The following is a 55,844-nucleotide window of genomic DNA, read 5'->3' on the forward strand; positions in this document are numbered from 1 at the left end:
TGCCGGGCAGGTAACCCATTTGCGCCGCCAGGACCGGGCCAACCAAAGGCCCCGCACCGGCGATGGCCGCGAAGTGGTGTCCGAAGAGAATGTGTTTGTTGGTTGGAACGTAGTCCAGACCATCGTTGTTGAGCACGGCGGGGGTGGCCCGTCGCGGGTCGAGCTGCATCACATTGTTAGCGATGAACAGGCTGTAGTAACGGTACGCGACCAGATAAATGGCCACGGCAGCGACCACGATCCACAAGGCGTTGATCGCCTCACCTCGGCGCAATGCCACTACACCCAGGGCGCACGCTCCAACGATTGCCAGCACCAGCCAGGGTATGTGGCGTAGCGGGCTATTATTATTTTTCATTTTATTATTCCAGCCAGAGTGGACAGAAAGACAGCCAACCGAGTTTAGCTCTCCTGACGGCAAAGGCCATACCCCAACGTTGGTCTAGAGCGCTGTCCTGGCTGGCAGGTTCTAACAATGCGGGTCTATAGTCAGCGAACATCTAGAGGATAGCGCCATGAGCGAACACCCTGCCGATCGCCGCCGCTTCAAACGTATTGCGTTCGATGCCAAAACCGAGCTGAGCCAGGGAGAGTACATCTGGCCGGTGAAGCTGATCGATCTGTCGCTCAAGGGCTTGCTGATCGAGCGCCCTGAGCCGTGGCTGGGCAATCCACAAGAGGATTTTTTTGTCGACATTCACCTGAGCGAAGACATCGACATCGAAATGGATGTGCAATTGACCCATGAAGATAACGGTCAGCTCGGGTTTGTCTGCCGGCACATCAGCCTGGAGTCGATTGAGCGCCTGCGCCGGCTGATTGAATTCAATCTGGGTGATCCGCAGGAGCTTGAGCGGGAGTTGGGTGCGCTGATCGAAGTCTGACGACCTGATATCAATCTCAATGTGGGAGCGAGCCTGCTCGCGAAAGCGGTGTTGCAGCCAACATCAATGTTGAATGTCAGGCCGCCTTCGCGAGCAGGCTCGCTCCCACAGGGTCCGTGTTTCTTCAGTCACTACTCGAACAATGCGTCCAAGGCCTGCTCCAGGCGGGTGACAGCAATGATCTGCAGCCCCGGCGGCGCTTCCTTCGGCGCATTGCCTTTCGGCACGATGGCTCGCTTGAAGCCATGCTTGGCCGCTTCTTTCAATCGCTCCTGACCGCTTGGCACCGGGCGCACCTCACCGGACAAACCGACTTCACCGAATACCAGCAGATCATGGGGCAACGGCCGGTTGCGCAAACTGGACATGACCGCCGCCATCAAGGCCAGATCAGAGGCCGTTTCCAGCACTTTTACGCCGCCGACCACGTTGAGAAACACATCCTGATCGTGGGTCGGAATACCGCCGTGACGGTGCAACACCGCCAGCAACATGGCCAGGCGGTTCTGGTCCAGACCCAGCGTCACCCGGCGCGGGTTGGCCAGATGGCTGTCATCCACCAGCGCCTGCACTTCCACCAGCATCGGTCGGGTGCCTTCCCACGTCGCCATGACCACACTGCCCGGGACTTCTTCCTGGGCACGTGTAAGGAAAATCGCAGAAGGATTGGAGACCTCTTTCAGTCCCTTGTCGGTCATGCCGAACACGCCCAGTTCGTTGACCGCACCGAAACGGTTTTTCACCGCCCGCAGCAAACGCAGGCGCCCATCGGACTCGCCTTCGAAATACAGAACTGTATCGACCATGTGTTCCAGCACGCGGGGGCCGGCCAGCGCGCCTTCCTTGGTTACATGGCCGACCAGGAAAATCGCCGTACCGCTCTGCTTGGCATAGCGCACCAGCAATGCCGCACTCTCGCGCACCTGGGAAACACCACCCGGCGCCGATTGCAGCTGCTCGGTGAAAATGGTCTGGATCGAATCGATCACCATGACCTTGGGTTTTTCCTGCCGGGCCGTGGCGATGATGGTCTCGATGCAGGTTTCGGTCATGACCCGCAGCTGATCCTGAGGCAAGCCCAGGCGCCGGGCGCGCATGGCCACTTGCTGCTGGGACTCCTCACCCGTGACGTACAGGGCCGGCATGGTCTTGGCGAGATTGCACAAGGTTTGCAACAAAATGGTCGATTTGCCGATGCCGGGATCGCCGCCGATCAGCACCACCGATCCGTCGACAAGGCCGCCCCCCAGTACCCGATCCAGCTCGCTGGAGGCGGTGGAAAAGCGCGGGATCTCTTCGACGCTGACTTCGGCCAGGGTCTTGATCTGCGCCTGTTGTCCGGCCCAACCGGTGCGCCCGGTGGGTGCCGCGGCCCCGCCGCTTTCCACCATGGTTTCGGTCAACGTGTTCCAGGCGCCGCATTCGCCGCACTGGCCGGCCCATTTCGGGAAGGTTGAGCCGCACTCGGTGCAGCCATACATGCGCTTGGCCTTGGCCATCTGAACCCCCGGCAAAAACCGCGATGATAGCTCAGACAGCCCGGATCAGCGCGGCACCGCGTTGCGGATTTCACTTTTCGCGAGGCCGCAGATGGCTTGCCTGATAGTTCACGGCCGTGCTGCTGGCACCACTGTTCAAGACACTCTCTTGATTACCGTTATTCACGGCAACTTTTGGCGCATTGATTGGAAGCTGCAGTGCATTGGCCCCGAAGCGATACATCTGAGTATCGGTGTATGAAAACACTGGCCTTTACAACAAACGATCCCGATTACCTGGAACACATTGGCTGGATTTCGGCTCAACACTATTTGTCCAACTTTTCGCCCCAAAATACACAGCAGATCTTTGTTACATCTAATGGAATCGAAATAAAACTTGTACAAATCTTGAAGACCTAGAATCTGAATGTACAAATCCCACTTAGGGAAGCCACCATTATTAATATGCCTCACCAAGTCATTAGTCATATGACTGTAGTCTTGACCCTGAACTCTAGCGACACCTTTTGGATCGAGGTTTTTGACTCCTGGCAAACTTTTCCAGTGAAGCTTCACCTAATTAACATTGGCCTTGGCATTGACCAACTTGTAAGCGTGAACACCATTGCCATCTCCTGATAGCTGGTTGGCGTTCCGGAGTTGAAATACAGCTCGATCAGTGTCCGGGTCGCTTCCGGCACGCGGGAGAAGAAATCGAATCGACGGAAGTCGTCGTCAAGGTTGGTGCACGGGTCAGACCTGAACACATGAACCAAAACGGCCAAGGTGCGGCGCAGGGGAAAGGCCCCCGAGACCTGAGGGAGTTGCCGCAGGATTGTCCTCTGATTTTACAAAGCGCATCCAGGTGCGCCCGACAGCGGCTAGAGAATGGCAACCCGAAATCCAAATGAAAATGCTAAACGGGGACGATCGGCAAAAATGCTGTAATGCCTGATCCAGAGCAGTCAAAGCACAAACGGATCATCGCCATTTGTAATTTTTCCGCCAGTGAACACTCCAGGCGACAGGCAGGCCATCTCTGCAGTTGTACCGAGCAGAATGCGTGTTGCTGACTTACACTGCCTTCACAATCTCATCTGTAACAAGGAAATAACCTATGGGCGTGCTTAACGAGTTCAAGGCCTTCGCGGTCAAAGGCAATGTGGTCGACATGGCCGTCGGTATCATTATCGGCGCCGCTTTCGGCAAGATCGTTACATCGTTCGTTGGTGACGTGGTCATGCCTCCGATCGGGCTGTTGATCGGTGGGGTGGACTTCAGTGACCTGGCCATTACGCTGAAAGCCGCACAGGGCGAGGCCCCGGCGGTGGTGCTGGCGTACGGTAAGTTCATCCAGAGCATGATCGACTTCGTGATCGTTGCCTTCGCCATCTTCATGGGCGTCAAGGCCATCAACCGCCTGAAGCGCGAAGAGGCTGCCGCCCCTACCCTGCCACCGGTTCCAACCAAGGAAGAAGAGTTGCTGGGTGAGATCCGCGATCTGCTCAAGGCCCAGAACAATCGGCCTTGAACCTATAGGAGCGAGCTTGCTCGCTCCTGCCTGACGCCGTTTTCACCAGAAGTTTTCCACCGCCACCTGACCGGGTCGACGGCTCAGGCTCAAGTGCATGTCACGCTGCTTAAGCAATTTTCGCGTGTCATCGATCATTTGCGGGTTGCCGCACAACATCACTCGCGAATGCTCGGGTGTCAGCGGCACTCCGGCCGCCTGTTCCAATTCGCCATTTTCGATCAGCGTGGTAATCCGTCCGCTCAGGGCGCCGGGATGCTCTTCGCGCGTCACGGTGTTGATCAACTGCAACTTGTGCGCGAATTCCACCAGATAATCGCGCTGTGTCAGCCCCGCTATCAGCTCTTGATAGGCCAGCTCCCGGGATTCGCGCACGCTGTAGACCAGGATGATTCGCTCGAACTTCTCCCAGACCTCGAAGTCCTGAAGAATCGACAAAAACGGCGCCAGGCCCGTGCCGGTGGATAACAACCATAGATCACGCCCGTCTACAAATCGATCGAGCGTCAGATAACCGAACGCCTGGCGGTCGACCAATAAGGTATCGCCTACACCCAACCGGCTCAGTTCGCTGGTGAACTCGCCTCCCGGCACAACGATGGAAAAGAACTCTAGAAACTCGTCAAAGGGAGACGAAACCATGGAATAGGCACGCCAGACGGTGCTGCCATCCGCCTTGAGCACACCCAACCGAGCAAATTGACCGGCACGGAATCGAAAGCCCGGGTCCCTGGTGGCGCGCAAGGTGAACAGGCTCGGGGTCAAAGGCTGGACATCGAGCAACGTCTGGCGAGTAAATTTCTCTTCACTGGCAGTCATGGTGGGCTCCATTCACAGATAGCTTCAGTGTCTCGCAAAGCGGGCAGCATAAACACCGACGCTTTGTAGTGTCTTTGACAAACAATCTAATTCTCATTGACCTTAATCAACATTAACTACCCAGTTAAAAACAACACAACCCTATTGGATTAACAGTGACATTTAATTCGGGCAGTTTTGTTATGCACTACTGTTAGAACCACAAACTTTCCCAACAGCTTTTAGTAAATCTAAAAATTCTCAACGCATGCATAAGAAACATCCTACAATCCACCTCGCGCAGATCCTCTGGATCCAAGATGCAACATCAAGCTATCAGGACTGTGGAGCCTCATGATGGAAAGGTGGAAGGAGTTACAACTACAACAATTATCATTAACTACCGAACCAGAGACCGCCTATCAAATGTCGCTGCGATTCGCGAATAATATCGGGTTTAAATTTTTCGCTTTTTCAACAACTTGCCCAACAAAAACCGAAAACTTTCACACTGTTCGTTTCAACAATTATCCAAAAGACTGGAACACCGAATACGAAAAAAAGCGGTTTGGTTTCATTGATCCAGTAGTAGCACATTGCAATCAATCCAGGCTGCCTATTCTTTGGAGCGAAGAACTTTTCTGCAATGTCCCATGGATATGGGAGTCCCTTGAGCAGCAAGGATTGCAACATGGATGGTCACAAGCCGTTCATGACGAGCAAAGCGGTTTCTGCAGCATCCTGAGTCTGGCCAGAAGCCATTGCCCAGTCAGTGCATGGGAGCTGTATGAATATTTCGGCTTCGCCCTGTTCATCGGGCATCACCTGCACAATCTGGTCATTCGGACTTTGCCCAAGGAACCGGTCAAATTGTCTGCCACACATTTATCGCCACGGGAAATCGACGTGCTGAAGCTGGCTGCAGCCGGCAAAACCGCCTACGAGAGCGCCCGGATTCTCAATCTCAGTGCCCGCACTATCAATTTCCATGTTCAAGAAGCCATCCGCAAACTTGGAGTCAATAACAAGGTTTCGGCTGGCATTGCCGCCGTGAAGGCCGGCTATCTCAATAGCGACACAGTGCGCTGAGCCAAAAAACCTGCGAGTAATCCGGCACAAAAAAACGTACCATTCGCGGTCCCTCCTGAGTGATGACGTGTGAGTTTTCCACGACGCAGTCCACTCGGACGGCCCACGCCCGCCAAGTTGTGCCTGGGCGCGATCCCCGTTGATTACCCAGAGCCCCGCCCCATGCCTTTGCTCGAAACACCTTTCGCCAGCCTCGACCTGATCCGCCAACCCGAACAGCAGAACGAACCGCTGCAAGCTTTTGATGCGGCGGACGAGTACCTGCTCAACCATCTGGCCGAGCAGCAACCGACGGTCGACACGCGGATATTGGTGCTGAACGACAGTTTCGGCGCGTTGGCTGCCAGTCTGGCAGGCAAGGTCAAGGTGACCAGCAGTGGCGATTCGTTCCTGGCGTTTCAGGGGCTGGAAAAAAACCTGGCGCGTAATGGGCAGCCGTTTGACTCAGTGCCGACCGTTCCGGCCAGTGAAACCGCGCCAGGCCCGTTTGACCGGGTGCTGATACGGGTGCCCAAGACACTGGCGCTGCTGGAAGAACAACTGATCCGCTTGCAAGGCCAATTGGCTCCCGGCGCCCAAGTGATCGCCGGTGCGATGATCAAACATTTGCCACGGGCCGCGGGTGATCTGCTGGAGCGCTACATTGGCCCGGTACAAGCGTCGCTGGCGGTGAAAAAGGCCCGCTTGCTGATTGCCACCGCTGAAGCCAAAGCGCCGGTCACCTCGCCCTACCCGACGCGTTATCGACTCGATACCCCGGCCATCGAATTGCTCAACCACGCCAACGTCTTCTGCCGAGAAGGCCTGGACATCGGCACTCGGGCGTTTTTGCCGCACCTGCCGAAAAACCTGGGCACGGCACGGGTTGCCGATCTCGGATGCGGCAACGGCGTGCTGGCCATCGCCAGCGCCCTGCAAAACCCTGATGCCCATTACACGTTAGTGGACGAATCGTTCATGGCGGTGCAATCGGCCGGCGAGAACTGGCGTGCAGCGCTGGGCGAGCGTGAGGTCATCGTGCGGGCCGGTGATGGCCTGGCCGGACAGGAACCCCAGTCGCTGGACGTCGTGCTCTGCAACCCACCGTTTCACCAGCAACAGGTCGTCGGCGACTTCCTGGCCTGGCGGATGTTCCAGCAAGCCCGGGAAGCACTGGTGGTGGGCGGTGCGTTGTACATTGTCGGCAACCGACACCTGGGTTATCACAGCAAACTGGCGCGTTTGTTCCGCGGTGTCGAGCAAGTTGCGGCCACGCCGAAATTCGTGATTCTCAAGGCCCGTAAATAACAGGGCAAAAAAAAACCTCCACGGGGAGGGTCATAAGTCCGCGCCCGAAGGCGACAGAATGGGGTATCCGGTTTCAGTGGGTGCTCAGGCCCGCGGCGCTCATGAACATACGCATCAGGCTGGCCACGATGAACAGTGCACCGACGCTGCCAACCCAGATCAAGGCCAACCAGCCAAGCCGCTGCCACAGCGGCTTTTTTTCGGCTTCTTGAATGTCGTGCAGGGAATGTTTGTTGGTCATTGCTTGATACTCCGAGAAAGATGGCGCCTGTGTAGACGCCATCGCGAGCAAGCTCGCTCCCACATGGATTTGCGACGCAGACTAGTGATAACCGTCTTCGTGGGTAACCTTGCCGCGGAACACGTAGTAGCTCCAGAAGGTGTAGCCCAGGATGAACGGGATGATGAACAGCGTGCCCACCAGCATGAAGCCCTGGCTCTGCGGCGGTGCGGCAGCGTCCCAGATCGAGATCGACGGCGGCACGATGTTCGGCCACAAGCTGATCCCCAAGCCGCTGTAACCCAGGAAAATCAGCACCAGCGTCAGCAGGAATGGCGTGTAGTGCGCATTGCGCGCCACCGCGCGGATCAGACCGTATAGGGTCACCAGCACCAGAATCGGCACGGGCAGGAACCAGAACAGGTTGGGCAAGGTGAACCAGCGTGCGGCGATTTCGGCGTGGGCCAGCGGCGTCCAGATACTGACAATACCGATCACCGCCAACAGCACGAATGCCAATGGTCGCGCCAGGTCATGCATCTGTTCCTGCAACTTGCCTTCGGTTTTCATGATCAGCCAGGTGCAACCCAGCAACGCATAGGCCACCACCAACGCGGCACCGCAGAACATCGTGAAGGGCGTCAGCCAATCCAGTGAGCCACCCGCGAACTGACGATCGACCACCGGCAGGCCATCGATGAATGCGCCAAGCGCCACGCCCTGGAAGAACGTTGCCGTGATGGACCCGCCAATGAATGCCTTGTCCCAGAGGTGACGCTTGTTGTCCCTGGCTTTGAACCGGAACTCGAACGCCACGCCGCGGAAAATCAATCCGATCAGCATCAGGATCAACGGCAGGTACAGCGCCGAGAGCACCACCGAATAGGCCAAAGGGAAGGCGCCAAACAATGCCGCGCCGCCCAGGACCAGCCAGGTTTCGTTGCCGTCCCAGACCGGGGCCACCGTGTTCATCATCACATCGCGATCGCTCTTGCCGGGAATGAACGGGAAGAGGATGCCAATACCGAGGTCGAAACCATCCATGACCACGTACATCATGATGCCGAAGATGATGATCACGGCCCAGATCAGCGGAAGATCAATACCCATGATTCAAATCTCCTTGGTCAGGCTGACGTCAGCCTCAGCGTGCGCGTCATCGGCTGCGGACAGCGGACGTGCCGGCGTGCGTTTCTGGCCGGGTCCTCCGTCGTTGGTTTCCTTGCCTTCGTCGATCTTCGGCCCCTTGCGCACCAGGCGCATCATGTAGCCCAGGCCGGCGCCGAACAGCGCGAAATACACCACGACAAACAGGATCAGGGTGATGCTCATCTGCATGACACTGTGGTTGGAGGACGCATCCGCCGTGCGCATCAGACCGTAAACCACCCACGGCTGGCGGCCGATTTCAGTGGTGAACCAGCCGGCAAGGATCGCGATCAAACCGGACGGCCCCATCCACAAGGCCAGGTACAGGAACGGACGCGATGTGTAGAGGGTGTCGCGCTTGCGCAGCCACAGGCTCCACAGACCCGTGAAGATCATCAGGAAGCCCAGGCCGACCATGATCCGGAACGACCAGAACACGATGGTCGAATTCGGCCGATCCTCAGGCGGGAACTCCTTGAGCGCCGGCACCTGCTTGTCCAGGGAGTGGGTCAGGATCAGGCTGCCCAGGTAGGGAATCTCGACCGCGAATTTAGTTTTTTCCTCTTTCATGTCCGGCCAGCCGAACAGGATCAGCGGAGTCGCCTCATTACCGTGGTTTTCCCAGTGGCCTTCAATGGCGGCGATTTTCGCCGGCTGATGTTCCAGCGTGTTGAGGCCGTGGAAGTCGCCGATGACTGCCTGAATCGGCGCCACGATCAATGCCATCCACATCGCCATCGAGAGCATCTTGCGGATGGCCGGGTTGTCCTTGCCGCGCAGCAAGTGCCAGGCCGCGGAGGAGCCGACGAAGAACGCCGTCGCAACGAATGCCGCCGTGGCCATGTGCATCAGCCGGTAGGGGAACGAAGGGTTGAAGATCACCGCCAGCCAGTCGGTCGGAATCACCTGGCCGTTGACGATCTCAAAGCCCTGTGGCGTCTGCATCCAGCTATTGGAGGCGAGAATCCAGAAGGTCGAGATCAGGGTGCCGATGGCCACCATGACCGTGGCGAAGAAGTGCAGGCCACGTCCGACCTTGTTCCAGCCAAACAGCATGACGCCGAGGAAACCGGCTTCAAGGAAGAACGCCGTCAGCACTTCATACGTGAGCAACGGCCCCGTGACCGATCCGGCGAAGTCAGAGAAACGACTCCAGTTGGTACCGAACTGATAAGCCATGACCAGCCCCGACACCACGCCCATGCCGAAGTTGACGGCAAAGATCTTCGACCAGAAGTGGTAGAGGTCACGGTAGGTATCGTTGTGGGTTTTCAGCCACAAGCCTTCGAGTACCGCCAGGTAGCTCGCCAGACCGATGGTGATGGCAGGGAACAGGATGTGGAACGAGATGGTGAACGCGAACTGAATTCGGGCGAGATCAAGTGCCTCTAAACCGAACATAAGTCTTCCTCTGTCAGGTAATACGGCTGCGGGCTGGAAGCCTGCACCCACGGCCCCCACGGGTATGGAGTGTGGCGAATCTCTATTTGTTCTTTTTTTACACGCATCGCGACGCAGGGAGTCTGGCCTTGCGGCCGTCGGATCAGTTCCCCTGAGGGTTTTGATCTGGATCAAGCAACGTTGAAAGAGTAGTCCCATTTGCGGGGTTGAACCGCGTGGTCTTTTGCCGCGTGACAAGTTGCCTCATGGGTGGGGTAACAGGCAGAAACATATCTCCTTGTGGGAGCGAGCCTGCTCGCGAAGGCGGTGGATCAGTCAACATCACTGTGAATGTCAGTCCGCTTTCGCGAGCAGGCTCGCTCCCACGGGATTTGTCACGGTACGGGGATCGATGTCTTGCTAATTAATTTTTTGCACCTGCAACTTCCTGTTACAGGTTGATGATAATCTCGCCCTTCCCCTCCTCCAGATTTGCCTTCAAATGCCCAGCCAAGAGCCTTTGCTGTTACGTCACCACCGTCCTTTCCTTGCGTTTTGGCTGGCGCGGGTTTTTACCGCCAGCGGCTTCCAGATGCTCACCGTGGCCATTGGCTGGAACCTCTATCAATTGACCGGCAACGTGCTCGATCTTGGCCTGGTCGGTTTGGTGGAGTTCGCCCCGCGTGTGCTGTTCATGTTGCACACCGGGCACGTGGCAGACCGCTATGACCGGCGCAAGGTCGCGGCAATCTGTCAGTCTTTGCAAGCGTTGATCGCCCTGTCGCTGGCCATTGGCAGCGCGACCGACCATGTCACCCGGGAGATGATTTTCATACTCGCCTTCCTGCTCGGTGCCGCCCGCTCTTTCGAGATGCCAACCACCCAGGCCTTGCTGCCAAGCATCGTGCCAAGCGGTCTGTTTCCCCGGGCTGTGGCGGCTGCGCAATCGGCCCAGCAATCGGCGACCATTGTCGCCCCGGCACTCGGCGGACTGCTCTATGCATTCGGCAGCGTGTGGGTCTATGGCCCGACGGTCATCCTCTACATCATCGCCTGCACGCTGATGCTCAATCTGCCCGCTCGGCAAACGCCGCTGAACAAAGGCAAGGCCACCCTGGATTCATTGTTGGCGGGCATCCGCTTCATCCGCAGTCGCCCGGACATTCTCGGGGCGATTTCCCTGGACCTGTTCGCGGTCCTGCTCGGCGGCGCGACAGCGCTGTTGCCGGTGTTCGCCAAGGACATTCTGCTCACCGGTCCGTGGGGCCTGGGCCTGCTGCGCTCGGCACCGGCGGTGGGTGCATTGCTGATGTCACTGTTCCTGGCGAGGTTTGCCGTGGAGCGCAATGTGGGACGGGTGATGTTCACCGCCGTAGGCGTGTTTGGTGTGGCGACCATCGCCTTCGGCCTGTCGACCTCGTTCTGGTTCTCACTGGCGGTGCTGGTGGTGCTGGGCGCGGCAGACATGATCAGCATGGTGATCCGCGCCTCTTTCGTGCAGCTGGAAACCCCGGACGAAATGCGTGGCCGTGTCAGCGCGGTGAACGGCCTGTTCATCGGCGCCTCGAACCAGTTGGGCGAATTCGAATCCGGCCTGACCGCTCACTGGTTCGGCACCGTGCCGGCGGTGGTCATGGGCGGTATCGGTACGCTCGTGGTGACCGGGACCTGGATCAAACTGTTCCCGACCCTGGCCCAACGCGATCGGATGCATGTGCCGGTCGAAGAAGAGGCGAAGGTCTGAAGAAGCTAGACAACCAACTCCCCCGCCACCGCCGCCCGCGTAGCCTTGCCGCACAGCTGTTCCACCAGCGCCAGGGCAAATGCCAGTGCGGCGCCCGAGCCTTGGGCGGTGATGCAGTTACCGTCGACTACAACCGGTTGATCGATAAAGTTGCAGCCTGACAGTTGATGACTGGCAGAAGGCAGGCAGGTCATGCGCCGCTGACGCAGCACCCCGAAGGTTTGCAGCGCCAGCGCCGGGGCCTCGGCGATACCTGCAAACAGGCGACCGGCTGTGGCCTGGTCCTTGATCAGTTGTTGCAAGGGTTGATGGGCCGCCAGATGCTGCGCCCCCACGGCACCGCCGGGCAGGGCGATCAGATCGAAGGGCTGGGCCAGCAAGTCCACCAGCATCGCATCGGAGGTCAGGCGAGTACCGCGGGCGCAGGTGAGCATGCGCCGACCTTCGATGCTGGCCACCACCACTTCCACCTTGGCGCGGCGCAACACATCGATCAGGGTGACGGCTTGCAGGTCATCAATGCCCTCGGCGAGGGTAATCAAAGCTCTAAAGGTCATGGGTGTAATCCACGGAATGATCCTTAAAGCGTAGTCAGCTTTCCTTACCCTTGTTCGAGGGCCATCTTTACTTGATGTAAAGCTGAGTCGACATCGTATTGCCCGGTGCATTGATGGAGGTGTTGCTGAAGGTGAACGTGCCTTCCTGTTTGCCGGCCAGATCGAAAACGTACAAATTGCCGACGGTTTTTCGACCGGCGGCGCAATCGGTCAGGTTACCGTTATCGTAGGCGCAGACCGGCGTGCGGGTTCCGTTGACGTCGAAGCCATCGAGCGCGACATGGGGCTGGCTACGTCCGTAACCCACTTCGAGTACGTAGATCCTGATGTTCGGGCCACTGTGATTGCAGCGCGTCTGCGCCTGTCCTTCGTCAATCGTCTCAAAACCGCAGCCCGGCGACTCGACCTTGAGCACTTTCACCTGGGTCAATGGCGGTGCCGAGGCCGCCGAGGCGGTTTGTGCGCCCAGAAGCATGGCCATCAAGATCAACAAACACTTTTTCATGCACCCTCCACCCAAAACGAATCACCCCGAAAACCAGCGCGCAGTATGGCGGGTTCGGGCTGAACGCAAAACATCGACGACGATCACCGCCATAAGCAGCCATAACCCTGTGCTGCTGGTATGATGCGCGGCTTTTTCCGACCACAGAAAATTCCCAGGCGCCTGCAGCGGTCTGTGCTTTGCTGTTGAGGTCGATACATTCACGGCGCCGGGCGCGCCACGGGGAGCAGACATGCTGGAAAGGCTGTTTCAACTCAAGGCACACAACACTAACGTACGCACCGAGATTCTGGCGGGCGTTACGACCTTTTTGGCCATGGCCTACATTCTGTTCGTCAACCCGAGCATCCTCGGCGAGACTGGCATGGACAAGGGCGCGGTGTTTGTCGCTACCTGTCTGGCAGCCGCGATCGGCTCCACGACCATGGGCCTGATCGCCAACTATCCGATCGCCCTCGCACCGGGCATGGGTCTGAACGCCTTCTTTACCTACACCGTGGTCCTGCACATGGGCCACACCTGGCAAGTGGCACTGGGGGCGGTGTTCATTTCGGCCGTGTGCTTCTTCCTGCTGTCGATCTTCCGCATCCGTGAATGGATCATCAACAGCATCCCGCTACCGTTGCGCTCGGCAATTGCCGCCGGCATCGGCCTGTTCCTGGCGCTGATTGCCCTGCACAACGCAGGTATCGTGGTCAGCAACCCGGCGACCATGGTCGGACTCGGTGACCTGAAACAACCGGCACCGATCCTCGCCACCCTCGGCTTTGCCCTGATCGTTGCCCTGGAAGCGCTCGCCGTGCGCGGCGCGGTGCTGATCGGCATTCTGGTGGTCACCATCGTTTCGATCGTGATGGGCTTCACCCCGTTCGGCGGCGTGATGTCGATGCCACCGTCGCTGGCGCCAACCTTCCTGCAACTGGATATCAAGGGCGCGCTGGACATCGGTCTGGTCAGCGTGATTTTCGCCTTCCTGTTCGTCGATCTGTTCGACAACTCCGGCACCCTGATCGGCGTCGCCAAGCGTGCCGGCCTGATGGGCAAGGACGGCCACATGCCGAAAATGGGCCGCGCCCTGATCGCCGACAGTACCGCCGCGATGGCCGGTTCCCTGCTGGGCACCTCGACCACCACCAGCTACATCGAATCCGCTGCCGGCGTGAGTGCCGGTGGCCGTACCGGCCTGACGGCCATTGTCGTGGCGATCCTGTTCCTGCTGGCGCTGTTCTTCTCGCCACTGGCCGCCAGCGTTCCAGCCTTCGCCACCGCGCCGGCACTGCTGTTCGTCGCCGTGCTGATGACTTCCGGCCTGGCCGAAATAGACTGGGACGACATTACGGTTGCCGCGCCGGTGGTGATCACCGCCCTGGCCATGCCATTCACCTATTCCATCGCCAACGGCATCGCTTTCGGTTTCATTGCCTGGACCGCCATCAAGTTGATGTCCGGTCGCGGCCGTGAGCTGAATCCGGCGCTGGTGATTCTGTCGATTCTGTTCGTGATCAAGCTGGGTTGGTTCAACGCATGACATTTGATTCCCAGGCCTACGCCGTTCAGCTCGAAGACAAGGTCACGCGTCTGCGTGACCTGTTGGCGCCGTTCGATGCCCCGGAGCCGGCTGTCTTCGACTCGCCGCTGCAGAATTTCCGCCTGCGCGCCGAATTCCGCCTGTGGCGTGAAGCCGGCGAGCGCCACTACGCAATGTTTTCCCAGGAAGACAAACGCACGCCGATCCTGATCGAAGAATTCCCGATTGCCAGCCTGCGCATCAACCAGTTGATGCCGCAGCTCAAAGCGGCGTGGCAAGCCAGTTCGGCCCTGAGCCACAAGTTGTTTCAGGTGGAGTTCCTGACCACCCTGGCCGGCGATGCAATGATCACGCTGTGCTATCACCGCCCGCTGGACGAGCACTGGCACGCGGCGGCCACGAAACTGGCCGCCGATTTGAACGTCAGCATCATCGGCCGCTCCAAAGGCAAGCGCGAAGTCATCGGTCACGATTACGTGGTCGAGAAGCTTGACGTCGGCGGTCGGACCTTCAGCTACCGCCAGCCCGAAGGCGCGTTCACCCAGCCCAACGGCACCGTGAACCAGAAGATGCTCAACTGGGCGTACGACGCACTGGGCGATCGTTCCGACGACTTGCTGGAGCTGTATTGCGGCAACGGCAACTTCACCCTGCCGCTCGCTACCCGCGTGCGCAAGGTATTGGCCACCGAAATCAGCAAGACCTCGGTCAACGCAGCGTTGAGCAACCTCAGCGAAAACGCCGTGGATAACGTCACCCTGGTGCGCCTGTCCGCCGAGGAGCTGACCGAAGCCCTGAACGAAGTGCGGCCGTTCCGTCGCCTGCACGGCATCGACCTGAAAAGCTACGAGTTCGGTAGCGTCTTCGTCGACCCGCCGCGCGCCGGCATGGACCCGGACACCTGCGAACTGACCCGCCGCTTCGACAACATCCTCTACATCTCCTGCAACCCGGAGACCCTGGCGGCTAACATCGCCCAACTGCGCGACACGCACCGCATTACCCAATGCGCGATGTTCGACCAGTTCCCGTGGACGCATCATATGGAGTCCGGGGTGTTGTTGACCCGGCGTTGATTGCACATGTCAGCCACAAAAAAAGCCGTCGTTTAGACGGCTTTTTTGTTTTCGGCCAATCACCCTGGCTGATTTTTCCGAAACTCAGTCGTGGTAATGCCCTTATACCCCCAGTTATCGGTGTCGATTTCCTCGATCACGATGTGGGTCAGCTCCGGCGGCTTGCCGAGGACGCGTTGCAGGGTCTCGGTGATTTCGGCGATGACCTGGGCTTTCTGCTCACGGGTCACGCCATCACGGGTAATGCGTACGCTGACAAAAGGCATGCTGCTTCTCCTGCTCGACTGATTAAGAAAGGCTGACCAACTGAAGCTCACTGTATCTGTGTGCAGGCATCTGATAAATACTGATTCACACACTTCATTTGATCCCCGGTGTAATCAATCATGCAGCGACAATTCGACGATCTTCAATTGGGCAGCATCGAGCTGTTTTGCCTGGCCGCCGAGGCCGGCAGCTTCACGGCGGCAGCGTTGGTGGCGGGTGTCACGCCGGCTGCGGTGAGTCGCTCGGTGTCGCGCATGGAAGAGCGTCTGGGCGTGCGACTGTTTGCGCGCACCACCCGCAGCGTCAATCTGACCGACAGTGGTCGCCGCTACTACGAGGAATGCCGCCAGGCCTTGGCACAACTGGTGGAAGCCCAGCGCGAAGTCATGGGCCAGCAGCAAGTGCCGTCCGGGACCCTGCGTATCAGTATCCCGACCACCTATGCCCATCACCGGATACTGCCACTGCTGCCGGCCTTTCGGGCGCGCTTTCCGGCGGTGAAGGTCGAGTCGCACATCAGTAATCGCAACATCGATTTCGTTGGCGAAGGCTATGACATGGCGATTCGCGTGCGGGCGATTCCCGACTCCGGCCTGATCGCCCGGCAACTGGAAGACGCCGCGTTGGTGATGATCGCCAGCCCCGAATACCTCAAACGCGCCGGTACCCCGCAAACCCTCGACGACCTGCAACAGCACGAATGCATTCAGTACGAATTGCCCAGCAGCGGTCGGCGCATCGCCTGGTTGTTCAATGACGACGGCGTGCAGCGCGAGATTCTGGCGGAGGGCAACTTAAGCTGTTCCGACGACGTGCTGGGTGGCGTGACGCTGGCAAAACATGGTGCGGGCCTGTTTCAGACCTATCGCTTTATCGTCGAAAAAGAGCTGGCCGATGGCTCGTTGGTGGAAGTGCTCAAGCCCTATGGTGGACGTTCACGACCGTTTACCTTGCTGTACCCGCAAAATCGCCATATGCCGCTGAAAGTGCGGGCATTTATCGATTTCCTGATGGAGCACTTGCCACGCTGATCTCATTAGCGTCCGATCACCGCACACAAAAAGCCAGCCGGGCAGCTCTTCAATTGACCAAAGTAACCAGTTAGTACAATTTATCTCCACAGGCTGAGATCCTCGGCCAATGCCAAAAATAATAAGTGGAGAAACCTCGATGTCCCCCATCATTCTGGTGCTCAACGGCCCGAATCTGAACCTGCTTGGTACCCGCGAACCGGCAACTTATGGCCATGAAACCCTGGCCGACATTTCAGATCTGTGCGGCCGTTCCGCTGAAGAGTTCGGCCTGGCAGTGGAATTTCGCCAGACCAACCACGAAGGCGAACTGCTTGACTGGATTCACGGTGCACGTGGCCGTTGTGCCGGGATCGTGATCAACCCCGCCGCCTGGACCCATACTTCGGTGGCGATCCGCGATGCGCTGGTTGCCAGCGAGCTGCCGGTGATCGAAGTCCACCTGTCCAACGTCCACGCGCGCGAGCCATTTCGCCATCACTCCTTCGTGTCAGCCATTGCCACTGCCGTGATGGCCGGGTTTGGCAGCCATGGTTATCGCCTGGCGCTGGCACATTTCAGTCAACGTTTGAGAGGGTGAACATCGTGAATCAGAACCTGACGGTATTGGCTGGACTGATCGGCGCTGGCATCCAGGCTTCGCGCACACCGGCGCTGCACGAGCATGAAGGCGATGCCCAGGGTTTGCGCTACCTCTATCGCCTGATCGACCTCGATCAACTGCAACTCGACAGCAATGCCCTGCCCGACCTGTTGATGGCCGCCGAGCGCATGAATTTCACCGGACTGAACATCACCTTCCCGTGCAAGCAGGCAATCATCCCGCTGCTCGACGAACTGTCGCCGGAAGCCCGCGGTATTGGCGCGGTCAACACCGTGGTGCTCAAGGACGGTAAACGCATTGGCCACAACACCGACTGCCTTGGGTTTGCCGAAGGCTTTCGCCGAGGCTTGAAAGGCGTTGCCCTCGAGCGTGTTGTGCAAATGGGCGCCGGTGGCGCTGGCGCGGCGGTCGCTCACGCGTTGTTGAGCGAAGGCGTACAGCAATTGAGCATCTTCGATATGGAAATCAGCCGTGCCCAGAGCCTGGCCGACAACCTCAACCAACACTTCGGCAGCGGCCGTGCGGTGGCCGGGCATGATTTGACGCTGACCCTGGCCGAGGCTGACGGCCTGGTGAATACCACGCCGATGGGCATGAAAAAACTGCCGGGAATGCCGGTGCCGGTCGAATTGCTGCGCTCCGAGCTGTGGGTGGCGGAGATTGTTTATTTCCCACTGGAAACCGAACTGCTGCGCAATGCCCGCGCCCTGGGTTGCCGGACGCTGGATGGCGGCAACATGGCGGTGTTCCAGGCGGTGAAGGCGTTCGAATTGTTCAGTGGTGTGGTGCCGGATGCGCAGCGGATGCTGGCGCACTTTCAGAGCATGAATGTCTGAAGGTCAAGATTGAGATGCTTTTGTGGCGAGCGAGCTTGCTCGCGCTGGGCGGCGTAGCGGCCCCAAAATGTTGGAAACAATCCAGTATTTTGTGAGTGCTGCGCACTCAAACGGGAGCAAGCTCCCTCGCCACAAAACATCCTCGCAGATCAGGCCTGCAAATAGCGCAACACCGACTCGCAGATCATCTCGCGATGACGCTGTTTGATGCTTTCATCCGGCAAGTCGATCTGGAAAATCTCGCCGAAGGTGTGGCGGTTCGACACGCGATAGAAGCAGAACGAACTGATCAGCAAATGCACATCCAGCGGATCAAGACCGGCGCGGAACACCCCTTGTTCGGCGCCACGACGCAAAATCTCGCCCAATGAATCGAGGATGGTGTTGTTCATCGCCTTGATCGCGTCCGAGCGCTTCACATATTCAGCGTTGTGAATGTTCTCGATGCTGACGATGCGCACAAAATCGACGTTGCGATCATGGTGATCGAAGGTGAACTCCACCAGACGTCGAATCGCCTCCACCGGCGCCAGTTCGGCCAGGTGCAGGCGGTTTTCTGTGTTGCGGATATCGCCGTAGAGCTTTTCCAGAACCTCGACGTAGAGCTGTTCCTTACTGCCGAAGTAGTAATAGATCATGCGTTTCGAGGTATGGATGCGCTCGGCGATGGCATCGACGCGAGCACCGGACAGCCCCTGCTGAACGAACTCGACGATCGCTTCTTGCAGGATGTTCTCGCGGGTTTTTTCCGGGTTGTTCTTGCGACTCTTGCGCGGCTCGACTGGTTGTTCGGGGGCTGCGGAAAGTTCTGAAGTCATCGTCATTGCGGGCTCACGGCCATCACTGCACAGGCTGGCGATTATGAGCCGCGCCGCACACTGAAGGAAGCGGTGCGGCAGCGGTTTGTCGACGTGATTACGATTTTCCTACAACTTTGTCTGACGTACGGCACCACTTCGGGACTTGGCCATCGCCGCCAGGCGCACTGCCACGTTGGCCGCACCGTAACCGGCGTAGCCGTTCTTGCGCTGGATGATCTCGAAGAAGAACCGCCCTTCGAACGGTTCGGTGTACACGTGGAACAACTCGCCACCCTGGGCGTCGCGGTCATACAGCACGTTGTAATAGGCCAGCTCGCTGAGAAACTCATCGTCGAAATCGAAGCGCGCCGCCAGGTCATCGTAGTAGTTGAGCGGGATATCCAGCAGCGGTACGCCCGCCTCTTTCGCGCGGCTGACTTGCGCAAAGATGTCGTCGCAATCAAAGGCAATGTGATGCACACCGGAACCGCGATAACTCGACAGCGCGTGTGAGATCGCGGTGTTGCGGTTCTCGGAAATATTCAGTGGCAAGCGAATCGAACTGTCGCGGCTACGCAATGCACGACTTTTCACCAGACCATAAGGGTCGGGCAGGACCACTTCGTCATCGGCCTCGAAATCCAGCAAGCTCTTGTAGAACAGCACCCAACTGTCGAGGCTGTCGGCGGGCAGCGCCATGGCCATGTGGTCGATACGCTTCAAGCCACCGTTGGTCACCGCGTCTGGCAGCAGGTTGAAGTCGGTACCGTAGACATCGGCCTGCTGATCCACCAGGTAAATCAGACTGCCGTCCGGTGCGCGCACGGCGGCAAGCTCCAGCTCATTCGGGCCGACCAGTCCGCGATAGGGTTGGCCTTTATAAGCCACGGCCCGTGCCAAAGCGCTGGTGCTGTCCTTGACCCGCACAGCGGTGGCGCAGAGCGATGGGCCGTGGGCCTCGAAGAAACTGTGGCCGAACGAATAGGGCTCGGAGTTGAGGATCAGGTTGATATCGCCCTGGCGCAGCAGGCTGACGCTCTTGGATCGATGCTGGCCGGCCTTGACGAAGCCCAGGCGCTCCAGCCAATGCGAAAGCTTGGCACCGAGGCTTTCGTCCACGGCGAACTCAAGAAATTCGATGCCGTTGTACTCGCTGGCCTTTGGCGTCTCGAACAAAATGTCGACGTTGGTCGATGCCTGGGTTTCCTGCGCCAGACGCTGGCGGGTTTTTTCCTCCAGGTACAGCAAGGAGCGCAAACCATCAGCGGCGTTGGCCCGTGGTGGCGCGGCGCGGAACCCGTCGTTGAAGATCTCCAGCGACAGCGGCCCGGTGTAACCACTCTTGATGATGGGTGCGAGGAAGCCCGGCAAATCGAATTCGCCCTGGCCCGGGAAGCAGCGGAAATGCCGGCTCCACTCCAGCACATCCATGGCCAGGATCGGCGCGTCGGCCATTTGCACGAAGAAGATCTTGTCGCCGGGAATCTCGGCGATGGCGCTTGGATCACCCTTGAGCGACAGCGTATGAAAGCTGTCGAGCAACACACCCAGGCTTGGATGGTCGGCCTGACGGACGATGTTCCACACCTGTTGATAAGTGTTCACATGCCGGCCCCAGGCCAATGCTTCGTAGCCGATGCGCAAGCCGCGTGCGCCGGCACGTTCAGCCAGCAGGCGCAAATCATCGACTAAAATTTGTTCATCACCCACCGAATCCGCAGAGGCGTTGCTGCACACCAGCACCAGATCGGTGCCCAGCTCCTGCATCAGGTCGAACTTGCGCTCGGCCCGCTCCAGATTGCGCGACAAGCGGTCACGGCGGCAGCCTTCGAAATCCCGGAACGGTTGAAACAGGGTGATGGCGATCCCGAGATCGGCGCACATCTGTCTAATTTCCCGCGGGCTGCCGTCGTAGTAGAGAAGGTCGTTCTCGAAAATCTCGACGCCGTCAAAACCGGCGGCGGCGATGGCTTCGAGTTTTTCCGGCAGGGTACCGCTCAAGGACACGGTGGCAATGGAACGCTGCATTTTTCGACTCCCGGTGGAGGCTTCGGCTACAGGGAATTTGCGCCGATTTTAAAAGAGTGAGCGAATTATTGAGCTGACCGGAGCAATGAGCAATTTAAAGTGTACTACCCGGTTAGTTTTACGTGCGATTATCGAACACAATGGACTTTGGCGAATTGACGATTTTTTGTTCACTGCGCAACATCAACACCACATTGATACCGGATATGAACCCCGGCTATCAGTTAACAAAGACCCTGAACACCACATAAAAATTTCAAAAAACGGGTATACGCTCATGCGCTCATTAAACGCCTTGCTCACTCGAACCGCCGTCATTACGCCTTGCCTGGCGTCCATCCGAACCCTGCGCCCCGTCGGCACCACCGTGCCGCTCGCTGAATAACCCGTCAGCCGACGAAAACAGCCGATCAGTCCTTTCGCGCCCGCCGCCATCGATTGATCACGCGCCCTTGAAGTCCAGACGAGCTTCGCTTGTCAGTCATTGAACGGATGGCACAGATGAACCCTACTCAAAGCTCTCGCATGGCCCCGGCCATGAGCGCCGCCACCGGCGGCATCGGCGACAAAATCCGCGGCGCCATGGCTGTCGGCAAAACCCGTTGGGGCATGCTGGCGCTGGTGTTCTTCGCCACCACCCTGAACTACATCGACCGCGCCGCCCTCGGCGTCATGCAGCCTATCCTTGCCAAGGAAATGAGCTGGACGGCGATGGACTACGCCAACATCAACTTCTGGTTCCAGGTCGGTTACGCCATCGGTTTCGTGCTGCAAGGCCGCTTGATCGACCGGGTCGGCGTGAAGCGCGTGTTCTTCTGTGCCGTGCTGCTCTGGAGCCTGGCGACCGGCGCCCACGGCCTAGCCACGTCAGCCGCGGGTTTCATGGTCTGCCGCTTCATTCTCGGCCTGACCGAGGCCGCCAACTACCCGGCCTGCGTAAAGACTACGCGCCTGTGGTTCCCGGCCGGCGAACGCGCCGTGGCCACCGGTATTTTCAACGCCGGGACCAACGTCGGTGCGATGTTCACGCCGATGCTGCTGCCGCTGATCCTTCACGCCTGGGGCTGGCAGGCTGCGTTTCTTTGCATGGCGTCACTGGGCGGTATCTGGCTGCTGTTCTGGGCCTTGAAGTATTTCAACCCGGAAGATCATCCGACCGTTAAACAATCGGAGCTGGAGTACATCCAGAACGAAGTCGAGCCGGAACAAACCCGCGTGCCGTTCTCGCGAATCCTGCGTATGCGTGGCACCTGGGCCTTCGCCCTCGCCTACGCGATCACCGCGCCGGTGTTCTGGTTCTACCTATACTGGCTGCCACCGTTCCTCAACCAGCAATACAACCTGGGCATCAACGTGACCCAGATGGGCATTCCGCTGATCATCATCTACCTCACCGCCGACTTCGGCAGCGTGGGCGGCGGGATTCTGTCCTCGTTCCTGATCGGCCGCGGCGTCAACCCGATCAAGGCGCGCTTGATGTCCATGTTCCTGTTCGCCTGCTGCATCATCGGCGTGATTGTGGCGGCCGGCTCCAGCAACCTGTGGGTGGCCGTTGCCGCGATTTCCCTGGCCATTGGCGCGCACCAGGCCTGGACCGCGAACATCTGGAGCCTGGTGATGGACTACACGCCCAAGCACATGATGAGCACGGTGTTCGGTTTCGGCGGCATGTGTGCAGCGATTGGCGGGATGTTCATGACCCAGTTGGTCGGCCACATCCTGACCATCACCAACAACAACTACGCTGTGCTGTTCACCCTGATTCCGGCGATGTACTTCATCGCGCTGACCTGGATGTACTTCATGGCACCGCGCAAGATCCCGAAAGTAGAAGACTGATGTTCCCTCGGCGCGGGCCCGGTTTCGGGCCTGCGCTTTTTTTTGCCTGCGATTTGCCCGGGCTCAGCGGCGTACATCAGTCAACCTCTATGTTGAATGACAATCCGTCTTCGCGAGCAGGCTCGCTCCCACAGTTTTTTATCGGTGACCTTCTACTTTCGACTTTGCTGCCAGGCCGCCGCCAGCCCGCTGCAGCAAATCACGGCGATGCCAATCACGGTGGTAAGGGTCGGCGTGTGGGAAAACAGCAGCCACCCCAGCAGGCCGGCAAACACGATCTGGCAGTAACTGAATGGTGCCAACAAGGCCGGTGCCGCATGACGGAAGGCCTGGGTCAGGAACAAGTGCGCCGTCATCCCGCAGGCCCCCAGTGCCACCATCATCGAGCCGTGCAACAGGTTCGGCATTTGCCAGAAAAACGGCACCAGCGCACTCATCACCAGGGTGTTGCACAGCCCGGCGAAGAAGTTGCTGGTGGTTGGGCTATCGATCTCGCTGAGCTTGCGCGTCAGCAGCTGATAGAAACAGAAAAACAGCGCCGAGCAGAACGGCAGCAACACCGCCGGGGTGAACAAGTCACCACCGGGGTGGACGATGATCAGCACCCCACTGAAACCGAAAATCACCGCCAGCCATTGCCCCCGCGTGACCCGTTCTTTCAGGAGCGGCACCGACAATGCAGTGACCAGCACCGGTGCCAGGAAGTTGACCGACGTGGCCTCGGCCAACGGGATGTACATCAACCCGGTGGTGAAAAACAGGCTGGTGCCCAGCAGACACAGTGCCCGAATCACCTGAAGCAGCGGCCGCTTCGTGCGCAGAACCCGCAGCCCGGATTGCGGCAGGAAAATCCCGGCCATCAACAAGGTGTGCACCACGTAACGGGCCCACACCACCATCACAATCGGATAGAAACCGGAAAGGTATTTCGATATCGCGTCATGACTGGAAAACAGGAAGGTTGCGACAACGATCAGCAGGATCCCCTTGAAGGGCTGATTGACGCCGGAAAGCGGGGTGCTGACGGTCATTGGGTTTCCTTTTTTACATCCTTAATTTGTAGGAGCGAGCTTGCTCGCGATGGTCGTCAACGATGATGAGGGCTGCCTGGATAAACACGGCGCCCTTTCGTCCATCGCGAGCAAGCTCGCTCCTACACGCGACAGGTGCGCAGCACCGCTTACATCCGCGCCAACAAATCCCGGGTTTTATCCAAAGCCATCTGCGCCCGGTCCAACCCACTCACACCCTGTTCCAGCAGTTGCACCGTGGGAATCTCCAGGCTCAAGGGAATGTTAGCCGGCAAACCTTGCAACAACCTTGTCAGATCGCAATCACCATCACCGGGAAACCGTCGCTCGTTACGCGCCTGACGCAAGATCTCGGCCATGTCGGACGGTCGCGGTCCGGCGACATCACACAATTGGGCATACCGTAACCGTGATGGGCTGACCCTGGCCAGTTCTTCCAGCCGTGAACCCGAACGATCGAAGTGGAACGCGTCCACCAGTACCGCGCCATTTTCGCGCCCGGCGCCCTCGACGATGCGCACCGCTTGTGCAAGATCGCGCGCATCGGTCCAGGGCATGAATTCCAGATGCGGATGCAACCCATAAGACGCTGCCAGATCACAAAGTTCGGCAAAGTTTTCCGTCAATCGTTGCTCGTCAGCATCGTTACCAGCCACCAGTAATTCAGTGGCACCGAATTCGGCGCCGACCGCCAGAATGGTCTCGAAATCGGCGACAACGGTGTCCGGTTTCAATCGAAGAATTTCCACATCCAGTACACCAATGCCGGTATCGCGCAGGCGCGCCAGGGTCTGGCGCCGCAACTCGACATCCGCCACCAGCGCATAGTGATGTTCTTCCGGCGTTGCTGGCACCAGACGCAAGCCGACATGACTGTAACCGGCCCGCGCCGCGACCTCGACCATGTCAGGGGGCGACAACTCCAATACCGTCAGGCTGGCCAGGGAAAAGATTCGTTCGCTCATGCTCAACCCTCGATCAACGTTGGAGCGCAAGCGTGACCGGTTTCGGCGGCTTCGCGAATGGCTTCTACAAGCGCCAGCGTGCGGGCAGCATCGGCAGCACTGACCAGCGGCTCGATCTCCCGTCGCGCGACGCGCACGAAGTGCTGCAATTGCAAACGCAAGGCTTCATCGGCACTGAAGTTTTCCTGAGTCGCCAGCAAGGGTTCGTGCCAACCGCCATCGACCTCTGCGTAGTGCCAGCGTTTGAGTTGCGGAATACTCAGCGCACCACCCGTCCCGGCCAGCAAATAGCACGGCTGGTCGGCCTGACGCGGATACACCGGGTTCTCCCCTGCACCCAGCTCCCAACTCCAGGGCGCCGCCACCGCATCGGAACCGGTCAGGCTGCCCAGCGCACCGTTGTCGAACTGCAGGAGCACCGCCGCGCAATCCTCGTTGGCAAACTCACGGATCGCGTTGCTGGTGATGGCCTGAACCTGACGCACCTCACCGCACAGGTGTCGCAGCAGGTCGAGGTCATGGATCAGGTTGGTCAGCAACATCCCCGCCCCGGCTTCACGCCGCCACGGTGTTTCGAAATAGCTGTCGGGCTTGCGCAACTGCCAGAGTGCGGTGACCGTAGTCAACCGGCCAAGGGCGCCGCTGTGGACAAGTTCATGGGCACGAACGATCAGCGGATTGTGACGACGGTGATGACCGACCAGCACCGGAACACCCGTGGATTTCGTGGCAGCCACCAGTTTGCGGACTTCGTCCTGGTGTACGCCCACCGGTTTTTCCAGCAACACCGGCACGCCAGCGGCGAGGCAATCGAGCGCGGTGCTGACGTGCAGATTATTCGGATTGGCGACGATGACAGCGTCCGGCTTCGCCTCCTCCAGCATCTGACAATGATCGGCGAAATACGCCACACCCCATTCGGCCGCGAGACTGGCCGCTTGCGGGCCGGGATCGGCGACTGCGCACAGGGTGGCTTCCGTCAGGGATTTCAGGTGCCGGTAATGCTGCTGACCCATGTTACCAGCGCCGATCAGGGCGATGCGAAGGGGCGAACTCATGGGGTGGTCCTCTTGTGGTTATTGTTGGAGGGGTGGATTCCAACAATTTAGAACCTGGTTCCAGATTCTTACACACGCATGGACAGATAGTGTTCGAACAGCGCACAGCTTTACGGTTACACCCATTCAAACTGTGGGAGCAAGCCTGCTCGCGAAAGCGTCGAATCAGCCAACACACCAGTGACTGTCAAATCGCATTCGCGGGCAGGCTCGCTCCCACAGGGTCAGCTAAACAACTCCGACGCTAAACTCGCCGCCGACAACTCGTCAGTAAACGCCAACAACAACGGCGCCAGTTCATGCAACCGCGCCCCCGGCATCCGCGCACTCGGCCCGGCGATGCTCAACACGCCGATCACCCGCCCGTCCCCCGGATGACGCACCACCGCCGCAATCGCCGAAGTGCCCACCGCCGAACTTTCCTCGACGCACGCATAGCCCTGCTCCCGCGCCAGGCGCAGGCGCTCCAGCAGTTCGATGTTGGATCGCGGCGCATTCGGCCCCAGTTCCGCCGGCCGGTCCGCCGCCTGGCGCTCGACCAGCGACAAGGCCTCGGCATCGCTCATGCACGCCAGCCACGCATGCCCGGAAGCGGTGTAGAACAGCGGTGCATCACGGCCCATGTCCGGGTCGTAGCGCAGGCCGGACCGGGCCCCCTGGGACTTGGCAATCCAGGTCTGCCGCTCGCCCTCGATCACCCCAAGCCGCACCAGTTCGCCCGTTTCCTGAGCCAGGCGATCCAGCACTGGTTGCACGATATCGGCGCCACTGCTGGCCAGGTAACGGAAGCCCATCGCCACCAGTTTGGTTGACAGGTGGTAACGCAGGTTTTCCGGGTTCTGGCGCACATAACCCAATCGGATCAACTCGGCGAGCAGGCGGTGGGTCGCACTTTTGGGGATATCCAGTTGCTCGGCCAGGGTTTGCATCGGCAGACCACGGGGATCGCTGGTGAGGCTTTCAAGCACACTGAAAACACGTTCTATCTGACTGCCGGCCATGGGAGGTTCCACACAAAATTTTGTCGATTCTAGAAGACAACCGACCGATTACGAAATCTGGAACTGACTGTCCGATAACCGCCCGCTTTACGCGCAGAGTCCTTGCCCGCTCCGATTCGCTTCTTATATTTTCTGGAACCAAATTCCAAAACAATAAAACGCTGGAGCCCGAACAATGCCTGCCGAACCGCACCTTCTTCCCGACGTAGACTGCGATGTGCTGATTGTCGGCTCCGGTGCGGCCGGCTTATCGGCGGCCGTGACCGCGGCCTACCACGGACTGAAGGTCATCGTGGTCGAAAAGGACCCGGTGTTCGGCGGCGCAACGGCCTGGTCCGGCGGTTGGGCCTGGGTGCCGTGCAATCCCCTGGCCCGGCGCGCCGGGATCGTCGAAGACGTGGAACAGCCGCGTACGTATCTGAAACACGAGTTGGGCAAACACTACCGGCCAGCGATGATCGACGCTTTCCTGGAGGCAGGCCCAAGAATGGTCGCCTTCTTCGAACAGCACACCTCGCTGCAATTCGCCGACGGCAACGCGATTGCCGACATTCACGGCGATACGCCGGGCGCGGGCACCGGGGGACGCTCAGTGATCGCCGCGCCGTACGACGCACGAAAAGTCGGCAAGCTGCTCAAGCGCTTGCGCAAAACCATGCGGGAAACGTCCTTCATGGGCATGCCGATCATGGCGGGCGCGGACCTCACCGCGTTTCTCAACCTGACCCGTTCACTGTCGGCCGCCTGGCATGTGACCCGGCGCTTCACCCGGCATCTGCTCGATCTCCTCGTGCAGGGTCGGGCGATGCAACTGGTCAATGGCGTGGCGCTGGTGGCGCGTCTGGCAAAATCCGCCGAAGACCTTGGCGTGTTGCTCTGGGAGTCGGCGCCGGTCATCGAATTGCTGCGCGAAAATGATGAAGTGCGCGGCGCCGTGATCAGTACCGCCAAGGGATTGGTGCGGATCAAGGCGCGCAAAGCCGTGGTGCTGGCGGCCGGCGGTTTCGCCAACGACATCGAACGACGCAAGGCATTGTTTCCACGCACGCCCAGCGGCCATGAACACCTGGCCCTGCCACCACTCGGCGTGTCCGGTGATGGCCTGCGACTGGGTGAAAGCGTTGGTGCCCAAGTGGATACTGACATGCAATCCCCCGTCGCCTGGGCACCAGTATCAAAGGTGCCACACAGCGACGGCAGCACGGGTCACTTCCCGCACATCATCGAGCGTGGCAAGCCCGGGATCATTGGCGTACTGAGCAACGGCCAGCGCTTCGTCAACGAAGCCAACGGCTACTACGACTATGTCACAGCGATGGTCGCCGCCGCCCCGGAGGGTGAAGAAGTCGCTTCCTGGCTGATCTGCAGCCATGCTTTCCAACGGCGTTATGGCTTGGGCATTTCCCGGCCATTTCCCGTGCCGCTGAGCCCCTTTATCCGCAGCGGTTATCTGAAAACAGGAAACACCCTTGAGGAATTGGCGTCAGCCTGCGGTATCGATCCGAATGGCCTGCGCACCACCCTGTCGGACTATAACCGGCATGCGCGTCATGGCGATGACCCTCAATTCGGCCGCGGTTCGACCCCTTACAACCGCAAACAGGGTGATTCGCTACAACACCCGAACCCGTGTGTTGCGCCTATCGAACAAGGTCCGTTCTACGCGGTGAAGGTCCAGCCCGGCTGCTTCGGCACCTTCGCCGGACTCAAGGTCAATCAACACGCCCAGGTCCTCGACAACACGGAGCAACCCATCGCCGGGCTGTATGCGGCAGGCGGCGACATGGCCAGCATCATGGGCGGGCACTACCCCGCCGGCGGCATCAACATTGGCCCGGCACTGACATTCGGCTACATCGCAGCACGCCACATTGCAGGTATCACCGCTTACGAACAGGAGATCGACCATGCAGCACATCGTTAATGCTCAAGGATTGAACATGCCAAAACTCGGCCTCGGCACCTGGCCGATGCTGGGTGAGGAATGCACCCGTGCCGTGGAACAAGCGCTGGCCCTGGGCTATCGGCACATCGATACGGCGGCGGCCTACAACAACGAGGACGCCGTCGGTCAGGCGCTGGTGAACAGTCCCACACCGCGCGATCAGGTCCACGTCACCACCAAGGTCTGGTGGGATCAGCTGCAACCCGATGCCATGCGTCACTCCATGGACCGCAGCCTCAAGGCCCTGCACAGCGATTACGTCGACCTGTTCATGATTCATTGGCCAACCATCGATTGGGACCTGTCGAAAACCATCGACACCCTGGTGTCGTTCAAGGAACAGGGCCTGGCGCGCAACATCGGCGTGGCGAATTTTCCGCTGCCGCTGTTGCGTAAAGTCGTCGAGGAACTGGGCGCGCCGCTGTCAGCGATACAGGTCGAGTACCACGTGCTGCTCGGACAAAACGCCTTGCTGAGCTACGCCCGACAACACGGCATGGCACTGACGGCCTACACGCCGCTGGCACGCAACAAGGTGTCGGACCTCCCGGTCATTCAACAGATCGCCGCCAGACATGGCGTGCTGCCCACCCAGGTCGCACTCAAATGGCTGCTGGACCAACCGAACGTGGCCGCGATCCCCAAGGCCAGCAGCGAGGCCAACCAGCGAGCGAATCTCGCGGCACTGGAGGTGCAACTCGATGACGAGGATCGTCGTTTGATCGCCGGTCTGTCCAAGCGCGAACGTCAGGTGAGCCCGGACTTCGCGCCGGTGTGGGATGCGTTCGACGAGTAACCGGTAAAGGGCCAGGGTCGATGCGCCATTACCGGTGGACCGTCCATGGCCTTACCAACCCTTACACATTTCTCCCACAGCCTTTTGCCTGTGCGGTTATTCATGGAACCGGCGATATCCGCCATCAATCCATGAGAGACCGCAACCATGTTATGGAACAAGGCAAGACGCAGCGACAACGTAAACGACACTCGCGAGGGCAAGGATGCCCGCACACTCACAGGGAAAACCCTCGGCGCCGGACTGGCGGCGGTTGCACTGGCAGGTACAGGGCTTTTCGCGACACTGATGAACGCGCCATCGGCACCTACCGGCAGTCATGAGCCACCCGCCGCTCTCGCGACCAAGCCCATCGAAGACCGGCAACTGCAGTTTGTCCAGTCAGTCCTGGGCGAGACAGAAGACACCTGGACGCAACTCTTTGAGCAATCGGGTCGGCACTATCCGCCACCCACACTGACGCTGTTCGACAATGGCGTGAGTACGGGATGTGGCTTCGCCAGCTCCACCCGCGGCCCTTTCTATTGCCCGAGCAATCAGCAGGTGTATATCGACCTCACCTACCTGGCGAAACTGGAGCAGCGATTTTCAGTGGTCGGCGACTTCGCGCGGGCCTACATCATCGCCCACGAAATAGGCCATCACGTGCAGCTGGAGCTGGGGATTTCCGAGCCGCTCGAACAGGCATTGCAGGAAAGCAAACCCGTTATCGGCGATGGTGGCCTGGAAGTACGCGGCGAGTTGCAGGCCGATTGCCTGGCCGGCGTCTGGGCGCACCATGCACAGCAACGTCTGGCGTGGCTGGAGCCTGGCGATATTGAAGCTGCATTGCATGCCGCAAAAATGTTTGGTGACGACAACCTGCAACGCGCCCAAAACACCCCTGTTCGGCCAGAGACGTTCGCCCACGGCACCTCCGAGCAGCGCGTGAGCTGGTTCAAGACCGGTTTTGACACAGGCCTCACGGAGGCTTGCGACACCTTCGCCGCCACGGACCTGTAACACCCACCCGTCATCGAAACCACCGATATCACGCTCTGTACAGAACCGGCGGCGCCCCAGGCTGTCTGACGACCGGACTGGCGCCGCTCCCCCTGAGCAGCAACACTCATCGCACGGTTCTTTACCCGGAACAAAAGAGGATTCCCACATGCTATGGAAAAAAGGCCGACGCAGCGACAACGTGGTCGATGCCCGTGGCGATGATGTCGGCGGTGGCGGTGGTGGCATGCGCTTCGGCGGCGGCAAGGGCCTGAGCCTGACGGCGATCCTGCTGATCGTCGGGATCGGCTGGATCACCGGCCAGGACCCGATGCAGATCCTCGGCCAACTGACCGGCCAGATGGGCGAGCAATCGGCGCCGGCCACCACCCAGAGCCGCAAGGCGCCACCGGCCAATGATGAAGGGGCCGAGTTCGTTCGCTCGATCCTGGGCGATACCGAAGACACCTGGCGCCAGATTTTCCAGCAGGCCGGTCGGCAATATAAGGACCCGACCCTGGTGCTTTTCAGCAATCGCGTCAACTCGGCCTGTGGTCTGGCGACATCGGCGACGGGGCCGTTCTATTGCCCGGCGGACCAGAAGGTTTACCTGGACACGTCGTTTTTCCAGGAAATGTCACAACGCTTTGCGGCCGCCGGTGACTTTGCCCAGGCCTACGTGATCGCTCATGAAGTCGGACACCATGTACAGACCTTGCTCGGCGTCTCGGCGAAGATTCAGGCCGCTCGCCAACAGGGCCGGCAAATGGAAGGCGACGGCGGCTTGCTGGTCCGTCAGGAACTGCAAGCCGATTGCCTGGCCGGGGTTTGGGCCAACAATGCCCAACAGCGCCTGAACTGGCTGGAACCGGGCGATATCGAAGAAGCCTTGAACGCCGCCAATGCCATTGGCGACGATCGATTGCAGCAACAGGGTCAGGGCCGTGTGGTGCCGGACTCGTTTACCCATGGTACGTCGGCGCAACGGGTGCGCTGGTTCAAAACCGGATTTGCACAGGGCCAGGTCGGCCAGTGCGATACCTTCGCGGCGAAAAATCTGTAAATGAAAAAGTGGTTGTTGGTGTTGTTGTTCACGTGTGCAAGCCCTTTCACAAATGCTCAGGCGGCCGAACAGGGGGTCAAGGAAATCAGTCCCGGACGCCTGTTGTTGAAATCGGGTGAAATGGCGGTGGGTATCAGCCCCGCCCCGGCAAAAATCGAACGCGTATTGATCATCGTCCACGGTCGTTTGCGCAATGCGCAAACCTATCTGCAAAGCGGCGAACGCACGGCCGAACTGGCCGGGCAAAGCGCAACGACCCTGGTGATCGCCCCGCAATTTCTCAATGAAACCGACATCGCGCTGCACCCGGTGGCCGACACGGTTTTGCGCTGGCAAGGCAATGAATGGATGGCCGGCGGCGAATCCACCGCACCGTTCCGCCTGAGTGCCTATGAGGCACTGGACGAAATCGTCGCCCGCCTGGGTGATCGCCAGCAGTTTCCGGATGTGAAGCAGATCGTCATCGCCGGTCATTCCGGCGGTGCTCAAGTCGTTCAGCGCTACGCTTTGCTGGGTCACGATCAACCCGCGCTGGAAGCCGCCGGCGTGCAGGTACGCTACGTGATCGCCAACCCGTCGTCCTATGCGTATTTCGATGAGCGTCGACCGGTGGCCTTCAGCCACGCGAAATGCCCGGACTTCGATCGCTGGAAGTACGGGCTGACGGATTTACCTGCCTACGCCCAAGGACAAACCGCCGCGCAGTTGCAGGAAAAATACCTCAAGCGCGACATCATTTACCTGCTGGGGCAGCAGGACATCGACCCGAATCATCCGGCGCTGGATAAAAGCTGCGAGGCCAAGGCCCAAGGCCCGTATCGGCTGGCCCGTGGGCGTTTTTATTTCGATTATCTGAAACGGCTGCAACCGCAGGGATTGAATCAGCAACTGATCGAAGTGCCCGGGGTCGGGCATAACGGGGATGGGATGTTTACATCACCGGAGGGGCAGAAAGCGTTGTTTGGGCAATAGGTTTTTGGCTGCCTGATCTGACGCCTTCGCGAGCAGGCTCGCTCCCACAATGGAATGCGATTACCTGTGGGAGCGAGCCTGCTCGCGAAGGCGGTTGACCAGACGACAACGCCCTCAAGCCGACAGCATTTCCCGCAACGCCACACAATCCGCCGCATGCCAATCCGTCAACTCGGGCCATGGGTTATCCGGCAGATTCACCAACACCGTCCGCGCCCCCGCCGCCCTGCCGCAATCGAGATCAAAACGGTAATCGCCCACCATCACCATCTCGCCGGTCGGGACGTTCCAGGCTTCGGCCAGTTTCAGCAAACCACCCGGATGGGGTTTGGGCGGCGCTTCATCGCGCCCCAGTACATCCTCCACCGCGAAGCAGTCGGCCAGGCCGATCGCCTCCAGGGTGACATGCGCCAACTCACGGGCATTGCGCGTGAGAATGCCCAGTCGGTACCCGCGTCCGGCCAGCTCACGCACCAGTTCCACGGCCCCCGGAGCCGGCTTCGAACCCAGCGCCAGGTCCCGCTCGTGCTCCAGCAGCCATGCGTGCTTGGCTGCTGCTTCATCGGCGGGCAGTGCGGCGAGGTGAGTCAGGATGTCGGCTTCAGCCGGGATCGCCAATGCCACGCGAATCGCCGCGAAGTCATGCACGGCGACCGTCAGGGTGCCGTCCATGTCGAACACCCAGTGACGTACATCGGCCAGGCTCATGCCCAATCCTTGCGATGGCGGATCAGACCCTCCTGGGTCACCGAAGCCACCAGTTGCCCGGCACGGTTGAACACGCTGCCACGGGAGAACCCGCGGGAGTTGCCGGCCCAAGGGCTGTCCATGGCATACAGCAGCCAGTCATCGGCGCGCAGGTCGGCGTGGAACCACAACGCATGGTCAAGGCTGGCGACCTGCATGTCCTTGTGCCAGACCGATTTGCCATGGGGCTGCATCGAGGTGGTCAACAGACCGAAATCCGAGGCATAGGCCAGCAAATACTTGTGCAGCGCCGGGGAGTCGGCCAAGGCACCGTCGGCTCGAAACCAGACGTACTTGATCGGATCGGAGGGTTGCGGGTTGTAGGGATCTTTCTCGGTGACGGGGCGAAACTCGATCGGTTTCGGGCACAGCAGTTTTTCGCGCATCTTTTCCGGGATCAGGTGCGCGCGTTGCTGAGTGAGCTCCAGTTCCGATGGCAGGTTTTCCGGGCCGACGACTTGCGGCATTTCGGATTGGTGCTGAAAACCTTGCTCGTCGTACTGGAACGAGGCGCTGCAGGTAAAGATCGGGTGCCCTTTCTGGATCGCCGTGACCCGGCGCGTGCTGAAACTGCCGCCATCGCGAACGCGGTCAACCTGGTACACCACGGGCAATCCGGCATCGCCCGGACGCAGGAAGTAACCGTGCATCGAATGCACGTGGCGCGTCTCTTCGACGGTCTGACTGGCTGCCGACAGCGACTGACCGAGCACCTGTCCACCGAACAGTTGACGGAACCCCAGGTCCTGGCTGCGGCCACGGAACAGGTTTTCCTCGATCGGCTCCAGGGTCAGCAAGTCCACCAGATCTTCCAACACTTGGCTCATTCAGACTCTCCTCACACAACGCAATGCCGCGCAGTCTTGGCTGCGTCGGTCGATTCAGTTTCTGGCCCGTGCCAACACGAGGGCCATTGTAAACGTCCGGGCCAGGTTATCCATGCAAGGTTTGCAGCCATTGCTCACGGCTGATGCGATAGAGCACGTGATGACGCAGCGGATGATCGACGGCCAGCTTCGGATGTTCGAAGTCATCGGCAGGGTCATGGTGCATGCCGATGGCCTGCATGACCTTCTGCGAAGGCAGGTTGTTGTCAGCGGTGAACGAGACGATTTCGCTCAGCGGCAATCGGTCAAAGCCACAACGCAGAGCGGTCCACGCCGCTTCGCTGGCGTAGCCCAGGCCCCAGTGTTCCCGAGCCAGGCGCCAACCGATTTCAGTGGCCGGGGTGAACGGCGCATCGAATCCGACCACGCCAAGCCCGGTAAAACCGATGAACTGTCCGGTGTCCTTGCGTTCCAGTGCCCACAGGCCAAACCCGTGCTCGGCAAAATGGCCCCTGATTCGCCCGATCAATGAAGCGCTTTCCAGCCGGCTCAGCGGCGCAGGAAAATAGCGCATGACCTGCGGGTCGGCGCACATCGCCGCAAAATCCGGCAAATCCTCGTCGCGCCACTGCCGCAAAAGCAACCGCGCACTCTCGAGCTCCAATATCGGCTCCATCGTCCCCCGCCCCTCCGTTTGGATGTCGCAAGTCTACAACGCTGGTAGGATCGTTCACTCATTCCCGTATGCCTTTTTAAGACAAAGCAGCTATGCCCCTGCCGCTGATCTATCACGAAGACTACAGCCCCGAGTTTCCGGCGGATCACCGCTTTCCGATGGACAAGTTTCGCCTGCTGCGCGATCACCTGGTGGACAGCGGCCTGACCCGCGACGCCGATCTGCTGCGACCGGAACTCTGCCCGCCGGAGATTCTCGCCCTCGCCCATGACCCTTCGTATATCGAGCGCTACATGGGTGGCGAACTGTCCCGCGAGGACCAGCGGCGGCTCGGCCTGCCCTGGAGCGAGGCCCTGGCCCGGCGCACGGTGCGGGCGGTCGGCGGCTCGCTGCTGGCGGCCGAGCAGGCACTGGAACATGGCCTGGCGTGCCACTTGGCGGGCGGCACCCACCACGCGCACTACGATCACCCTGCCGGGTTCTGCATCTTCAATGACCTGGCGGTGATCAGCCATTTCCTGCTGGAAAGTGGCCGGGTGAACCGGGTGCTGATCTTCGATTGCGATGTGCATCAGGGCGATGGCACTGCACGCATCCTGCACAACACCCCGGATGCCATTACAGTTTCCCTGCACTGCGAAAAGAACTTTCCTGCGCGCAAAGCCGAAAGCGACTGGGACATTCCGTTGCCCAACGGCATGAGCGATGCCGAGTACCTGAAGGTCGTCGACGACGCGCTCAACTACCTGCTGCCGCTCTACCAGCCGGACCTGGTGTTGTACGACGCGGGTGTCGACGTGCACAAAGATGACGCCCTCGGTTACCTCAAGCTGACAGACGAAGGCGTCGCCGCTCGCGATGAAAGCGTGATGCGCCATTGCCTGGGCCGGGACATTCCGGTGGTCGGGGTGATCGGCGGCGGCTACAGCAAGGACCGCAAGGCCCTGGCCCGGCGTCATGGCATTCTCCATCACAGCGCACAACGGGTCTGGCAGTCATCAGGTTGTCACTGAGTTGTGGCTGCTTTACCCACAATGCCTGTGGAGCTGCCTGTGGATAACCTGAGCGAAAGGGACTACAGCCCACGCGGAGTCTGGGCTACAGGGCGGTGGTTGTTTTTTAACCAGTCTCTATAACACCTACTAAACCTCTGTGGGAGCGAGCCTGCTCGCGAAGAGGGCAGCACATCCAACCACGATGCGTCTGACACACCGCTTTCGCGAGCAGGCTCGCTCCTACAGGGGACTGGGCTGTTAGAATGCCCGGCCTCATCCGCCAAAACCGCAGTGCACCCCATGACCCAATCCCCAACCGCCTCCCCTTCCCACGTCGCCATCATCGGCGGCGGCCCCGCCGGCCTGATGGCGGCTGAAGTGTTGAGCCAGGCCGGGATCAAGGTCGACCTGTACGATGGCATGCCTTCGGTGGGGCGAAAATTCCTCCTGGCCGGTGTCGGCGGCATGAACATCACCCATTCCGAAGCCTATCCCGCATTCCTCTCGCGCTACGCCGAACGCGCACCGCAGATTGCGCCGTTGCTGCGTAGTTTCGGCGCCGATGCGCTGCGTCAGTGGATACATGAGTTGGGCATCGAAACCTTCGTCGGCAGCTCCGGCCGGGTGTTTCCAACCGACATGAAAGCCGCACCCTTGCTGCGCGCCTGGCTCAAACGCCTGCGAGACGCTGGCGTAGTTATCCACACCCGTCACCGTTGGCTCGGCTGGGATGAGCTCGGCGGTTTGCGGATCGACAGCCCCGATGGCGAAAAAACCATTCAAGCCGACGCCACACTGTTAGCCCTCGGTGGCGGCAGTTGGGCACGCCTGGGTTCCGACGGCGCGTGGATGCTGCCGCTGGAGCAGCGCGGTGTAGGACTTGCACCTCTGCAACCGAGTAATTGCGGCTTCGAGGTGCAGGGCTGGAGCGAACTGATGGTCAGCAAATTCGCCGGCGCCCCGCTGAAAAACATCGCCATCGGCCTCAACGACGATGTGCCACGGCTGGGCGAATGCGTGATCACCGCGACCGGTATCGAAGGCAGTTTGATCTACGCCCTGTCAGCACCGATCCGTGAGGCCATCAACCTGCACGGTTCGGCAACTGTTCATCTCGATCTGCTGCCCGGCCGGCCTGTGGATAAAATCCAGACAGCGCTCAGCAAACCGCGAGGTTCACGCTCGATGGCCAAACATCTGCACAGTCAGTTGGGCATCGATGGCGTGAAAGCGGCCTTGTTGCGGGAACTCACCCCGGCCGAAACTTTTGCTGATGTGACTCTGCTGGCCAAGGCGATCAAGGCATTGCCCCTGACTCTGGTGAAAACCCGTCCACTGGACGAAGCGATCAGCAGTGCCGGCGGTGTGAAGTTCGAAGCGATGGATGAGCGATTGATGCTCAAGCAACTGCCCGGCGTGTTCTGCGCGGGGGAAATGCTCGATTGGGAAGCGCCGACGGGTGGCTATCTGCTGACTGCGTGTTTTGCCAGTGGGCGGGCGGCGGGGTTGGGGATTGTTGAGTGGTTGCAGCACAAGGGCTGAAGACCGAGGTGCGTCCTTCGCGAGCAGGCTCGCTCCCACATTTAATCTTTGGTGCTCACAAATTGTGTGTTCACCGAAGATCCATTGTGGGAGCGAGCCTGCTCGCGAAAGCGGCCTAAAAGACGCCGCAGATAATCAAGGCTTACGCTTACGCGGCCCGGTATTGAACACCGGCACCTTCCGCACAGGCTTGACCGAAGGCTCCGGTGGCGAAACCTCTCCACTGTCGACCCACTTGCCAAGGTTACGCTTGCCGCCACCACCGGACGTCTTCGGCTTCTTCGGTTTTTTCGGTTTCTTGATCACCTGGCCACTGGCGTCGGTGTCCGGCACCCGATGCTCGGGCTCGAAGTCCGGTTCGTTCTGACGCTTCAAGGTCTGACGGGTCAGCATCTCGATGGCCGAAAGCAGATTCACTTCATCGGCGCAGACCAGGGAAATCGCCTCGCCGGTCGAACCCGCACGCCCGGTACGACCGATGCGGTGGATGTAGTCTTCGGCCACGATCGGCAAATCGAAGTTGACCACCAGCGGCAAGTCTTCGATGTCCAGGCCACGGGCCGCGACGTCGGTGGCGACCAGGATCTGCACTTCACTGGCCTTGAAGCGATCCAGCGCGCGTTGACGGGTCGCCTGGGGTTTGTCGCCGTGGATGCCATCGGCATTGACGCCCACGCCCTGGAGTTTCTCCACCAGCGCGTCCACACCGTTGCGGGTCTTGGCGAACACCAGCACCTGCTTCCACTTGCCCTTGCGCATCAAGTGCACGAACAGTTCCGGCTTGCGCTTCTTGTCCACCGTCACCACCCACTGCTTGACGGTGTTGGCCGCCACGTTGCGTGGGCTGACTTCGATGCTCAGCGGATCGTTGAGCATCTGCCCGGCCAGCAGGCGAATGTCATCGGAGAAGGTGGCGGAGAACAGCAGGGTCTGACGCTTCTTCGGCAGCGCCCGGTAGATGTTTGCCAGTTCTTCGGAGAAGCCAAGGTCGAGCATGCGGTCGGCTTCGTCCAGCACCAGGGTTTGCAGCTGGTTGAACTTCAGCGCGTTCTGGCGGAACAGGTCAAGCAGTCGGCCCGGGGTCGCGACCAACAGATCCACTCCGCTGCGCAGCTTCATCATTTGTGGGTTGATGCTGACGCCGCCATACACCGCATAGGTGCGCAGCGGCAGGTTCTCGGCGTACTGGCGCACGGCTTCGTGAACCTGCTCGGCCAGTTCGCGGGTCGGCACCAGGATCAGCGCACGCACCGAGTTGGCGGTGACTTTCGGCCCTTCCATGGCCAGCAATTGCAGGAGCGGCAAGGCAAAACCGGCGGTCTTGCCGGTGCCGGTCTGGGCGGCGGCCATCAGGTCGCGACCGGCCAGCACCGCCGGAATGGCTTGGGCCTGAACCGGCGTCGGCGTCTGGTAGCCGAGCTTCTCGAGGGAGCGCAGCAAGGGTTCGATCAGGCCAAGGGTGGCGAAAGTCATGAGAGTACCGTAGGAAAATTCAGCGCGGGTTTTTCAACACAGTGTGCAGACAAGTGTGCAATGGCGCGCAGTTTACCCTAATTCACACGGGATTCCGCCGACACCACGGGCGGCACGACCTTCGCCACGGGTGGCTGTGGCGTCCTTCGCCACTGCGGCAGGCCAATCAGCACCACGGCGCTGATGATCACCAGCATGGCCAATGCCTCCTCGATACCGATGGTCTCGCCGACAAACACGATCCCCAGCAACACCGCCACCGCCGGGTTGACGTAGGCATAACTGGTGGCCGCCGCCGGGCGCACGTGTTTCAACAGGTACATGTAGGCATTGAAAGCGATGATCGAACCGAACACGGTCAGGTACGCCAGCGCGGCCCAGCCTTCGATCGGCGGCATCTTTTCCAGATGTTCGCCGCTGACCGCACTGCCGATCAGCAACACCACGCCGCCCACCAGCATTTCCACGGCACTGGCCATGGCGCCCTGGGGCAGCGGCAAGTGCTTGCTCCACACCGAACCGAAGGCCCAGGTGGCCGCGGCAAAAATCAGCAGGGCGGCGCCCAACGGGCTCGATTGCAGGTTGGAGCCGAGGTTGAGCATGACGATGCCGATCATGCCGAGCGCGACGCCAGCCCACTCAAGTCGGGTATTGCGCGCACCCCAGAAATAGCCACAGAGCAAGGTAAACAGCGGCACCGTCGCCACCGCCAGGGCCGCCACCCCGGAGGCCACGCCCGTGTGCTCGGCCACGCTGACCGCGCCGTTACCGCACGCCAGCAGCAATACGCCGATGATGCCAGCGGCTTTCCATTGCGCCCAGGTCGGTGCCGGTGCCCCGCGCCAACGCAGGAAGGCGTACATCAAGGTGCCGGCGATGACGAAGCGGACGCCGGCGAGCAGCAGGGGCGGCCAGTACTCCACGCCGATGCGGATCACCAGATAGGTCGAGCCCCAAATCACGTACAAGGCGAAAAAGGCAGCGATCAACGGTAAGGGAAAGCGACGTAGGCCGGACATGACGGGCAGCTCACAGGCAGAACAGATGAACGGCTATTCTAGAAAGGCTGAAGCTGGAAAATAAGTAACAAAACCTGTTTAAAGCGCCCGTACACTTTTCAAAAAACGGACTTCAGCGCTATAAACCGTTTTTTCGAAAGTCGGCCATTTTTCAGGAGTCACCGCGATGGATAAGTACGACCGCATGCTGCTCAGCGCCCTGCTGGAAAACGGCCGCGCGTCTTACGCCGACCTGGCGCGCAAGGTCAATCTGTCTGCCCCGGCCGTGGCCGAGCGCGTGGCCAAACTCGAAGCCAGCGGCGTGATCACCGGTTACCAGGCGAAAGTCGACCTGTCCAAGGTCGGGCTACCGATCCAGTGCGTCATCGAGCTGCGCCTGAACCAGCACGGCAACCAGAAAGCCTACGACGACCTGATCCAGATCCCGCAACTGACCGAATGCCACCGGGTGACTGGCGACCCGTGCGTGATCATGCAAGCGGCGGTGGGCTCGATGCCGGAGCTGGAAGACTTGATCAACCGGGTTGCCCAGTTCGGGTTCAGCAAGACGTCGATTGTGTTGTCGAGCGCCATCGAAAAGCGCGTGCCGCTGGGGCAACTGGAAGGGAATGGCAAGGCGATTTAATTGTTGTAGGTGATCCACTGTGGGAGCGAGCCTGCTCGCGAAAGCGGAGTGTCAGGCAACATCAATGTTGAATGATCAATTGCCTTCGCGAGCAGGCTCGCTCCCACAGGGACATCGTGTCGCGGTCAGAACCCGCGATAGCGCTTGAGGTGCTCGCCCACCTTCGCCGCCGGCACTTTCTGCAATTTGCACAACAAATCATGGGACAACTCGCGCAAACCATGCTTCTGGCGCAACTCTTCGGCCAGATGCGCCGTCAGGTTGGCCGCCATTTCCGCATCGGCCATGGCCCGGTGAGCCTTGCCGGTGTGCGGCAGGTTGGCGAAGGTGGTGAGGGTGCCGAGTTTGTGGTTCGGCGCGGCGGGCATCAGGCGGCGGGCCAGGAGCAGCGAGCAGGCGAAGTTCTGCAGGCGGGTGCGCTTGATCCGCCCCAGTTCGAAATCCCAGAACTTCTGGTCGAACGCGGCGTTGTGCGCCAGCAGCGGCGTGGTGCCGACGAACTCGTTGACCTCGTTCATCACCTGCTCGGCCGAGGGTGCGGTACGCAACATGGCGTTGCTGATGCCGGTCAGTTGTTCGATGAAGGCCGGGATACGCACGCCGGCATTCATCAGGCTTTGGTAACGCTCGACGATGCGCCCCTGTTCAAGGATCACCACGGCAATTTCCGTGGCCCGGCAGCTGCTGCTCGGGGAGATCCCGGTGGTTTCAAAGTCGATGACTGCGATGCGTTCCAAACCTGTTTCAACTCCGTAAAAATCAATTCTTGAGCAGCAAGGCGCCTTCGATCGGCACGTAGCGGCTGGCGGCGCGGATCAGCGAATTGGCGGTCAGGCCCGGTACGCCATAAGCCACCGCTTGCACGCCATGTTTGCTGATGATGCGTTCCAGCAGCATGTCGAAATCGCCATCGCCGGAGGCCAGCACCACTTCGTCGACATGGTCCGCCGCGTCCATGATGTCGAGGGTGATGCCCACGTCCCAGTCGCCCTTGGCCGAGCCGTCGCTGCGCTGGATATAAGGCTTGAGCTTCACGGTGAAACCGAGGTTGCGCAGGATCTGCTGGAACTGCTGCTGTTTACTGTCGCCACGATCGATGGCGTAGGCATAGGCCTCGACGATCTGCCCCTGCTTGCTGATTTCAGCCCACAAGGCGGCATAGTTGAAATGGCAACCGTAGGCCTGACGCACGGTGTAATAGAGGTTCTGGACATCGGCGAACACAGCGATCTTCTTCACCGCAACATCCCCTTGGTGCGCAGGCAGGAACAGGCACCAGGCCCGAAAAGTCGCCCAGTATGCCAGCCTGAAGGAGTGTTCCGCGAATAATCGGCCCGACGCGCCTTGCAACCTCGGACGAATGGCAGCCCTGCGAGATGACAGCCTGTAGATGGAAACCTGTGGCGAGGGGATTTATCCCCGTCGGGCTGCGAAGCGGCCCCCTGCGTCCACCCAGATAAACTGAGCGGGTCGGATTTACGACTGCTTCGCAGCCGAACGGGGCGGTGCGACGTTTCGCTAAATCCCCTCGCCACCGGGTTAGGTGCTAAATCTGAAAGCTTGAATCAGACGAAGGAATCGTCGTCGCCGCCAAAGAACGATGAGCTGTCATCGCTGTAGTCGGCGTCAGTAAAGCCGCCCTGGTCATTGCCCCAGGAATCGTTACCGGCCATGCGCTGGTCGTCGCCCCAGCCATTGTTGCTCTGGTCGTTAACCTGAGCGGGTTCTTCCTTGATGACTTCGACAACTTCTTGCGGTTGCTGATTGTGATGAAACAGGCTGCTGATGCCTTGCGCCAGCATCACGCCACCTGCGACACCGGCGGCGGTTTTCAGTGCGCCGCCGAGGAAACTGCTGCCGGCGGCAGGCATCTGTTGTGGTGGCGCGTAGTTCTGTTGCGGCGGGGCGCCGAAGTTCTGCTGTGGCGGTTGTGAGTTGAACGAAGACCGTCCCGGCTCACGCCAGCCGCCACCGTTCGACACAGGCGCACTCTGGCTCGGCGCGGGTTGCGAGTCGCGGGCGCCGCCACCGAAAATGCTCGACAGGAAACCACCGCTGCTCGGCGCAGGAGCTGGCGTGGCCGTCTGCGACCTGGCTTGTTGCAGGTCGGCCTGCAATTGCTGGATTTGCGCAGTGAGTTGTTTGTTCTGCTCGTCGAGGCGCTTGATCGCCGCCTCTTGCACCAGAATCGCCTGGGTCATGAAATACCCTGCCGCGGGTTGGCGAGTCAGGTGTTCCTTGATCCGCGCCTCGGCCTGGGCGTCGCGCGGGGCTGCATCCGTTTCGGCCTGTTGCAGCCGGGAAAACAGTCCATCGATCAGGGTTTGTTCTTCGCTGTTCATGGCGACCTCGTAGATTGCCGGGGAAATCGTTGTCCTTTTCCACTCAAGGATAAGGTGCTCGACCTTAATGGAGGCTGAAACAAGTTGTTTCAATGAGCTTTACCGAACGTTTACGTTTGCGCCCTTCGCCACTTCATCGGTTAAAGTGAGCCACTGCTTCCAACCTGCGATACCGACTGATGAATCCGTTCGATGTACTGCGTGACTCCCTGTATTTCTTCAAGCGCAATCTGGGCCAGATCGTGCAGCTGTGTCTGCCGCTGGTGATTGTCGAGGCCCTGTTGCAACAGGTGGTCGATCACTCCACCGAGCCGGACAGTTTCCCCGGCATCAGCGTGATCGTCGGCCTGCTGGTCTATCCGCTGTACACCGCCGCGCTGATCCTGTTTCTCGATGCCCGCAGCCGTGGCGAATCGCCAAGCAACCGCGAACTGCTGTCGCGCTCCGCTTACCTGTGGCCGCGCTTCGCCCTGCTCACGGCCCTCAATACGCTGCTGATTCTGCTCGGCCTGTCGCTGTATTTCCTGCCGGGTATCTATCTGATGGTGACCCTGGCGTTCGGTGAATACTTGCTGGTACTGCGTGGCCTGGCGCCGCTGGCGGCCATGAAGGAAAGCCTGCGCCTGACCCGCGGCCACTTCATCCGCATCCTGGTGTGCATCCTGTGTGTGATGGCACCGTTATGGCTGCTCAAGGGCGCGACCCTGGCGGCGTATCCCGAGCCGCAGAACCCGGTGATCTCGCTGTTGATCGACAGTGCTCACAGCTTCCTGCAATTGTTCACCAGCGTGGTGCTGTTCCGTCTGTTCATGCTGATCAGCGATGTGCCGGAAAAAATCGACGGGCCACTCTGACCTTGGGCGACCGACCGTCAGTCGGGTATGCTCGGGATCAATTTTCGTAACGCGATAAGTTGAGCCATGACCCGACTGCTGCGCTACACCTTGCCGGGATTGCTGATCGTTGTCGGCCTGATCGGCGTGATGATCTACAGCCTGACCTGGCGTCCCGCCGCCCGTGAAGTATTGCCCGTCAGCTGCGCCAGCAAGGCGCCGAACCTGGCTCCCGGCCAGGCATTGAAAGTCATGACCTGGAACGTCCAGTACCTGGCGGGCAAGCGCTACGTGTTCTGGAATGACCTGGCTTCCGGCACCGACGATACACCCACGCACGAAGACATGGCCTTCAGCCTTGATGAAGTGGCGCGGGTGATTCGCGACGAGCAACCGGACGTCGTGCTGTTGCAGGAACTTGATGACGGCGCCAAGGCCAGCGATTACCAGAACCAGCTCAAACTGCTGCAGGAACGGCTCGCCGACCTGTATCCGTGCAGCGTCCACGCCTTCGACTGGAAGGCTGACTTCGTCCCCGATCCGCATATCTTCGGCAGCGTTGGCCGGCAACTGGCCACCCTGAGCCGCTATCAGATCGAACATGCCCAGCGCCTGCAATTGCCGGTTGCGCGGGCCAACCTGATCAGCCGCCAGTTCCAGCCCAAAAACGCTGTACTGGTTGCCTACCTGCCATTAAGCGACGGCGGTCAGTTAGCAGTGCTCAACACCCATCTGGATCGCGCCACGCAGCCTGACGACACGCTGCAAGCCCAGGTGACTGCCGTGGCCAAGACCCTGGACAAGCTCGAAGGTCGCGGTACGCCATGGTTGATCGGCGGCGATTTCAATCTGCTGCCACTAGGGCAATACCAGCGCCTGCCCAGCGAACAACGCACGCCCTACTCCGCCGACAGCGCCCTGCATGTGCTGTGGGACAAGTACCCGATGATCCCCACCAACAACGAAGCCAGCGGCATCGACCGCGCCCGCTGGCTGACCCACTACCCGAACGACCCTGGCCTGAACGGCCCGGATCGCACTGTCGACTACCTGTTTTACAGCCCGCGGATCAAACGGGTCGAGGCGATGGTGAGGCAGGACGATACGTTAAGGATTTCCGATCACTTGCCGGTGATTGCACGGTTTCTGCTACCCGCTACACCTTGATCCATGTTTCCAGGCGAATGCATAACCTGTGGGAGCGAGCCTGCTCGCGAAAGCGGTGTGTCAGTCGGTATCAGTATTGAATGATCAACCGTATTCGCGAGCAGGCTCGCTCCCACAGGGACCTCGCCTTCAGTTCGCCTGCCAATCGTCCGGGATAACTGCAATCACATCGATCTCCATCAGCCATTGCGGCTGCCCAAGCCCGGAAATCACCAGGCCCGTGGAGATCGGGAACACCCCCTTCAGCCACTTGCCCACCACCTGGTAAACCGGCTCGCGGTAACGCGGGTCGATGATGTAGGTGGTGGTTTTGACGATGTGCGAAAGATCGCTGCCCGCCTCCTCCAGTAGCTGTTTGACGTTTTTCATCGCCTGCTCGGCTTGTGCGGCCGGATCGCCAAGCCCCACCAGGTTGCCTTCGAAATCGGTGCCGATCTGGCCCCGCACGTACACCGTGTTGCCAGCCCGTACGGCTTGGCAAAGGTCATTGTCCAGCGACTGGTTGGGATAGGTGTCTTTGGTATTGAACATGCGAATTCGCGTGTGAGTAGGCATCAACTGACTCCCCTGAAACTTGATTGAGATGGTGGATCGCAATGACCTCACAGCCATTGCGTCGATCGATTCTTAACGCTGCGAAGGATCGCGGTACTCAAGGTATTGGCGCTGGGTGGCGATGTGACCCGCGACATGCTTGGCGTCGTGCCAGACACCCCAGATAAAGCTCGACCCGCGACGCGACAGCCACGGCAGCCCCACGAAGTAAACACCCGGCTCGCTCGACACACCGCGCTGATGGCGAGGCTTGCCCTTGTCGTCAAACGCGTCGACCTGCAACCAGCTGTAATCGACGGCGTAACCGGTTGCCCAAATGATCGAGGTGATGCCCGCTTCGGCAAGATCGAGCTCCAGGATCGGGTTCGTCATGCAATCAGGATCGGGCAGCATGAACCGGGCTTCGGGTTCTTCCGGCAGGTCGAGACCGTTGCGCGCGACGTAGGCATCCGCCGCATCCAGCAACGACAGGTAGTTCTCGTCGCCGGCAGCGATGTTTCGCACCAAATCCTTCTGGAACGTCACCACGCCGTCGTTGAAAGATTCAGTCAGCCCCACCAGCGTGACGCCCTGCCTGGCGAGCGCCCGGAAATCAACGGTATTGCCGCCACGAGCACCGCTGACCGCGATGGTCACGTGCTCGCGACCCGGCTGCATGACTTCGGCATCCCAGAGCCCCAGCACCCCCAGCCACCAGCAGAAGTCACGGTTGCGATAGGCGCGAGGCGGACGGTCATGCTGGCCGACGGACAGATAGACCTGTTTACCGGCGCGTTGCAGTTCATCGGCGATCTGCACGCCGGAAGAACCGGCGCCCACCACCAGAACGCCACCCTCGGGCAGTTGCTCCGGATTGAAATATTGAGCCGAGTGAATTTGCGTGACCCGGTCGTCTTTCGGAGCAATCGGCGGAATGACCGGGCGCTGGAAAGGACCGGTCGCCGCCACTACGCGATTGGCCTCGATCACGCCTTCGGAGGTTTCGATGGTGAAGCCTGGGCGATCGGCGTTGCGGACCACTTTCTTGACCTCGACACCGGTACGAATCGGTGCTTCGAATTTCTCGGCGTAGGCTTCGAAATAAGCTGCTACGCGATCTTTTGAGGCGAAGTCATCGGGCTCAAGGTCTTCGAACGCCAGGCCGGGGAAACGGTCATGCCAAACCGGGCCGTTCGCCACCAGCGAATCCCAGCGCCCGGTGCGCCACGCTTCAGCGATGCGATTGCGCTCCAGAACGAGGTGGGGAACACCGAGTTTGCTCAGGTGCTCACTCATGGCGACGCCAGCCTGGCCGGCCCCGACAACAAGCGTATCTACTTCGATCTTATTAACAGTCATGCTTGTGTCCTTCAGTGAGGCGACTATGGCGCACCAAGTCGCAACAGATCAGCCGTTTTTTATTGATGGAGTCCCGCTCTTGCGGCGTACTTTTATTGTGTTCAGTAAATGCAAATAGCGAAAATATGATTTATGTAGTTGCTGACCAGAAAAAACCTAACTAACGACCCAGCTCTTTATTTGTTCTATTTAATAGTTATTAACGCAAACCTGTGGGAGCGAGCCTGCTCGCGAGAGCGGTGCATCAGTCGACATCATTGTTGAATGATCAACCGCATTCGCGAGCAGGCTCGCTCCCACAGTTATTTGTTTAAAGCACGCCGATTTCTTGAGCCGTTCTATCAACGGCAATCTTGGTCTTGGCGATAAGTTCGTCGATTTCACCGCGCGTCGCGATCAGTGCCGGGGCCATGATCATGCGGCCCAGCGTCGAGCGAATGATGACGCCTTCCTCGAAACCGATGGTGCGGCAGCGCCAGGCGATGTCGCCTTCGTTGTCAAAACGCTTGCGGGTCGCCTTGTCTTGCGCGAACTGCAACGCGGCCACCAACCCGACACCCTGGATCTCACCCACCAGCGGGTGATTGCCGAACACCTCGCGCAGACACTGCTGCAGGTACGGGCCGGTGTCGTTCTTCACCTGGGTGACAACCCCTTCATCGCGCAACGCCGTGAGGTTGGCGATCGCAACAGCGGCTGCCACCGGGTGACCGGAATAGGTCAGGCCGTGGGCAAACACACCGCCCTGCTCCACCAGCACCTCGGCCATGCGCCGGCTCAGGATCAGGCCACCCATCGGGATATAGCCCGAGGTCAGGCCCTTGGCGATCGACAGGGTGTCCGGTTCGAAATCGAAGTGCTGGTGGGCAAACCATTCACCGGTACGACCGAATCCACCGATCACCTCGTCAGCACACAGCAGAACGTCGTATTGGCGGCAGATCCGCTGGATTTCCGGCCAGTAGCTTTCTGGCGGGAAAATCATGCCGCCAGCGCCCTGGAAAGGCTCGGCGACGAAGGCTGCGACGTTCTCGGCGCCCAGTTCGAGAATCTTGGTTTCCAGCTGCCGGGCAGCACGCAGACCGAATTCCTCCGGGGTCAGATCACCTTCGTGGGCGAACCAGTAAGGCTCATCGATGTGCGCGACATCGGGAATCACGCCGCCCATGTCGTGCATGAACTTCATGCCGCCCAGCGCCGTGGCGCCCAGGGTCGAGCCGTGATAACCGTTCCAGCGACCGATCATGATCTTCTTCTGCGGCTTGCCGAGGATCTGCCAGTAGCGGCGCACGGTACGGATCAACACCTCGTTGGCTTCGGAGCCGGAGTTGGTGTAGATCGCGTGGCTGTAGTGCTTGGGCAGCAGGCTGAACAGCAACTCGGAAAGCTCGACCACCGCCGGGTGGGTGGTGTGGAAGAACATGTTGTAGTACGGCAATTGCTCCAGTTGGCGAGTCGCCGCCGCCGCAAGGTCCTTGCGCCCATAACCGAGGTTGGTGCACCACAGGCCGGACATGCCATCGAGGTAGCGATTGCCGTCGTTGTCCCACAGGTGCAGGCGGTCGCCACCGACGATGACGCGTGGGCCTTCGGCGTTCAGCGCCTTCTGATCCAGGAAGGCGTGAATGTGGTGGGCGGCGTCGCCGGCTTGATAGTCGCGGGTTTCGCGCTGGGGTTTGTAATCAGTTGTCATTTTTTATTCTCCTGAATGAATAGAGGTTCAGTTCCCGGACACCGTCGTGAGTGGTGCCACACCCGGCACATCGTTGCCCTGCGATTCGTTTTGCATGAGTGGTTCAGGCGTGAACAGCGGCTTGCGCATCACGAACTTGACCCAGAGCACAGCGATCACTGATATCACGCCCAGCACCACGCCGGCACAGCCAAAGATTCGCGCAGTCATCTCCGGCGCCGGAGAAACGTGGTAGATCGCGAACAGCATGCCGGCGATGCCGACCACTTGTGGCCATGGATAAAAAGGCGAACGGAATGGACGCGCCATATGGGGATAGCGCCGGCGCAGGGCGATCACATCGATGTGCACGATGATGTAGGCCAGCAGCCACGCGAGCGCGGCGGCCAGGAGCAGCAGGCTGATCGCGGCGGAGTCGTGGCCCAGGATCAGGATCGGCAAGCCCGTAATCGCTGCCACAAAAAGCACCGCCACCCATGGTGTACGACCGCGTGCGGTGAGTCGCTTGAACTGAGGGAAGGCCTGGCCGTTTTGCGCCATGCCGTACAACATGCGCGGCAAGGCGGCCAGGGACGAATTCACGGTGCTGCAGGTCGCGGTAATGGCCGCGACGACCAGAAACAGTTTGCCGGCCTCACCGAAAACGGTGGTGGCGACCAGGTAGTGCGGCAGCGTATCGCTGGCCAGTTGCTCACGAGGGATGCACAACAATGCGCCCAGGCAATACAGAGCGATCACCCCGAAAATCACCGTCAGGCCGATGGTCATCGCCCGTGGGATATTGCGCTCGGGGTTGCGCGTCTCTTCCACCAGCGGACAGACGAACTCCGCCCCGACGAAGCCCCAGACGGCCATGGCAGCCAGGGTGATTGCACCGAACTCCAACGGGTTCCAACCCTGATCGAGCGGCAGTTGCAGGCTGGCCTGGCCGTTACTGAGCGAAGCAAGGCCCATGGCGACGAGGACCACCACCATGACCAGCGCCAGAAGGTTCTGAAGCTTGGCGAACACATCGATGCCGAAGAGGTTCAGCACCGTGAACAGCCCCAACACGCCGTAGGCCACCAGCATGTGCGGAAGGACACCGGGATAAACCTTGCTGATCACCAGGTCCAGCAGGAGCAGTTCTGCGGAGAGGGCAAACATGGCGACCACCATGTACCCCGAAAAGGTCGCCAGGATCGCCGGGAAATGCCCGATCGCCACTTCCGTGTAACTGCTGAGGCTGCCCGCCCGCGGAATCATCAAGGCCAGTTCGGAAAACGACCACGCATAGGTCAGTGCCAGTACATAGGCAATGGCCAGCGGAATGATAAAACCGAATCCGGCGATGCCCGCGCCTTGCAGCATCAGCACCATCACGCCTTGGGACACCACGACGCCTATCGCCACCGCCAGCAAGGAGCCCAGACCCAGGACCCGGCGCAAGCCGCCGGAAGGCCCCTGGGTGCAGGCCGATACATTGGAACTCATGAAAATCTCCCCGTGTTTATTGTTGTTGGTCGCCTCCACGCGGAAGGCAGGGATGAACAAGTGAGGCGCCGATGTTCCGGCAGCCTCAGGTGTCGCCAAGCGCGGCCAGTCCCGCAGCCGCGCCGGGTGAACACATCGGTTTAGCGGGCCGCCCAGGCGTTGAAGCGTTCCTCGAGTTCTTCGCCGTGATCGACCCAGAACGTGGCATCCACCAACTGACCTTCAGCCAGATTGGCCTGGGCAGTGGGGAGTTGGGACAGCGTGTCGGCCGGCAGTTGCGCCAGTACGTCCTTGCGAATCGGGCCGTAGGGAATCTGGGTGGAGAAGGATTTCTGCCCGCTCGCCTGGCTGGCAAACACGATGAAGCGCTCGGCCAGCGCCTTGTTCGGACTGCCGCGAACGATGGCCCAGTGATCAGGATCGTAAAGGTGACCGTTCCATGAGATGGCCAGTTTCGAGCCTTCCTTTTGCGCGACAGCTATCCGGCCGTTGTACGCGGCAGACATCACAACATCTCCCGCCGCGAGCCATTGAGGCGGCTGCGCGCCGGCTTCCCACCACTGGATCGAGGGCTTGATCTGGTCAAGTTTGCGGAAAGCCCGATCCACGCCTTCCTTGGTACCCAGCACCTTGTAGAGGTCTGTCTGTTTGACGCCATCGGCGAGCAGCGCCACTTCCAGCGTGTACTTGGCGCCTTTGCGCAGGCCGCGCTTGCCCGGATATTGCTGCAGATCCCACAGCGCAGCCCAGGATGTCGGTGCCGCGCCCACCTTGCTCGAGTTGTAGGCGAGCACCATCGACCATACGTAACTGGCCACACCGCACTCGCTGACCGCGCCCGGCAAGTAGTTGCCCGCTTCGCCGATCAGTCCTGGATCGAGCCGCTCGAACAAGCCCTCCTCACAGCCTCGCACCAGTTCGGGGCTTTCAACTTCGACGACATCCCAACTGACCTGGCCCACCTCCACCATGGCTTTGACTTTGGACAGTTCGCCGCTGTATTCGCCGACGACAACTTTACCCGCACCACTTTTTTCAAAGGGTTTGAAGTAAGCGCCTTCCTGTGCTGCTTTAGTGGCACCACCGAACGAAATAACCGTAAGACTTTCGGAATGCGCAACCACGGGCACCGTGAATACAAGTAACGCGGTTAAACCAGCGCACGCTTTAACATTTGAAGACGAATATCTGAACATAGAAGCTCCCTCACTTTTTAATTGTGATTAGTTACTGAGGCAGTCACGGCCACGCAGCCGCAATGACGCGCATTACAATCCGCGCGAGGACATCTTGTTGTTTTTAATTCGCACTCTATTCAAGCGTGCGGCCCGTTACTTACGAAAGACTCAACGCAATTGAAACCAGGTTGTTTTCAGCTGGGTGTATTTATCAAACGAGTGCAACGACAGGTCTCGGCCGAAACCCGATTGCTTGCCGCCACCGAATGGCACGCTGACATCCAGGGCATCCACGGTGTTCACCGAAACCGTGCCCGCCTTCAGCGCACGGGCGACGCGGTGCGCGCGATTCAGATCGTCGCTCCAGACAGAGGCGGCCAGTCCATAGATGCTGTCGTTGGCCAGTTGCACCGCTTGCTCTTCGGTGTCGAAGGTGGAAATCGCCAGCACCGGCCCGAATACTTCTTCCCGTGACAGATGAGACGCTTGGGCGACGTCGGCAAAAAGGGTCGGTTCGATAAAATTGTCCGAACCGTTGAAACTCAAGCGGCGACCGCCCGCGAGCAGCTTCGATCCGTCTTCCCGCGCACGCTCGATAAAACTCATCACTCGCGAGGCCTGGCCGGCATCGACGATGGCGCCCGCAGGGCTTGCAGGGTCCAGAGGATCGCCAGGCATCCACGCTTTGGCCTTTTCCAGAAGCCGTTCGATGAATTCATCCTTGATCGAACGCTGCACATAGAGGCGAGAGTTGGCCGAGCACACCTCGCCCTGGTTGAAGAAGATGCCGAAGGCCGCTTTCTCCGCCGCCAGATCAAGATCACGGCAATCGTCGAACATCAGGCTTGGGCTCTTGCCGCCACACTCCAGCCAAACCTGCTTGAGGTTCGATTGCGCCGAATACTGCATGAAGTATTTGCCCACCTGGGTCGAGCCGGTGAACACCAGGCAATCGACATCGGGGTGCAAGCCCAGCGCCTTGCCGGCGCTTTCACCCAGCCCCGGCAGCACATTCAGCACGCCTGGCGGCAAACCGGCTTCCAGGGCCAACTCCGCCAGGCGCAGGGCCGAGAACGGTGATTGCTCGGCGGGTTTGAGGACCACGCTATTGCCGGCAGCCAGGGCTGGCGCCAGCTTCCACGCCGCCATATCGAGCGGGAAGTTCCACGGCACGACAGCCGCGACGACACCCAGCGCTTCCCGGGTGATGGTCGCCAGCGCCGATGACGCGGTGGGTGCGACCTGATCGTACAGTTTGTCCAGCGACTCGCCATACCAGGCGAACACATGGGCGGCACCGGGGACGTCGATGTTGTAGGCATCCATCACCGGCTTGCCCATGTTGAGTGAATCCAGCAGCGCCAGCTCTTCGCGATGCGCAAGCACCAGCTCAGAGAGACGCAGCATCACCCGCTTGCGCTCGACCGGCGCCATGCGGGCCCAAGGGCCTTCGTTGAAAGCCCGGCGCGCACTGCGCACCGCCAGCTCCACTTCAACTTCGCCGCAAGCAGCGACACGGGCCAGCAACTGGTTGGTTGCCGGGTTGATGGAATCGAACGTTGCGCCTGAAGAGGCAGATACCTGCCGGCCATCGATCAAGGCTTTGTCTGAGAAGGTTTGCCGGGCAGCTCTTTGCTGCCAGTAGTCGAGGTCGAACACGCTACGCTCCCTTTACGACCGCCAGGGGTGGTCGGGATGTTGGTCGGGGTAGTTATCAGTGGTTGGAGTGATAGTGCGTCAACCGTGCCCGGAGGAAAATTATTAAAAATATGCTCCGGGTATAAGAAAAAACTGGGCAAGCGCTTAACCAGCCGGGAACCGTCATGAGGTAAGGTTCAGTCAAGCATTCGTGCGGCATGGGCCATTCCGGCTCTCACCGCGAACAGAGCAAAAAGAGGTGCGTGTGGCTTCCTATACCCTGCGGCAACTCAAGTACTTCGTCACCACGGTAGAAGCCGGCAGCGTGGCAGAGGCCTCGAGACAGCTCTATATCGCGCAACCATCGGTTTCAACGGCGATCAAGAGTCTGGAGGAATCCTTCAACGTCCAGCTGTTCATCCGCCACCACGCCCAGGGCGTTTCCCTGACGCCCACCGGCACGCGCTTCTATCACAAGGCGCAAGAGCTGCTGCGCATGGCCAGGGAGTTTGAACAGAATGCGCTGGCCGATAACGATACGGTGTCCGGCCAGATCGATATCGGTTGCTTCGAAACGGTCGCCCCGCTGTATTTGCCGCAACTCATTGCCGACTTTCGCAAGCTCTATCCCGGCGTGGATATCCGCATTCGCGACGGCGAGCAGCAGGAGCTGGTTCAGGGCTTGACCGCCGGCACGTTCGACGTGGCCTTCCTCTACGATCACGGGCTCGACAGCACCATAGAAACCACGCCCCTGATGCCACCGCAAAAGCCCTACGTCCTGCTGCCTGAAGGACACCGCTTTGCTGATCAGAAGGAGGTTTCGCTGAGGGATCTGTGCGGGGAGCCAATGATTCTTCTCGATGTGCAACCGAGCAGAACCTACTTTGTCAGCCTGTTCCACGAACTGGAACTGACGCCGAACATCGTGTTCAGCTCGCCTTCGATCGAGATGGTGCGCGGCATGGTTGGCCAGGGATTCGGGTTCTCCATCCTGGTGACCCGCCCACATTCGGAATGCACTTACGATGGGAAAAAGGTGATATCGGTCGACATAAAAGAGCCGGTCTCAACCTCCGGCCTGGCCTCCGCCCGCCTCAAACGCAATCAACTGACCAAGCCCGCGCAACTGTTCGTGGACTTTTGCCGCGAGCAGTTGAGCCAGAAGGTTACTCATTGAAATCAGCTCGCTCCTCTTGTGGGAGCGAGCCTGCTCGCGAAGGACGCCAACGATAACGCGCCCTGTATGAATGGCCGCGTCGGCAGGGTGTTTTTTTCGCAAGCAAGCATTGTTCCTGCAGGGGGACGAGTACATCCGTGAAGTCAGGCTGGCCGTCAGTCCGTCTTCGCGAGCAGGCTCGCTCCCACATTTGAATCGCAGGCAGATCCCTCAACCAACCTGGCTTTTCGATTGGGCGTGGTTACTCGACCGCACACAGATAGTCCGCCAGCCGAATCAGCATCGCATCACAACCGCTCAACTGCTCCAGGGCGATGAACTCATCGGGCCTGTGCCCTTGATCCATGCTGCCAGGGCCGCAGACCACCGTGGGGATTCCGGCCCGGTCAAACAACCCGCCCTCGGTGCCAAACGCAACCGTTCCAAATGCCGAAGAGTTGCTTAAATGCGCAAGCAGTCGCGCCGCCTCACTCTCGGGCGAAGTCGCCAACCCAGGATAAGCACTCAACGGGCGCAGACGGATGTCCGTGTCCGCTTGTACCGCGCGCATCTTGGGCAACAGCTGTTCCTCAGCGTACGTCTGCAACTGGCTGGCAACGTCCTGGGCATCGAAGTTCGGCAGTGCCCTCACCTCAAAATCGAACTCACATTCGGCAGGCACGATGTTCAGCGCCCTGCCCCCCTTGATCACCCCCGTTTGCACCGTTGAATACGGCGGATCAAAACGTTCGTCATGGTGATCGGGATGCGCAAGCTCGGCACCGATGACGCCCAGTCGACCGATCAACTGCGCGGCATATTCGATGGCGTTCACCCCATAAGGCGCATACGCGGAATGGCACGCGGCACCGCGCACCTCACAGCGCATCGCCAGCTTGCCCTTGTGACCCAGCACAGGCTTGAGCTCGGTCGGCTCGCCGATCAGGCAGAGCCTGGGCTTGTGCGGCCGTCGCTCCAGCTCGGCCAGCATCGACCTGACCCCCAGGCATCCCACTTCTTCATCGTAGGAAAACGCCAGGTGCACCGGAGCGAGCAAAGGGCGCCGTACAAAGACGGGAACCGCCGCGAGCACCGATGCGATGAAGCCTTTCATGTCCGCCGTGCCGCGACCGTAGAGACGCCCGTCCTTTTCCGTCAGGCGGAACGGATCAACCGTCCAGGCCTGTCCATCCGCCGGCACGACATCAGTGTGACCGGAGAGCACCACCCCGCCTGACGTGAGAGGGCCGATGGTTGCGAACAAATTAGCTTTGGTGCCTTCGTCGTTGAAGAAGAGTTCACTCTGAACGCCATGCCCGGCCAGGTAAGCCTCGATGAAGCGAATCAGTTCCAGGTTGGAGTCCCGGCTGACGGTGGCGAAGGCAACGAGCCGCTCCAGAAGGTCGCGGCTGGAGGCATTACTCATCCCCTGGCACTCCGTAGCTCGGTGCCGCCGTCGGGTTGAGTGCGCGGGTCAGGTAGTCCTGCATCTGCGGTCGATACGCCTGCCAGAGCCCGTGAAGCTGCCCGATCGGATCTTCCTCGGCCCAGTCGACCCGCAAGTCGATGATCGGCCATGTGTAGTCGCCCACCACTTTGAGCGCTGCAGAGTGCACAGGTCCCGCCTCACCACCGGCAGCCATGGCGGCCTGCATCGCCGCCAGCAACCGATCCGCCAACTGACCCGGCTCGGCCTCGAACGCCTCGACCATGGCCTCAATCACTCGCACATCGCTGAGCAGGTTACCCGCCGCGACACACTGCTCGCCTTTCACGGCGTTATGCACGCCCAGCGATTCCTTGCCGCTGAAGCAGGCAATCCGACCCGACGCGTCGATCACCGTGACCTGCCGATACTGACTCCAGCCATTGGACGTGAGCGCCTTGTCCAGCGCTGCGTCCGCGTCCAGATGCTGATGTTCCAGCAAATCCAGTATCTGCGGCCCCAACGCCGGCAGCGTAATGTTCTGTGTAGAAACAGCCCCGACCCCCGCCCGCGCCCAAGGGCAACGCGCGCCTACCGCAATGCTTGAAGAACTGATCGCGATACCGAGCTGCCCGGTTTCAGGGCAACGCCCGATAATTGAGAACGTCATGGCTCACTCCTTAGGTTGGCTG

The 55,844-nt window shown here is 60.0% G+C and carries 53 protein-coding genes and 2 pseudogenes; 23 read left to right on the plus strand and 32 right to left on the minus strand.

Annotated elements, in window-relative coordinates; genetic code table 11:
• Positions 1-358: carbon starvation CstA family protein (locus HNQ83_RS04260; RefSeq protein WP_306154748.1), on the minus strand; the 358-nt coding region annotated here is incomplete at its 3' end.
• 157 nt (positions 359-515) lie between these two features.
• Here HNQ83_RS04260 and HNQ83_RS04265 point away from each other — a divergent pair.
• A complete protein-coding gene (locus tag HNQ83_RS04265; protein ID WP_175387828.1) occupies positions 516-884 on the plus strand; it encodes a PilZ domain-containing protein in 369 nt (122 codons plus the stop codon).
• 131 nt (positions 885-1,015) lie between these two features.
• Here HNQ83_RS04265 and radA read toward each other — a convergent pair whose 3' ends face one another.
• Together radA and HNQ83_RS04275 are read right to left on the minus strand one after the other, a co-directional pair.
• Entirely contained in the window at positions 1,016-2,383 is a 1,368-nt protein-coding gene (gene radA / locus HNQ83_RS04270) for a DNA repair protein RadA (RefSeq protein WP_175387829.1), read from the minus strand.
• A gap of 73 nt (positions 2,384-2,456) precedes the next feature.
• Positions 2,457-3,141, minus strand: a pseudogene (locus HNQ83_RS04275) (catalase); the annotation flags it as partial.
• 341 nt (positions 3,142-3,482) lie between these two features.
• Between HNQ83_RS04275 and mscL the strand changes: the two are divergent.
• On the plus strand, positions 3,483-3,896 hold the full coding sequence (gene mscL / locus HNQ83_RS04280) for a large-conductance mechanosensitive channel protein MscL (protein ID WP_175387830.1): 414 nt from the start codon (positions 3,483-3,485) through the stop codon (positions 3,894-3,896).
• A gap of 42 nt (positions 3,897-3,938) precedes the next feature.
• Here mscL and HNQ83_RS04285 read toward each other — a convergent pair whose 3' ends face one another.
• Entirely contained in the window at positions 3,939-4,715 is a 777-nt protein-coding gene (locus tag HNQ83_RS04285; RefSeq protein WP_175387831.1) for a ferredoxin--NADP reductase, read from the minus strand.
• Between the two features lie 336 nt (positions 4,716-5,051).
• Here HNQ83_RS04285 and HNQ83_RS04290 point away from each other — a divergent pair, with 336 nt between their 5' ends.
• Positions 5,052-5,783, plus strand: a complete 732-nt coding sequence (locus HNQ83_RS04290; RefSeq protein ID WP_175388008.1) for a LuxR family transcriptional regulator — start codon at positions 5,052-5,054, stop codon at positions 5,781-5,783.
• A gap of 162 nt (positions 5,784-5,945) precedes the next feature.
• Positions 5,946-7,070, plus strand: coding sequence for a methyltransferase (locus tag HNQ83_RS04295; RefSeq protein WP_175387832.1), 1,125 nt, complete (start codon positions 5,946-5,948; stop codon positions 7,068-7,070).
• A 73-nt stretch (positions 7,071-7,143) separates the two neighbouring features.
• On the opposite strand, the gene HNQ83_RS04300 is transcribed toward HNQ83_RS04295, so the two are convergent.
• The 3 genes from HNQ83_RS04300 to HNQ83_RS04310 all read right to left on the minus strand — a co-directional run bounded on the left by HNQ83_RS04300 (position 7,144) and on the right by HNQ83_RS04310 (position 9,840).
• The gene (locus HNQ83_RS04300; protein ID WP_175387833.1) at positions 7,144-7,311 is read right to left on the minus strand and encodes a DUF2474 domain-containing protein; all 168 of its coding nucleotides are present in this window, start codon (positions 7,309-7,311) and stop codon (positions 7,144-7,146) included.
• 81 nt (positions 7,312-7,392) lie between these two features.
• Entirely contained in the window at positions 7,393-8,400 is a 1,008-nt protein-coding gene (gene cydB / locus HNQ83_RS04305) for a cytochrome d ubiquinol oxidase subunit II (protein ID WP_175387834.1), read from the minus strand.
• Between the two features lie 3 nt (positions 8,401-8,403).
• Positions 8,404-9,840: a cytochrome ubiquinol oxidase subunit I gene (locus tag HNQ83_RS04310; RefSeq protein ID WP_175387835.1), complete on the minus strand. Its 1,437-nt coding sequence runs from the start codon at positions 9,838-9,840 to the stop codon at positions 8,404-8,406.
• Between the two features lie 481 nt (positions 9,841-10,321).
• On the opposite strand from HNQ83_RS04310, the gene HNQ83_RS04315 reads away from it, so the two are divergent.
• Positions 10,322-11,563 carry an MFS transporter gene (locus tag HNQ83_RS04315; RefSeq protein ID WP_175387836.1) on the plus strand — a complete coding sequence of 414 codons (1,242 nt, stop codon included), beginning with the start codon at positions 10,322-10,324 and terminating at the stop codon, positions 11,561-11,563.
• 5 nt (positions 11,564-11,568) lie between these two features.
• Here HNQ83_RS04315 and HNQ83_RS04320 read toward each other — a convergent pair whose 3' ends face one another.
• Positions 11,569-12,120, minus strand: a complete 552-nt coding sequence (locus HNQ83_RS04320) for a DJ-1 family glyoxalase III (protein ID WP_175387837.1) — start codon at positions 12,118-12,120, stop codon at positions 11,569-11,571.
• 67 nt (positions 12,121-12,187) lie between these two features.
• Positions 12,188-12,625 carry a DUF4879 domain-containing protein gene (locus HNQ83_RS04325; protein ID WP_175387838.1) on the minus strand — a complete coding sequence of 146 codons (438 nt, stop codon included), beginning with the start codon at positions 12,623-12,625 and terminating at the stop codon, positions 12,188-12,190.
• A 232-nt stretch (positions 12,626-12,857) separates the two neighbouring features.
• Between HNQ83_RS04325 and HNQ83_RS04330 the strand changes: the two genes are divergently transcribed.
• Both HNQ83_RS04330 and trmA read left to right on the plus strand, forming a co-directional pair.
• Positions 12,858-14,153, plus strand: a complete 1,296-nt coding sequence (locus HNQ83_RS04330) for an NCS2 family permease (RefSeq protein ID WP_175387839.1) — start codon at positions 12,858-12,860, stop codon at positions 14,151-14,153.
• A complete protein-coding gene (trmA, locus tag HNQ83_RS04335; protein WP_175387840.1) occupies positions 14,150-15,229 on the plus strand; it encodes a tRNA (uridine(54)-C5)-methyltransferase TrmA in 1,080 nt (359 codons plus the stop codon). Before HNQ83_RS04330 ends, trmA begins: the two co-directional genes overlap by 4 nt.
• A 59-nt stretch (positions 15,230-15,288) precedes the next feature.
• Here the strand turns inward: trmA and HNQ83_RS04340 are convergent, their stop codons facing one another.
• Positions 15,289-15,495, minus strand: coding sequence for a 4-oxalocrotonate tautomerase family protein (locus tag HNQ83_RS04340; protein WP_034148192.1), 207 nt, complete (start codon positions 15,493-15,495; stop codon positions 15,289-15,291).
• Between the two features lie 120 nt (positions 15,496-15,615).
• Between HNQ83_RS04340 and HNQ83_RS04345 the strand changes: the two genes are divergently transcribed.
• The 3 genes from HNQ83_RS04345 to HNQ83_RS04355 all read left to right on the plus strand — a co-directional run bounded on the left by HNQ83_RS04345 (position 15,616) and on the right by HNQ83_RS04355 (position 17,967).
• Positions 15,616-16,527 carry a LysR family transcriptional regulator gene (locus HNQ83_RS04345; RefSeq protein ID WP_175387841.1) on the plus strand — a complete coding sequence of 304 codons (912 nt, stop codon included), beginning with the start codon at positions 15,616-15,618 and terminating at the stop codon, positions 16,525-16,527.
• Between the two features lie 139 nt (positions 16,528-16,666).
• Positions 16,667-17,107 carry a type II 3-dehydroquinate dehydratase gene (gene aroQ, locus HNQ83_RS04350; RefSeq protein WP_175387842.1) on the plus strand — a complete coding sequence of 147 codons (441 nt, stop codon included), beginning with the start codon at positions 16,667-16,669 and terminating at the stop codon, positions 17,105-17,107.
• A gap of 5 nt (positions 17,108-17,112) precedes the next feature.
• Complete coding sequence (locus HNQ83_RS04355) at positions 17,113-17,967, plus strand: shikimate dehydrogenase (protein ID WP_175387843.1); 855 nt, start codon at positions 17,113-17,115, stop codon at positions 17,965-17,967.
• A 149-nt stretch (positions 17,968-18,116) separates the two neighbouring features.
• Here the strand turns inward: HNQ83_RS04355 and HNQ83_RS04360 are convergent, their stop codons facing one another.
• Positions 18,117-18,791 carry a TetR family transcriptional regulator gene (locus HNQ83_RS04360; RefSeq protein ID WP_175387844.1) on the minus strand — a complete coding sequence of 225 codons (675 nt, stop codon included), beginning with the start codon at positions 18,789-18,791 and terminating at the stop codon, positions 18,117-18,119.
• Between the two features lie 102 nt (positions 18,792-18,893).
• A complete protein-coding gene (quiC, locus tag HNQ83_RS04365) occupies positions 18,894-20,795 on the minus strand; it encodes a 3-dehydroshikimate dehydratase QuiC (RefSeq protein ID WP_175387845.1) in 1,902 nt (633 codons plus the stop codon).
• 501 nt (positions 20,796-21,296) lie between these two features.
• Between quiC and HNQ83_RS04370 the strand changes: the two genes are divergently transcribed.
• Positions 21,297-22,634 carry an MFS transporter gene (locus HNQ83_RS04370; RefSeq protein ID WP_175387846.1) on the plus strand — a complete coding sequence of 446 codons (1,338 nt, stop codon included), beginning with the start codon at positions 21,297-21,299 and terminating at the stop codon, positions 22,632-22,634.
• A 152-nt stretch (positions 22,635-22,786) separates the two neighbouring features.
• Here HNQ83_RS04370 and HNQ83_RS04375 read toward each other — a convergent pair whose 3' ends face one another.
• From HNQ83_RS04375 to HNQ83_RS04390, 4 genes are all read right to left on the minus strand, one after another.
• Positions 22,787-23,665, minus strand: coding sequence for a DMT family transporter (locus HNQ83_RS04375; RefSeq protein ID WP_175387847.1), 879 nt, complete (start codon positions 23,663-23,665; stop codon positions 22,787-22,789).
• Between the two features lie 149 nt (positions 23,666-23,814).
• Positions 23,815-24,630 (minus strand): sugar phosphate isomerase/epimerase, encoded by an 816-nt coding sequence (locus tag HNQ83_RS04380; RefSeq protein ID WP_175387848.1) that lies wholly within the window; start codon positions 24,628-24,630, stop codon positions 23,815-23,817.
• A 2-nt stretch (positions 24,631-24,632) separates the two neighbouring features.
• Positions 24,633-25,688, minus strand: coding sequence for a Gfo/Idh/MocA family protein (locus tag HNQ83_RS04385; RefSeq protein ID WP_175387849.1), 1,056 nt, complete (start codon positions 25,686-25,688; stop codon positions 24,633-24,635).
• 224 nt (positions 25,689-25,912) lie between these two features.
• Complete coding sequence (locus HNQ83_RS04390; RefSeq protein WP_175387850.1) at positions 25,913-26,689, minus strand: IclR family transcriptional regulator; 777 nt, start codon at positions 26,687-26,689, stop codon at positions 25,913-25,915.
• A 175-nt stretch (positions 26,690-26,864) separates the two neighbouring features.
• On the opposite strand from HNQ83_RS04390, the gene HNQ83_RS04395 reads away from it, so the two are divergent.
• The 5 genes from HNQ83_RS04395 to HNQ83_RS04415 all read left to right on the plus strand — a co-directional run bounded on the left by HNQ83_RS04395 (position 26,865) and on the right by HNQ83_RS04415 (position 32,446).
• Complete coding sequence (locus HNQ83_RS04395; RefSeq protein WP_175387851.1) at positions 26,865-28,613, plus strand: FAD-dependent oxidoreductase; 1,749 nt, start codon at positions 26,865-26,867, stop codon at positions 28,611-28,613.
• Positions 28,597-29,430 carry an aldo/keto reductase gene (locus HNQ83_RS04400; RefSeq protein WP_175387852.1) on the plus strand — a complete coding sequence of 278 codons (834 nt, stop codon included), beginning with the start codon at positions 28,597-28,599 and terminating at the stop codon, positions 29,428-29,430. Before HNQ83_RS04395 ends, HNQ83_RS04400 begins: the two co-directional genes overlap by 17 nt.
• A 147-nt stretch (positions 29,431-29,577) precedes the next feature.
• A complete protein-coding gene (locus tag HNQ83_RS04405) occupies positions 29,578-30,432 on the plus strand; it encodes a neutral zinc metallopeptidase (RefSeq protein ID WP_175387853.1) in 855 nt (284 codons plus the stop codon).
• 148 nt (positions 30,433-30,580) lie between these two features.
• Positions 30,581-31,474 carry a neutral zinc metallopeptidase gene (locus tag HNQ83_RS04410; RefSeq protein ID WP_175387854.1) on the plus strand — a complete coding sequence of 298 codons (894 nt, stop codon included), beginning with the start codon at positions 30,581-30,583 and terminating at the stop codon, positions 31,472-31,474.
• Positions 31,475-32,446, plus strand: a complete 972-nt coding sequence (locus HNQ83_RS04415) for an alpha/beta hydrolase (RefSeq protein WP_175387855.1) — start codon at positions 31,475-31,477, stop codon at positions 32,444-32,446. It begins immediately after the preceding gene.
• A 114-nt stretch (positions 32,447-32,560) separates the two neighbouring features.
• On the opposite strand, the gene HNQ83_RS04420 is transcribed toward HNQ83_RS04415, so the two are convergent.
• The 3 genes from HNQ83_RS04420 to HNQ83_RS04430 all read right to left on the minus strand — a co-directional run bounded on the left by HNQ83_RS04420 (position 32,561) and on the right by HNQ83_RS04430 (position 34,696).
• Positions 32,561-33,154, minus strand: coding sequence for an HAD family hydrolase (locus HNQ83_RS04420; protein ID WP_175387856.1), 594 nt, complete (start codon positions 33,152-33,154; stop codon positions 32,561-32,563).
• Entirely contained in the window at positions 33,151-34,020 is an 870-nt protein-coding gene (tesB, locus tag HNQ83_RS04425) for an acyl-CoA thioesterase II (RefSeq protein ID WP_175387857.1), read from the minus strand. Before tesB ends, HNQ83_RS04420 begins: the two co-directional genes overlap by 4 nt.
• Before the next feature lie 106 nt (positions 34,021-34,126).
• The gene (locus HNQ83_RS04430) at positions 34,127-34,696 is read right to left on the minus strand and encodes a GNAT family N-acetyltransferase (protein ID WP_175387858.1); all 570 of its coding nucleotides are present in this window, start codon (positions 34,694-34,696) and stop codon (positions 34,127-34,129) included.
• Between the two features lie 92 nt (positions 34,697-34,788).
• Here HNQ83_RS04430 and HNQ83_RS04435 point away from each other — a divergent pair, with 92 nt between their 5' ends.
• Complete coding sequence (locus HNQ83_RS04435; protein ID WP_175387859.1) at positions 34,789-35,709, plus strand: histone deacetylase; 921 nt, start codon at positions 34,789-34,791, stop codon at positions 35,707-35,709.
• Between the two features lie 282 nt (positions 35,710-35,991).
• Positions 35,992-37,233: a TIGR03862 family flavoprotein gene (locus tag HNQ83_RS04440; RefSeq protein ID WP_175387860.1), complete on the plus strand. Its 1,242-nt coding sequence runs from the start codon at positions 35,992-35,994 to the stop codon at positions 37,231-37,233.
• 135 nt (positions 37,234-37,368) lie between these two features.
• Here HNQ83_RS04440 and HNQ83_RS04445 read toward each other — a convergent pair whose 3' ends face one another.
• Together HNQ83_RS04445 and yedA are read right to left on the minus strand one after the other, a co-directional pair.
• Positions 37,369-38,706 carry a DEAD/DEAH box helicase gene (locus HNQ83_RS04445; RefSeq protein ID WP_175387861.1) on the minus strand — a complete coding sequence of 446 codons (1,338 nt, stop codon included), beginning with the start codon at positions 38,704-38,706 and terminating at the stop codon, positions 37,369-37,371.
• 77 nt (positions 38,707-38,783) lie between these two features.
• Positions 38,784-39,725 (minus strand): drug/metabolite exporter YedA, encoded by a 942-nt coding sequence (gene yedA / locus HNQ83_RS04450; RefSeq protein WP_175387862.1) that lies wholly within the window; start codon positions 39,723-39,725, stop codon positions 38,784-38,786.
• A 166-nt stretch (positions 39,726-39,891) separates the two neighbouring features.
• On the opposite strand from yedA, the gene HNQ83_RS04455 reads away from it, so the two are divergent.
• On the plus strand, positions 39,892-40,350 hold the full coding sequence (locus tag HNQ83_RS04455; protein WP_175387863.1) for an Lrp/AsnC family transcriptional regulator: 459 nt from the start codon (positions 39,892-39,894) through the stop codon (positions 40,348-40,350).
• A 125-nt stretch (positions 40,351-40,475) separates the two neighbouring features.
• Here HNQ83_RS04455 and HNQ83_RS04460 read toward each other — a convergent pair whose 3' ends face one another.
• The 3 genes from HNQ83_RS04460 to HNQ83_RS04470 form a co-directional block, all read right to left on the minus strand.
• Positions 40,476-41,087 (minus strand): PolC-type DNA polymerase III, encoded by a 612-nt coding sequence (locus tag HNQ83_RS04460; protein ID WP_175387864.1) that lies wholly within the window; start codon positions 41,085-41,087, stop codon positions 40,476-40,478.
• A 22-nt stretch (positions 41,088-41,109) separates the two neighbouring features.
• Positions 41,110-41,589: an NYN domain-containing protein gene (locus HNQ83_RS04465; protein WP_096514962.1), complete on the minus strand. Its 480-nt coding sequence runs from the start codon at positions 41,587-41,589 to the stop codon at positions 41,110-41,112.
• 326 nt (positions 41,590-41,915) lie between these two features.
• Positions 41,916-42,692 (minus strand): DUF2076 domain-containing protein, encoded by a 777-nt coding sequence (locus tag HNQ83_RS04470; RefSeq protein ID WP_175387865.1) that lies wholly within the window; start codon positions 42,690-42,692, stop codon positions 41,916-41,918.
• A 179-nt stretch (positions 42,693-42,871) separates the two neighbouring features.
• Between HNQ83_RS04470 and HNQ83_RS04475 the strand changes: the two genes are divergently transcribed.
• A complete protein-coding gene (locus HNQ83_RS04475; protein WP_175387866.1) occupies positions 42,872-43,546 on the plus strand; it encodes a YciC family protein in 675 nt (224 codons plus the stop codon).
• A gap of 66 nt (positions 43,547-43,612) precedes the next feature.
• Positions 43,613-44,692: an endonuclease/exonuclease/phosphatase family protein gene (locus tag HNQ83_RS04480; RefSeq protein WP_175387867.1), complete on the plus strand. Its 1,080-nt coding sequence runs from the start codon at positions 43,613-43,615 to the stop codon at positions 44,690-44,692.
• A 129-nt stretch (positions 44,693-44,821) separates the two neighbouring features.
• On the opposite strand, the gene HNQ83_RS04485 is transcribed toward HNQ83_RS04480, so the two are convergent.
• The gene (locus HNQ83_RS04485; protein WP_175387868.1) at positions 44,822-45,247 is read right to left on the minus strand and encodes a RidA family protein; all 426 of its coding nucleotides are present in this window, start codon (positions 45,245-45,247) and stop codon (positions 44,822-44,824) included.
• Between the two features lie 72 nt (positions 45,248-45,319).
• A complete protein-coding gene (locus HNQ83_RS04490) occupies positions 45,320-46,585 on the minus strand; it encodes an NAD(P)/FAD-dependent oxidoreductase (protein ID WP_175387869.1) in 1,266 nt (421 codons plus the stop codon).
• Between the two features lie 212 nt (positions 46,586-46,797).
• On the opposite strand from HNQ83_RS04490, the pseudogene HNQ83_RS31550 reads away from it, so the two are divergent.
• A pseudogene (locus HNQ83_RS31550) lies at positions 46,798-46,890 on the plus strand (metal ABC transporter ATP-binding protein); the annotation flags it as partial.
• 5 nt (positions 46,891-46,895) lie between these two features.
• Here the strand turns inward: HNQ83_RS31550 and HNQ83_RS04495 are convergent.
• The 4 genes from HNQ83_RS04495 to HNQ83_RS04510 form a co-directional block, all read right to left on the minus strand.
• Complete coding sequence (locus HNQ83_RS04495) at positions 46,896-48,278, minus strand: aspartate aminotransferase family protein (protein WP_175387870.1); 1,383 nt, start codon at positions 48,276-48,278, stop codon at positions 46,896-46,898.
• 27 nt (positions 48,279-48,305) lie between these two features.
• Positions 48,306-49,751, minus strand: coding sequence for an APC family permease (locus HNQ83_RS04500; RefSeq protein ID WP_175387871.1), 1,446 nt, complete (start codon positions 49,749-49,751; stop codon positions 48,306-48,308).
• Positions 49,752-49,891: 140 nt separating this feature from the next.
• Positions 49,892-50,947 carry an ABC transporter substrate-binding protein gene (locus HNQ83_RS04505; protein WP_175387872.1) on the minus strand — a complete coding sequence of 352 codons (1,056 nt, stop codon included), beginning with the start codon at positions 50,945-50,947 and terminating at the stop codon, positions 49,892-49,894.
• 150 nt (positions 50,948-51,097) lie between these two features.
• Positions 51,098-52,588, minus strand: coding sequence for an aldehyde dehydrogenase family protein (locus HNQ83_RS04510; RefSeq protein WP_175387873.1), 1,491 nt, complete (start codon positions 52,586-52,588; stop codon positions 51,098-51,100).
• Between the two features lie 244 nt (positions 52,589-52,832).
• On the opposite strand from HNQ83_RS04510, the gene HNQ83_RS04515 reads away from it, so the two are divergent.
• Positions 52,833-53,747, plus strand: coding sequence for a LysR substrate-binding domain-containing protein (locus tag HNQ83_RS04515; RefSeq protein ID WP_175387874.1), 915 nt, complete (start codon positions 52,833-52,835; stop codon positions 53,745-53,747).
• A 241-nt stretch (positions 53,748-53,988) separates the two neighbouring features.
• Here the strand turns inward: HNQ83_RS04515 and argE are convergent, their stop codons facing one another.
• Entirely contained in the window at positions 53,989-55,152 is a 1,164-nt protein-coding gene (argE, locus tag HNQ83_RS04520; protein ID WP_175387875.1) for an acetylornithine deacetylase, read from the minus strand.
• Positions 55,145-55,822, minus strand: coding sequence for a DUF1028 domain-containing protein (locus tag HNQ83_RS04525; protein ID WP_175387876.1), 678 nt, complete (start codon positions 55,820-55,822; stop codon positions 55,145-55,147). Before HNQ83_RS04525 ends, argE begins: the two co-directional genes overlap by 8 nt.
• Positions 55,823-55,844 lie beyond the last annotated feature (22 nt).

Origin of the sequence: Pseudomonas sp. C2B4, from assembly GCF_013359695.1 — a bacterium.
GTDB lineage: Bacteria > Pseudomonadota > Gammaproteobacteria > Pseudomonadales > Pseudomonadaceae > Aquipseudomonas.

What these genes read in the sequence shown, in the direction of transcription:
- HNQ83_RS04265 (WP_175387828.1), top strand. Translation starts at nt 516, where the DNA reads ATGAGCGAACACCCTGCCGATCGCCGCCGCTTCAAACGTATTGCGTTC.
- radA (WP_175387829.1), bottom strand. Translation starts at nt 2,383, where the DNA reads ATGGCCAAGGCCAAGCGCATGTATGGCTGCACCGAGTGCGGCTCAACC.
- mscL (WP_175387830.1), top strand. Translation starts at nt 3,483, where the DNA reads ATGGGCGTGCTTAACGAGTTCAAGGCCTTCGCGGTCAAAGGCAATGTG.
- HNQ83_RS04285 (WP_175387831.1), bottom strand. Translation starts at nt 4,715, where the DNA reads ATGACTGCCAGTGAAGAGAAATTTACTCGCCAGACGTTGCTCGATGTC.
- HNQ83_RS04290 (WP_175388008.1), top strand. Translation starts at nt 5,052, where the DNA reads ATGGAAAGGTGGAAGGAGTTACAACTACAACAATTATCATTAACTACC.
- HNQ83_RS04295 (WP_175387832.1), top strand. Translation starts at nt 5,946, where the DNA reads ATGCCTTTGCTCGAAACACCTTTCGCCAGCCTCGACCTGATCCGCCAA.
- HNQ83_RS04300 (WP_175387833.1), bottom strand. Translation starts at nt 7,311, where the DNA reads ATGACCAACAAACATTCCCTGCACGACATTCAAGAAGCCGAAAAAAAG.
- cydB (WP_175387834.1), bottom strand. Translation starts at nt 8,400, where the DNA reads ATGGGTATTGATCTTCCGCTGATCTGGGCCGTGATCATCATCTTCGGC.
- HNQ83_RS04310 (WP_175387835.1), bottom strand. Translation starts at nt 9,840, where the DNA reads ATGTTCGGTTTAGAGGCACTTGATCTCGCCCGAATTCAGTTCGCGTTC.
- HNQ83_RS04315 (WP_175387836.1), top strand. Translation starts at nt 10,322, where the DNA reads ATGCCCAGCCAAGAGCCTTTGCTGTTACGTCACCACCGTCCTTTCCTT.
- HNQ83_RS04320 (WP_175387837.1), bottom strand. Translation starts at nt 12,120, where the DNA reads ATGACCTTTAGAGCTTTGATTACCCTCGCCGAGGGCATTGATGACCTG.
- HNQ83_RS04325 (WP_175387838.1), bottom strand. Translation starts at nt 12,625, where the DNA reads ATGAAAAAGTGTTTGTTGATCTTGATGGCCATGCTTCTGGGCGCACAA.
- HNQ83_RS04330 (WP_175387839.1), top strand. Translation starts at nt 12,858, where the DNA reads ATGCTGGAAAGGCTGTTTCAACTCAAGGCACACAACACTAACGTACGC.
- trmA (WP_175387840.1), top strand. Translation starts at nt 14,150, where the DNA reads ATGACATTTGATTCCCAGGCCTACGCCGTTCAGCTCGAAGACAAGGTC.
- HNQ83_RS04340 (WP_034148192.1), bottom strand. Translation starts at nt 15,495, where the DNA reads ATGCCTTTTGTCAGCGTACGCATTACCCGTGATGGCGTGACCCGTGAG.
- HNQ83_RS04345 (WP_175387841.1), top strand. Translation starts at nt 15,616, where the DNA reads ATGCAGCGACAATTCGACGATCTTCAATTGGGCAGCATCGAGCTGTTT.
- aroQ (WP_175387842.1), top strand. Translation starts at nt 16,667, where the DNA reads ATGTCCCCCATCATTCTGGTGCTCAACGGCCCGAATCTGAACCTGCTT.
- HNQ83_RS04360 (WP_175387844.1), bottom strand. Translation starts at nt 18,791, where the DNA reads ATGACGATGACTTCAGAACTTTCCGCAGCCCCCGAACAACCAGTCGAG.
- quiC (WP_175387845.1), bottom strand. Translation starts at nt 20,795, where the DNA reads ATGCAGCGTTCCATTGCCACCGTGTCCTTGAGCGGTACCCTGCCGGAA.
- HNQ83_RS04370 (WP_175387846.1), top strand. Translation starts at nt 21,297, where the DNA reads ATGAACCCTACTCAAAGCTCTCGCATGGCCCCGGCCATGAGCGCCGCC.
- HNQ83_RS04375 (WP_175387847.1), bottom strand. Translation starts at nt 23,665, where the DNA reads ATGACCGTCAGCACCCCGCTTTCCGGCGTCAATCAGCCCTTCAAGGGG.
- HNQ83_RS04380 (WP_175387848.1), bottom strand. Translation starts at nt 24,630, where the DNA reads ATGAGCGAACGAATCTTTTCCCTGGCCAGCCTGACGGTATTGGAGTTG.
- HNQ83_RS04385 (WP_175387849.1), bottom strand. Translation starts at nt 25,688, where the DNA reads ATGAGTTCGCCCCTTCGCATCGCCCTGATCGGCGCTGGTAACATGGGT.
- HNQ83_RS04390 (WP_175387850.1), bottom strand. Translation starts at nt 26,689, where the DNA reads ATGGCCGGCAGTCAGATAGAACGTGTTTTCAGTGTGCTTGAAAGCCTC.
- HNQ83_RS04395 (WP_175387851.1), top strand. Translation starts at nt 26,865, where the DNA reads ATGCCTGCCGAACCGCACCTTCTTCCCGACGTAGACTGCGATGTGCTG.
- HNQ83_RS04400 (WP_175387852.1), top strand. Translation starts at nt 28,597, where the DNA reads ATGCAGCACATCGTTAATGCTCAAGGATTGAACATGCCAAAACTCGGC.
- HNQ83_RS04405 (WP_175387853.1), top strand. Translation starts at nt 29,578, where the DNA reads ATGTTATGGAACAAGGCAAGACGCAGCGACAACGTAAACGACACTCGC.
- HNQ83_RS04410 (WP_175387854.1), top strand. Translation starts at nt 30,581, where the DNA reads ATGCTATGGAAAAAAGGCCGACGCAGCGACAACGTGGTCGATGCCCGT.
- HNQ83_RS04415 (WP_175387855.1), top strand. Translation starts at nt 31,475, where the DNA reads ATGAAAAAGTGGTTGTTGGTGTTGTTGTTCACGTGTGCAAGCCCTTTC.
- HNQ83_RS04420 (WP_175387856.1), bottom strand. Translation starts at nt 33,154, where the DNA reads ATGAGCCTGGCCGATGTACGTCACTGGGTGTTCGACATGGACGGCACC.
- tesB (WP_175387857.1), bottom strand. Translation starts at nt 34,020, where the DNA reads ATGAGCCAAGTGTTGGAAGATCTGGTGGACTTGCTGACCCTGGAGCCG.
- HNQ83_RS04430 (WP_175387858.1), bottom strand. Translation starts at nt 34,696, where the DNA reads ATGGAGCCGATATTGGAGCTCGAGAGTGCGCGGTTGCTTTTGCGGCAG.
- HNQ83_RS04435 (WP_175387859.1), top strand. Translation starts at nt 34,789, where the DNA reads ATGCCCCTGCCGCTGATCTATCACGAAGACTACAGCCCCGAGTTTCCG.
- HNQ83_RS04440 (WP_175387860.1), top strand. Translation starts at nt 35,992, where the DNA reads ATGACCCAATCCCCAACCGCCTCCCCTTCCCACGTCGCCATCATCGGC.
- HNQ83_RS04445 (WP_175387861.1), bottom strand. Translation starts at nt 38,706, where the DNA reads ATGACTTTCGCCACCCTTGGCCTGATCGAACCCTTGCTGCGCTCCCTC.
- yedA (WP_175387862.1), bottom strand. Translation starts at nt 39,725, where the DNA reads ATGTCCGGCCTACGTCGCTTTCCCTTACCGTTGATCGCTGCCTTTTTC.
- HNQ83_RS04455 (WP_175387863.1), top strand. Translation starts at nt 39,892, where the DNA reads ATGGATAAGTACGACCGCATGCTGCTCAGCGCCCTGCTGGAAAACGGC.
- HNQ83_RS04470 (WP_175387865.1), bottom strand. Translation starts at nt 42,692, where the DNA reads ATGAACAGCGAAGAACAAACCCTGATCGATGGACTGTTTTCCCGGCTG.
- HNQ83_RS04475 (WP_175387866.1), top strand. Translation starts at nt 42,872, where the DNA reads ATGAATCCGTTCGATGTACTGCGTGACTCCCTGTATTTCTTCAAGCGC.
- HNQ83_RS04480 (WP_175387867.1), top strand. Translation starts at nt 43,613, where the DNA reads ATGACCCGACTGCTGCGCTACACCTTGCCGGGATTGCTGATCGTTGTC.
- HNQ83_RS04485 (WP_175387868.1), bottom strand. Translation starts at nt 45,247, where the DNA reads ATGCCTACTCACACGCGAATTCGCATGTTCAATACCAAAGACACCTAT.
- HNQ83_RS04490 (WP_175387869.1), bottom strand. Translation starts at nt 46,585, where the DNA reads ATGACTGTTAATAAGATCGAAGTAGATACGCTTGTTGTCGGGGCCGGC.
- HNQ83_RS04495 (WP_175387870.1), bottom strand. Translation starts at nt 48,278, where the DNA reads ATGACAACTGATTACAAACCCCAGCGCGAAACCCGCGACTATCAAGCC.
- HNQ83_RS04500 (WP_175387871.1), bottom strand. Translation starts at nt 49,751, where the DNA reads ATGAGTTCCAATGTATCGGCCTGCACCCAGGGGCCTTCCGGCGGCTTG.
- HNQ83_RS04505 (WP_175387872.1), bottom strand. Translation starts at nt 50,947, where the DNA reads ATGTTCAGATATTCGTCTTCAAATGTTAAAGCGTGCGCTGGTTTAACC.
- argE (WP_175387875.1), bottom strand. Translation starts at nt 55,152, where the DNA reads ATGAGTAATGCCTCCAGCCGCGACCTTCTGGAGCGGCTCGTTGCCTTC.
- HNQ83_RS04525 (WP_175387876.1), bottom strand. Translation starts at nt 55,822, where the DNA reads ATGACGTTCTCAATTATCGGGCGTTGCCCTGAAACCGGGCAGCTCGGT.